The following is a 57671-nucleotide window of genomic DNA, read 5'->3' as shown; positions in this document are numbered from 1 at the left end:
TCTTTATAAAATTCGGTCACGATATCCTGAAATTCCTGATCACTCTCCGCATTCTCCAGTGAAACCGATAATTCAACGATCCGGTCGCGGATGCGGTGGTTGAACGCCTTGCTGTTTCCCAGCGCATTTTCGTAATGCTTCATCTCCGACCAGATGCCGTTCTCAGTCTCGTCCAGACGGGCAATATCCAGGGAAAAAAGCTCTCTGACCTGTGTAAAATCGTGGCGTGCAAGCTCGCTCAAGCTGCCGCCGACCGGTCCGATGATCTCACAGGATGTGCTGTAGGCATTTTCATTGTTTGCCATGCAGAACGCCAGGAAACAATGCCACAGGTTTCCGCGGAATCCATAGGTCACTGCCAGATCGATGAGCTGACTCGCGCATGCATATGCATCCGGGCGTGCCTCGCCTTCCTCTGGTTTTAAGAGGCTGCACATATCGTCAAATAACTGCTGATACCGCAGGTTGCGGTATAAAATCATCGTATTTTTTCTTTTTTCTTCCATTATTCTGCCTTTCCGGTTACCATCACATTTTTTTACAGTACTTTCAGTCTCAAAAATGCCTGCCCGTGGACAGCAACCCATTCTGTCTTGTCCTAAGCTAAAGAGTCTAGTAATTTCCTAATATTTTTACATTTTTCGCTTCGCGCATGATTCCGTACAGTGCATTCTGCACACCGGCATCCTCCAGATTTCCCTCGATGTCCACGAAGAAGCGGTACTGCCAACTCTCCTCCGGGATCGGACGGGACTCGATCATACGCATATTGACGTCATTGAAAATAAAATTGCCGAGCATACTGTACAGCGTACCGCTGCGGTGCGGCAGCTCGAAACAGAGGCTGATTTTCTCTGCACCCGCCTGATAGACGCGATCCTTCGCCAAAATCAGGAAACGGGTCGTATTGTCCGGACAGTTGTTGATCGGACCTGCCAGCTTTTTGAGCCTGTAAATCTCACCTGCCACCTCACCTGCGACTGCCGCCTGTGACGGATCTTTCTCATCGCGTACCTTCTGTGCCGCCACAGCATTATTTTCCATGCTGAGCTGCTGCCAGTCGTGCTGGTTTAAGAAGTCGCTGCTCTGCATCAACGCCTGCGGATGGGCAAAAACACGCTTCACATCGGAAAGTTCCGCGTCCGGTGTGCCAAGCAGGTAGTGATGTACCGGCAGAAATGTCTCCGCCACGATCACATTGTCGTATTTTAAAAGCAGATCATAGTTGTCCGTCACGGCACCGGCGGAAGAATTTTCAATCGGAAGCACCGCAAAATCGGCTTTTCCCTCCTGAATCTCCACCATCATATCCTCAAACCGGCGTACATGATGGATATCCGCGTCTTTTCCAAAGAACTGCAGCGCCGCCGCATGACCGTAAGCGCCCTCTAATCCCTGGAACACCACGCGCTTTCCGGCTGTTTCAAGCTTCTCCACCTTATGGAAGCCCAGATCCGGACCGCCGACGCGCCCTGCAATGGTCTGATACTGATACCGGCGGCTCAGCGTCATCATCTGCAAAAACAGTTCGGCAACCGCCTGCTTGTTGAACTCGCCCTCCGCCATCGCCTGAACTGACTCGATCTTCTGTTTCTCACGCTCGGCGTCGTAAACCGCCTTTCCGGTCGCGATCTTATACTCTGCCACCTCGCTGCAAAGGCGCATTCTCTCCTCAAATAACTTTTCTATCTGGGTGTCAATCTGGTCCAGACGCCCTCTTATCTCCAGCAAATCCATCTCTTAGCTGTTCTCCTTTTCCATCTCTGAAAGCATCCCTGCGATCTTTTCTCTCGTATATGCGCCGACAAACTTCCGGTTCTCCGGATCCAGCTCTTTCACGATAAACGGCTCGCCGAACTCAATCACGACATGGCTCGGACAAATAAGCGGAATATGCTTCTCAAAGACCTCCGCTGTTCCCTTGATCGCCACTGGAACAACCGGACAGCCAGATTTCTCTGCAATCTTCAAGCTTCCCTCTTTAAATGGAAGCAGATCTGAAAGCTGTTCATTTTTATTGCGGGTTCCCTCCGGAAAAATCCAGACAGAAACGCCGCGGCGCACCTTCTCGATCCCCGCCAGAATCGTTTTTAAACCTTCTTTTATATTATTCCGATCTAAAAACAGACAGTTGACATTGAGCATCCATTTTGACAAGAGCGGAATCTTCTCCATCTCTTTCTTTGCCACAAATCCCATCAGTCCCGGAACCGTCGTATAGCCAACCAAGATATCAAAATAGCTCCGGTGGTTTCCCACATAGAGCACCGGGCGATCCTGCGGAATATTTTCATATCCGCGCACCTCTACCGTCACACCTGCCATTTTGAGCAGTTTTTCAAAAATATTACGCACCATCTGGGTGCTTTCTTCCTCCACTGCAACCGGATCTACCTGTCCCTGTTTATCCATACGGTGCAATGTGCCGATGGAACCAACAAGGAAGCTGACGATCGTTCCTACTATCTTTATCGCGCGAAACATACTGATACCTCTCTTTTCTCTTGTATCTGTCCGAAACCGTCTGGTTTTTATCCTGCTATTTTCATTTCCAGACAGACTGCTTTACTGTCTCATTATATAGAAAGAAGCAGGGTTTTACAAGACTTTCCTTGTAAGACATCCTGCCTCTGTTACTGTTCACGCATACGTGCCCAGTATCGGAATTTGCCGTGGCTTCGCATTTAAATACGGCAAATTCCTGCTGCCACCACGTTTTCTTACGGCACTTTCGGTTCCAAAAGTGCCTACCTGTGAACAGTAACCTGCCTCTCTATTTTTTATGGATTCACAATCTCCGTCTTTCCGCTGATCAGCGCTTCCACCTCGATTCCACCTATCTCGCACAAGATTCCCTCATAGCTTTCCAGTGTATCGCTGTAATACACGCTGTAGATAGACACATCCTCAGAAATCTCTCCATCCAGATAGTTTTCCAGCGGATTTTCTCCCAGATCCCGGAAAGAACCACCCAGATCCATCATCAGCTCCCAGCTTTCCGGATGAATGTCCTGCTCATCCAAATCATGCAGATACATCCAGAGCGCCATGCATAGAATCCTCGCCTCGGCTTTCGCCCGCACTTCCTTCGCTTTCTGTACCTGTCCGGACATGATCGGGATCGAAACTGCAACGAGAATCGACACAATCCCGGTCACAATCAGCAGCTCTGCCAGCGTAAAGCCTAACAGTGCCCTAGCGGAACTGGTTCTTTTCTCTGTCATAGGTATATCCCACCGCCTGCAGCTTCTTCTCAAGCTCCGACCGTTCTGTATCAAACGCACTGCATAATTCATCTAAATCCGGGTAAAAATCTCTGAGCTGTGTGTTCACAAAACTCAGGCACATAATCGGATCGTTCGGTATTTTTCCTGCCATCTTTTTCCCTTTCTGTCCTTTTATTCATACTCAAACGTAACCGTCACATAGTAACCGCGGTCATTTTCCTCGATCGCCTTTACCACGCCGTGATCGGCGGGAATCCGGTCATTCAGCTTAAAAAGCCCCGACATCGCCACCGCCGGTTCAATCATATAATTGACATTAAACGGCGTCACCGACTCCGTCACCTCTACTGTCTGTCCGACTTCTACCAGTCCCGGACGTTCCATTTTAAATACAACATCTCTTGTCACGCCGTTTTTCCTCTTCTTTCTGGTCTGATCCCCGATTCTGGCTGCCGGCATATCCTCACGCCGTGCCTCTGATTTCAAAATTTTTTTACACGAACCATAACCGCCAGCTTACCAGTTTTCTAGTATACGGCACTTTTTTCCTTTTATCAACTGCGCCCACACAACCTACCGTTCGTTTTTTTCACGCGCCATCCGCCGCAGCTGCCGAAATCCAAGCCATGCCAGTAAAAGCAGCAGCAGACTTATACTGATCGTCAGTCCGTAGTGAATCCACCGTCTCCAGAACGGAAGCGGGAGGTTTTCCACCGGCGCAGTCTCTGTTTCCACCAGAGTTCCCGGATCCGCTTCTATTTCTGTCATCTCTTCCACATCCGGTTCCGCTTTTTCATACTCCATCCGCCTCCGGTAACGCTCATATGCCGGAAGTCTGACCGTTCCCCCGTACACTGCCCGGCAGTCCCATACGCGGCGTTTTGCCTGTACCGCCGCATTGCGGCACCAGATGCCAGCCTCATCCTGATAAGCATATCCCTCCCAGCTTGCCGACTCAATCTGCACCTCATCCTCCGATAGCCCTGCACTTGCAAGCAGTTCTTCCCTGCACGCCTCCAACGGCGGCACTTTTTCATCATGCATCACGACAGTTCCACCCAGCCGGTATGTGTCCGCCCCGTATTCGTGAAATACGACCGAAATCTCAAATCCATCCTGCCAGTGTTCGTTCTCATAAGAGGTTCTTTTCAGATCCAGCATAACCGATACGGTCTTCCGGCTCTCCCGATCCTCCACCTCCATCGGCGCTCTCGCCGGGATCTCCTGTTCCCGCGTCACGGATGGATAGACCATCTCCCCCGAAACCTCCCGCGTTCTGCCGCGCACCGGCACCGCCTCTATCTCTGTCCCCACAAGCCGGTAGGTAATTTCCCCCTCTTCCAGATATTCTTCCGGCGCTTCTGGTATCTCAGCCTCTTTCAAATAGGAAGAAGAATAACGGATCCGCCGTTCTCCCGCCTTATCTTCCTGTGCGTAAGCCTGTCCGCCGGTGCCCTGCAGGCACAGCACAAATGTCAGCACTGCCAGCCTCCAGCCATATCTTCTGTCTTCTCTTTTCCCCATACATTCTCCCTTTCTGCCATTCCCCGGCAAATGTCTCCTGCCAGCCGAACCGCATTCTTTCGTAAGCACGTTCTAAATTTCCGTACTCCTCTCTCAACCTTCTCCATCCTTTCTAAAATTGTTATTGTTCACGCATACGTGCCCCGTAACGGAATTTGCCGTGGCTTCGCATTTAAATACGGCAAATTCCTGCTGCCACCACGTTTTCTTACGGCACTTTCGGTTCCAAAAGTGCCTACCTGTGAACAGTAACGATATGATACTTATATTCAGCACTGCTCAATCATATGACTGCTATTTTTTTGTTTCATAGGACGCAGTTTCCCCTGAAACAAAAAATGCATTATGAAATTTCATAAATACCCGGATATTTCTGTGAATCACAGATGCCCTCTTTGCGGGCAGAATCATCGAATGCCGTCCGGAACCGGACTTTGAACTGCATTGTACCTTTATTATAGTCTGCCCTATCTCAAAATACAATTTATAAATCGCTCCCGCGGCATTTTCTACAAAAACACCTTTTTATCCATCATTTACTTATAAGTGTTATACAAAAAATCGAATACGACTTTCTGTTTGGTACGGCAAAATGACTTGACTGGACAGCAGATTTTAGGTATACTTGCATATAGGTACATTTTACAAAATAAGAGCGGAGGAAATTAAACTATGAAGTGTCTTATCATTGACAAAGTATACGCTGGTATTGCTGAAGAACTCAGCAAATACATGGAAGTTAAAACTGCAGAGAATCTGCCGTCCACCAAGGATCAGTTATTAGCTGAAATCGGTGACGTAGACGTTCTGATCATGCGTGTAGATCCGAAGATCGATCAGGAGATCATCGACGCTGCTAAGAACCTGAAGGTTATCGGCGTTTGCTCCGTTGGTCTGAACCACATTGATATGGACTATGCAAAATCCAAAGGAATCCAGATCTTCAACGCACCGGGCTTAAACGCTAACGCAGTTGCAGAGCTGACCATTTCCAAGATGTTAGATATCTCCCGTGGTACTTTCACAGCTAACTACGATGTAAAAGTAAAACACGAGTGGAACAAATATAAATTCGAAGGTCGTGAGCTTCGCGGCAAGACTCTGGGTGTTATGGGCTTCGGTCGTATCGGTAAGAGAGTCGGCGAACTTGGTCGTGCATTTGGTATGACTGTCGTTGCTTACGATCCATTCCTGAAACCGGAAGATTTCGAGAAAGAGCATGCAACTGGCATGTCCGTAGACGAGATGTTAAAGGTAGCTGATTTCGTATCTATCCACGTACCGCTGACACCAGAGACAAAGGATCTGTTCAACGCTAAGTCCATCGCTGAGATGAAGGATGATGCAGTTGTTCTGAACATGAGCCGTGGTGGTATCGTAAACGAGAAAGACATGTACGAGGCTCTGAAAGCTGGCAAGATCGGCGGCTACGCAGCAGACGTTATGGAGAACGAGCTGGCTGGCAGCGGTCTGACAGGTGATGATACATTCGCAAGCCCGCTGTTCGAGTGCGACAACTTCATCGTTTCCCCGCACATCGGCGCTCAGTCCGTAGATGCTTCCAGAGACATCGGACTTCACATCATTTCCAAGGTAAAAGAGGCTCTTTCCCTGTAATCAGGAAACCAGTCTTATACTCATATAGGAAATCCTGCGGAAATCGTTCTGCAGAAACTGCATAAAGACAGGAACCGGATGATACTCTCGCCGGTTCCTGTTTTTTTGTTTCATAGGAAACTACTGGAATACCACTGGTTCCTCCAGCAGTTCCGTCCGCAGCACAATATACGGATACGACGGCTCTTCCCCGGTCGGCTCGCTTCTCTCCGGTCCTTTTAACTCGGTCTTGACGATGATCGAATTGTCCGTCAGGTACAACTCCGGAACCGTAATGCTGTAACCGCCGGTCTCCTGCTTGCCGTACCCGGCAGCTATGTAGAGGTCATTTCCGCTTGTGTAAGTCAGGCGGAAGGAATCGTTCTTCTTTTCTTCTATGATCTGCGCCAGCTCCTGCGGCGTCTCATCGGGACCTATGACGGCAAATTCCAGATCCCGCAATTTTTCTGCCTGTTTTTCACCGCCGCATGCAACCGCATAGACCCCCGCCAGAAAGATTCCCATCACAACCATAAGGCTTAGAAGCCATTTTTTCCTGCTTTTCTTACTTTTCATCAAATAAAAAACCTCCCGCTCCCCTGCACGCAGCCACGCGGCAAAATGCTTTGATTTACTGCATTTTATGAAGCGGAAGGTTGTGATATTCAATCTTTTTTCCTTTTTCCCTGGCATACGCCAGCAACCGGTCGTTCGCCGCCGCCCAGCCCCCATACTGCCTGCGGCACGCAATCACGCACTGGCACGCATCCAGACATTCTCTGGCTTCTTGTTCCTTTTCCTCTGATATTTCTTCAAATGCGGGGACTGCAATCAATCTGGACGCCAATGTACAAGCCGCCGGATAATCTAAGTCGGCTTCCGATACGATCCCTGCCGCAAACGTGGTTCCAGCTCTCTGAAGCTGCCAGAAGACAGCGCGCCCGCTTCCTCCTCCTGCCAGCACAAACACCTCTGGTGCCCCCTCCGGACGCGGAAGCTCCATACTGCCGCCTGTCTGACGGAAGCGCCCTTCCTCGACCTGGAAAAGCTCGGAAAGATGTTCTGGAGTCAGCATCTCTTCCGGGCGTCCAAACCGGCTTTCCTGCCCCGGGCTGACGCACAGCACCCAGTCAGAGACGCGCTCCGCCAGATCAAGTTCATGAATGGATAAAATGACTGCCACCTTCTTGCGGCGCGCCAGCTCCTGCAAGACCGACATAAATTCCAGCTTATAACGGATATCCAGATAGGAAGTCGGCTCATCGAGAAGCAGCAGTTCCGGCTCCTGACAGAGCGCCCGCGCCAGCATCACCCGCTGCCGCTGACCGTCGCTGAGCGTCTGGAAGTCCCGCTCCCGAAGCTCTGATACCTGCACTGCCTCCATCGCCTCATCAACTGCCTTCCAGTCCTCCTCCGAGAGGACACCAAACCGCCCCGTGTACGGATAACGCCCGGCTGCCACAACATCCCGGCAGGTCATCCACTCTGCATGAACCTTTTCCGTAAACATGACCGCCATCCTCCGTGCGCGCTCCGTTCCCTTCATTCCCAGAAGGTCCGCGCCGTCCAGGTAAACCGCGCCTCCCAGAGGGGGAAGCTGCGCGGCGACACTCTTTAAAATGGTCGATTTTCCGGCTCCATTCGGTCCGACTAAAGTCAGGATCTCACCCTTCTTTATCCCGATCCGGACTGGATTTAAGATCTGTTTTCCACCGTATCCAACCTGTAAGTCCTCTGTATAAAAGTAGATCTTCTCCTCATTTTCTAGATTCATGGTATTTTCTCCTCCGCTGCTCTATGCTTCAGGTGCTCTTTCGATGTTTCCGCATCATCACAAAAATCACGACCGGCGCACCGAAGACAGCTGTTACCGTGCTGATGCTCAATTCCGTCGGGGCAAAGACCGTCCGCGCCAGCCAGTCGCTGAACAGGCAGAACACGCTTCCGCCCAGGAAACAGCCCGGAATCAGCACCAGCGGTCTTGTATCGGCAAACAGCCAGCGGATCAGATGCGGAACCGCGATTCCAACAAAGGAAACCGGACCGGCAAATGCCGCTACGCAGCCAGATAAGATGCTGGACAAAATCACCATAAAGAAACGCAGATGTGCGACATTGACTCCCATGCTTTTCGCATACGTCTCCCCCATCTGGTATGCGCCGATCGGTTTGGATAACAGAAACACCGCTGCCGCTGAGACAAAGGTCACGCCCGCCATGACTGCCACATTTTCCCAGGTCATACCAGAAAAACTTCCGCGCGACCAGTTATGCAGGTTGACAATATCCGCATCGCTGGCGAAGGTCACAACAAAATCCGTGATTGCCGAGCAAATATAGCCGATCATCACGCCCCCGACGATCAGCATTGCCATCTGTTCCATTTTCCGCGCGACCAGGAGCACAAACAGCATAGAGAGAAGCGCTCCGGCAAATGCCGCTGCCACCAGCATCCCCGAATTGATCGTAATATTCCATTCCAGAAATCCGACCATCACAAGTGCTACCAAAAGCTTTGAACCAGAAGAAATTCCCAGCACAAAGGGACCCGCGATTGGATTGTGGAAAAAGGTCTGTAACAGATACCCTGACAGTGCCAGCGCCCCGCCAAGGATCAGCGCCGCCAGCGCGCGCGGCAGACGGATCTCCCAGATGATCGTCCACGCCATTCCACGCAGCTTAGGCTCCCGCAGTTCCTGTAAAAATTCCATGATCGGAACCGATACACTGCCTGAACAGACACTCCAGATAAGCGACAGGAGCAGCAGCATAATCAGAAGCAGAAATGCGCCTGCGATCCGCACCTGTCTGCCTGCCTGCGCCAGGTTTCTTTGTTTTTTTTCCTGTTTTTGTCTGTTTGCTTCTGATACTGAACGCATCGTTTCTCCTATCTATCTTTATTACACTTTCCATCCTCACGACTGCAATTTATACAGATATGTCCCATCTTCCTGGCTTCCGCTGAAAATCGCATGGATATCTTCCAGCATTGCTCCAACCGACATGGATTCCTGATAGAGATTCTTCGTCGTGCACCAGACATTTCCCGCCTGTACCGCCTTGAAATCCTTGAGAACCGGCGCTTTTGCCAAAAGCTCCGAAATTGAGTGAATCTCCCCGTCGATTGTACTGTTATAAATCAGATAATCGGATTCTTTCGCGGCTGCATAAAATTCTTCCATCTGCATATTGACGGTCGAAGACCTCTTTCCGTCATCCCCCAGATGCCCGAATATGTATCTGCCGCCCGCTAATTCTATCATTTTCGGTATATAATCAGAGGAACGGCGCACGTTCACGCTGCCCTGGTTCGTAATATAGAAAAATGCCGCCGACGGCTTTTCCGCCTGTGCCGTCTGTTCTGTTTTTACGCTCCCGCCTGCGTTCTCCGCATCCGAACCTTCTTCTGTAACACGCTGCAAAGCCGCTTCCTGCTTTGCAAATGCCGCTTCCGCCTCTTTTTCTTTTCCGGTCAGCACTCCATACAGGCGGATCCATTCCGTCCGCCCCAGCGGATGTGCTTCGTAGCTGGAATGATCCACAATCACCGGGATTCCGAAACTTTCCAGCTTTTCTTTTACCTCCGGCGAATGGAGAATCATCGTATTTTCTATTGCCAGACCGCAGCCCTCCGAGACGATCCGCTCATAATCCGGTTCGCTGTACTTGCCTGCGTAGAGAATTGACCCATTCTCCATCGCCTCCTTTGCCTCCGGGATGTACCAGCCCGACGCATCGGTTCCCGAAAACCGGATATCCGGGAGCGCTCCCAGCATCCGGAACATATCCATGGTCGCGGTCGCTACCAGATAAATCTGTTTGACCGGGCGCTTAAGCACCTGGATCGAATCCGGAAGATCTTCCGGCACCTTTCCGCCCTCTGGAATCAGAAGAAAACGGCTTCCATCCGCAACCGAAACTGCTTCGTACTGCATCCCGTCCGCATCCTCATAGATATCGACCGCAAACTGGGTCGCATAGGCAAGCTCCATCCGCGATTTCCAGGTCAGGGACGCACTGATCGCCTCACCCGGCTGTGGAAGTGATGCCTCCGCCACCTGTGCATCCACGTTTTCTGCCGGCTGGGACACTTTCGAACCTTTACCCGCCTCATTGGATGTCTCACTGGCAGATGTAGACGACGCTGCCGCCACCGCACTCTTTCCCGTATTTCCACAGCCGCTCAAGAGCAGCACCCCCATAAGCGACAGTCCTGCCATCCTAAGTAACCTTTTCTTTCCCGTTATCCATCCTATTTTCTTCATTTTTCCCACTCTGCCTCTCTCACGTGCGCCACATACAGCTTCCGGATCGCCTCAACCTCTCCCAGTCCCCGGATGCGGCATTCCACCTGGTATCCGGCGCGTTCCAGGCGGCTCTTCCAGGAATCCTCCTCTTCACCTGCCATATCCTGATTCGCATGGTCGCCTGCAACCACCATGAGCGGCTGCAGCACTGCCCTCTGATAGTGTTTCTGCGCGCCCAATTTCTCGATCACCGCCTGTAAATCCGGCTGCGCCTCCACGGTTCCGATGTAATAATTTGCATAGCCGCCCGCGATCATCCTATCCTGCATCTTCTGATACACCTGATTGGAAGCCGCGTCCGTCCCATGCCCCATCAGGCAGAGTGCCGTTTTTCCATCGTCATATCCGCCCAGTTCTCCTGCCATCGCCCGGATCACCGCATCCAGATCCGCTTCACTGGCAAGAAGCGGTGCTCCCAGCGCCAACCGTTCAAAACGCCCCTGATTCACTTCCACTTCCGCTTTTACATCCATGTATTCAAATCCATCCATCAGATGGGTCGGCTGCACAATCAGACTTTTAATCCCATCGGCTGCTGCCCGGTCAAGCGCCTCCTTCAAATTGTCGATCGACCGTTGATCCCGCTTTTTCAATTTATCAATGATCCTCTGGCTGGTAAATGCCCGGCGCACCTCATATGCCGGAAATGCCTCCGCCACTGCACGCTCAACCGCTCCGATCGTCTTTTCCCGGCTATCATTGTAGCTTGTCCCGAAGCTGACTACCAGGATTGCCTGTCTTGGTTCCATCTATCATTCTTCCTCTTTGTTTTTTATCTTTCGATTCAGAATTTTCCCGTTCCTCCTACGCTGCCATATGCCTGAATCTGGCTGACATATAGCTTTATGAATCGAAGCTACTATAGCATATTTTGAAATAGTTTGCAATGAAGCAGAAAAAATGGCACTCCGCCCGTTCAGGCGGAATGCCCCTTTTTCTGCTTTCAGCTCCAATTTTACCAGCTTTTCTATTTCTCGTCCCGGCTGCACGCGCGCAGCTGGTGCTCATGCTCATATTTTTCTTTCGTCGCCATCCCGCCCCGGATATGGCGTTCCGCTTTGTTGATGTCCAGTACTACACGCGCCCGGGATGCAAGCGGCGGATTGATATGGGAAAGGCGCTCGGCCACATCTTTATGTTTCGTCGTGACGAATTAGAACGGTTTCGTCCAAGCCCAAATCCCCAAGCAAACGCAGGTAAATATCCACATTCCCATCCTTGTCCACTTCGATTTTCTGGATAATGCGCTTTAGCTGGGCATTGGTCATCTGGTGTACATCTGTTATATCCTCAATCTCTTTGAATGTCCGTCCGAGGACGCTTTCCAACTGTTCCCCCTTGGTAAGATGATACGCTACCATCTTCAGTTCGTTTTCCAGCCGTTCAATTTCTTTTCTCATGCCGCCGATTTTATCATTCAGTTCCTCTCTGGAAATCAAATCGTCTGCGTACATATCCATATATTTTTGCCGGGTTTTTTGCAGCTTTGCAAGCTGGGCATTTAGCTCTTTTTCATAATTCAGGTTTTCGTCCTTTGCCTTATAAACCCGCTGAAATTCTCCGACCACATAACGGATCACATTCTTCTTTGCTTTCAGAAGTTCAGCAAAATATTCCTGCAAAACTTCAATCAATTCTTCTTCATCTACCGTCACAGCATTGGGGCAGTTGTCTGCACCACGCCCGTTATGCCCGGAACACACCCAGCGGACATAAGTGTTTTTATATGTGCGGACTGTGCGCCGGAAGGACCAGCCGCATTCCTTGCATTTGATAAGAGTAGAGAACAGATATTTATTGCTTTGGCGTTCCTTATCCACCTTAAATGCTTTGCCTCTGGACTGCATAATCTGCTGTGCCTGTTCAAAAACCTCCGGCTCAATAATACGCAAATCTGGACGCTCCACAACCATCCACTCGGTTTCATCTTTGTTCGCCCTCTGCCCGGTCAGAAAGTCGGTTACTTCCTGTTTGCCGTTAATAATTTTACCCGTATAAAGTTCATTCGTAAGAATACGGCAAACCCCATTCTGGCTCCACTGGCAATTCCGTTTTGTCCGCAATCCTCGTTCATTTAAGAAAATAGAAATTTTCGCAGCACCATACCCGTCTTTGATATACCACTCATAAATCTGGCGGACAACCGCAGCTTCTTCTTCATTGATTGCAAGGTTAAAATAATCTCCAATCGTCTTATCATATCCATAAACGATATTCGGGACACGACCTTTTTCAGCATTCATCTTTTTTCCAAATTTCACACGCTTTGAGGTATTCGCACTTTCCTCCTGTGCCAATGCCCCAAAAATCGTCAGCACAAATTCACTGTTCCCCATGCTGGTCATGTTAGCGGTCAAAAACTGCGTTTCAATTCCCAAAGATTTCAGCTTGCGGACATTCTGCAAAAGGTCAACGGTATTTCTGGCAAAGCGGGAAATATCCTTGACTACGACCATATCAAACAACCCATGCTCGGCATCTGCCATCATGCGTAGAAATTCTTTTCGATTTTTTATTTTGGTTCCAGAAATACCCTCGTCTGCATACAATCTTACTAAGGTGTCCCCTGTGCGTTTTGTGTATTCAGAAAAAAACTCTTTCTGTGCTTCCAGGCTGTTGAGCTGGTCAGCCTTATCGGTGGAAACACGGCAGTAAGCAGCTATATTCATGGCAAAACCTCTCTGTTAAAATTAAATCGTTCTGTTACATCTTAATATTATCACATGAAGTCAGCGTTTTCAACCATGAAAAAAGGGACACTCCGCTCACGCAGAGTGTCCCTCGTCTAATTTTTCTTCGGTATCATCTGATGCGGCTGCGGCTTCTTGAATAGCCGACTGTACTTTTTCCGTATTGGCTTCAATTAGGATTTTCAGTAAGTAGTCGGCGGTCTCTGCCGCTGGATTAGGGTTATGAAACCGATAATTTAGTTTTCGCTTTTTCACAGCAGAGTTCCACCTCCTCCTTGTGTGCTACTCTTTGTCCATGTCTATGAAAACAAGGCGGAAAATAGTACCATATAACTTTTGTCAAAGTTCACGCCCACGCTTGTTGGGCTGTCGTTTCAATTCTGCCAGCACCTCCGGCGGGATACGGTCTACCAGCCGCTGAATGTCTTTCAGCTCGCTTTCCAGCTTTGCCCGTTCCATCGTATCTTTCATCTTGCCTTTTTCACTGGCTTTGGCTCTGGCTTCCAACTGTTCATTTTCTGCCAAAAGGTCGTTTATCGTAACCTTGTATTTTTTGAGCTGACCGGAGAAGTTCTCCATCTGCGGAAACCACTTTTTCAGCAGGGAGAGGGCTTCCTCTTTCTTCTTTCCGGCATTGAACGGGGTAATATCGCCCAGCGTGGCTTCAATGGCTCTTGCCTGTTTGGAGAGATTGACTGCCTGCTTGAACAGGCGGATGGGGATATGCTTCCTGCCTGTCTTGCTAGCACTTTCCCCACGCTCCAAGTCGGGATATTTCTCCACCATATAGGCGTGAAAATCGTCCTGCCATTTTGTGAGGTTGGCTCTGTTCCCGATAATCTCCTTTGCACACAGGCGGTTGTCCTCTGTCAGCGGGACAAAGACCAAATGCAGGTGGGGCGTTTTCTCGTCCATGTGTACCACCGCCGACACGATATTTTCTTTCCCTACCCGCCCGATTAAGAAATCAGCCGCCCTCTGGAAAAATTCCTGTATCTCCTTTGGGGACTTCTTCTTAAAAAATTCCGGGCTGGCGGTAATCAGCGTATCCACAAAACGGGTGCTGTCCCTGCGGGTGCGGCAGCCAGCTTGTTCAATGCGGCTTTGAATGAAGTGGTAGTACCTGCCCTCTGGCTTAACGATATGGAAGTTGTACTTGCTCCGGCTGGTGTCAATGTCGGGATTGCTGGCGTACTGTTCCTTTTGCCGTTCGTGATGGGCTTCCAGCGGTCTTGCCGGATTGCCCTTGTGTTTTTCAAATCGCAAAATTGCGTGTTGTGCCATGAAACTCCTTTCCCCATTCCGTTCCTTTCCGGGACTTTTCCACAGGAAAATCCCGCAGAAAATATCTCGGATCGGATAGGAATGGATAAGATATAAATAAAATCGTTTTAATCTCTGTATTTCTATATACCGTCCGGTTTTCGCACTTCAAGAGGATTGATTATCGTACTTGTGGAGTGCGGTTTTCAGTCCTCCGGCGTTCCATAACCGGATTTCTTGAAGTCGGTGTTTGGAACCGCTTCGTAGGATTTTGGGTAAATTCGGTTGGGTTTTCCACAGCCTTGCTTCTGGATTTCCACCAGTCCGGCATATTGCAGTTCCCGCAGGGTGTTGACCGCCTTCTGCCGCCCGCAGTGGAGCAGCTCCACCACCTCGTTGATGGGATAGTAGAGGTAAATCCGCCCGTATTCATCTGCCCAGCCGTTTTTCCGGGACAGGTCTGTCCGGCGCAGGATAAAGGCATACAGTACCTTTGCTTCGTTGGACAGGGGTGTGAATGTGGGGGCTTCAAAAAGGAAATTTGGAAGCCGGGTAAAGCTGACCGCCTTTTCCGGCTGATGGATATAAATGGTGTTTGTCATATCGTGTTTTGTGGACGGTTAGAAGCCCGTTTTCTGGGGCAGACGGTAGTTTCTATTGCCTGCCCCTGTTCTGTGCTTGCAAAGCCTTGTAAATCAAGGACTTTTCAGCCCCTAACTGTCCACACAAGACCTCCTTTTCCGTTCACTTTCTGTTTTCTGCCGCCTGTGAACTCTGGCGGCACAGTCGGGACAGTATTTCGCCCGGTTGGACTTTGGGACGAACACTCTGCCGCAGACCGCACAGCGTTTGAGCTCCTTATCCCGGAAAATCTCCGCTTCCAGCGTCCCGATTTGCGGCAAGACCGACCAGCGGAACCACTTACAGCAGACCGAGAAAGAAATGGTCTGGGGGCAGGTGTGGGTGTCCCCATCGTCAAGGAGCATACAGTTCCCGTCCTCATAACAGCAGCACTCCCGGCGGATCAGGGCGTTTGCCTGTTTCCTCTGTGTCGGTGTCATACGGTAAAGGGAACCGTCCAGCTTGTGCTCTATGGACGGCAGTCGTTTATATGGGTTCTCTCTCATGTATTCCCTCCATCTTGCTTTCCTTTGCCGTTCTCCCCGAAAAGGCTTCCTGCCCCATTCCTGCGGCGTGTTCCAGCGTTGGCACGCTCCCCGGACTTCGGGACATTTTGTCCCGAAGTGGCTCGTTGCGGTGCTTCCCCTGCCGGGGTATTCCTTTTCGGACGGTCATTCATTTTTCAAGGTGTAGCTCATCGATGAACTACCCTAAGTCTACACCTAAAAGACCACCCGCCCCGTATATCCATAAGGTCGGAAATCAGCTCGGAAAACTCTCTATTTCCACGCTCTCGGAATTGTGGTAAAATGAAAATAACAGAACGATAAATCACGATGGTTAGGCAGGAGGGATACAAATGGAAAAGGTAAAAAATTTTTTATCAGCACCAGCAGAAAACAAAGATGATTTTTGGGAGAGTGATGCCCTTATCTGGGTTGACTGGGGTGATTTTGACGACTCTATTATCAAATATTTCAATGATGAGCTTCCTGATGAAGATAAAATTCAGTTTGAGTGCGTGGAAATAGAGAAGGAACGTGGAGTTGATATTTTCTTGCACAAGAATGGTATTAGTACAGCAATTCCTTATGCAGACGAGTGTACTGATAGAGATACAACATTGAAAAGTATTCAAAAGTATGTATCTCCAAAGTATCAAATCCGTTGGTATATGGATTCGCTCGGCGGTGATACGCTTGCCTTTTGTATAGGATTGACTTCTCACTGGGAGCAGTTGGAGCAAGAATTTGGAGCAGAAAAGGTTGCTTACTACTTTGCTCCAATACATGAAGATAGTGTAATGTTTGAAATGGATATGGACGAAGTTTTCGATTTGTTAGAGCAAAGAGGAGAAGCATAATTTTCATTTCCCAAGCAGACAAGGAGGGAGAGCATGGAACTTTCCATACAAGAACGATTGAAAGACCTGCGTGTGGAGCGTGGGCTGACGCTGGAACAGCTTGCGGAGCAGACGCACCTCTCCAAGTCGGCGTTGGGCAGTTATGAGGGGGATAATTTCAAGGACATCAGCCATTATGCCCTTATTGAGTTGGCAAAGTTTTATGAAGTGACTGTTGATTATTTACTGGGGCGTTCTCAAACAAAAAATCACCCAAACGCCGATCTTGCAGACCTGCGTTTGAGTGATGATATGATTGAACTCTTGAAAAGTGGGCTGATAGATAATTCCCTCTTGTGTGAACTGGCAGTACACCCGGATTTTCCCCGGCTGATGGCTGACCTTGAAATCTATGTAAACGGTATCGCTGACAAACAGGTACAGAGTGCAAACGCCATAGTGGACGCTGTGAGTGCAACCATTATGAAGCAGCACAATCCCGGCTTGTCTGACCCGCAGTTAAGACAGCTTATCGCCGCCCATATTGATGATGACAGCTTTTGCCGCTATGTGATACAGCAGGACATAAACAAGATAGCTCTTGACCTACGAGAAGCACATAAGGACGATTTTTTCAGCGTCCCGGAGGATAACCCACTGGAAGATTTCTTGCAGACCGTTGACGAAGCTGCCAGCCCAGACAGCGACCCAGAGCAAGCGGCTTTGGCGTTTATCTGTAAGCGGCTCAAATTGAATTTAAAGAAGCTGTCCGAAGAAGAAAAGAAGTGGCTGAAAAAGATTGCGCAGAAGTCAGACTTGCTGAAAAATCCAAACCCACAGCGGGGAAAAAGTAAAATAAGTACGGAAAAGAGGTGCTTAGATGTATTATAGAAATACTTCAGATAAATCAGTTCAAATGCTTATGGAAGTATTGGAAATGGAAGCTGTGAAAAAACAAAATTGGACAATGAAGCATATTATTTCTATATGTGAAGAAATTGATTTTATCGTAGATGAGCCAGAACACGCAGATTATTCTGACAGTACTTATTTAGTATTGGCGGAGTTATTTTCTGATTTTAAGAAATTTGGGCATTTTATAAATGTGCCAGAAAGATTGAAAAGTGTAAAATCTTTCATGTTAGACGAAACATCAAAGCAAAAAATACTATCTGCCCTTAATGATTTAAAACGGGGGACAATAGGTAATGGAAAGACTAGGGTTTTGATAACAGCGTGGGAAAAAGATGGTACCCTTTCAACTTGGCAACAGCATATTAACAACTTGATTATTGATATTGCGAGTACTCCTATTGAAGAGGAATTGTTCAATTCCAATGAAGTTTCTCCAGTACCGAATAAAAAGCCACGAAACTTGCAGAAAAAGAGGAAGGAGTGTAAAAAAATGACAGTCCTGTTTTGGATTCTCTCACTGTTGTTTACAGGATTTTCTTTTTATATCATATTGTATGGAGCTGGTGTAACCTACAACTCGATGCATCTTCGTATTAGTGGAATAAAAACCACCGCAGAAGTTGTTGACATAGTTGGTGAAATGCGCCCACGAAAAACAGATAGCATTAAAGAAAGAACAGAGTATACTTATTTTGAAATAGTATCCTTCACAGCAGAAAATGGGGATAAAATACAGTCACAGTTATATGGTAAAGGAGAATCAGAAGAACGATATTCTATTGGCGAACAGATTGAAATATATTATAATCCTCAAAATCCGAATCAAATTGTAGACGCTGGCTCGAATTCAGAGACAGTAAAAGGAATTGTTGCTGTAATATTTGGGTTATTCATATTTTTAGTTATTACCTCATTAAGTAAAGGGCTGTTTTCCTCTTTGGGTACAATAGGTGGTGTTATTTCCATAACTACTAAACTACTTCTTTTTCTCTTTATTTTTGGACTGTTATTCAAAAAAGTACAAATGGGGAATCAATAGCAAAGCCAGCCGAGTCAGTCAACGGTCAAGATAAACAGCGCATAAATGCACCGCCGTTGACAGTCCCGCCTGTCTTTGCTAAAGGGTAATCAAGGCGGGAAAGCCCTAAAATGGCTTCCCGCCCATTTCAATTTTTGCGGGAGTGTATCCATAAGTTCGGCGTAGGACGAGGGACGGGGCTTTCATATACGCCCTGTCTGCTGATGAAACCAACCCTGTGTTTGCGGCTCCACGCCACACAATCACAGCCTTGTTTTCCTGCTGCTTCAAATGCCCTTACCCTCCCGGTTGGCAACCTCATTTTCGCAGCAACGCCGACAGAGCGTATAACACACTACACTTTGCAAGCAAAGTCGTGTGCCAAAGGGATACCCTTTGGAAACCCTCTTTTGTCGGAGTGTGTAGCCACACTTCCTCCAAAATGCAAAATAAGCGGCATAGGTCAGCCCGTTCCTGGTGCTGATCTATACCGCTTATTTGCCTACATGGGCTTCTTACTCTATCGCCCATATTAACCGTTCCATTTTATCACTTCTGTATGCACGGTAGATTTACTGATCCCAAATTTCCGCGCCGCCTGCCGCACTGTCGCATTGTAGTCTATGATGTAATTAGCGATCGCAACCGCCCGTTCCTCGATATATTCCTTCATGGGAGTTCCCCTGAGAACGTTTTTTACATCTTATTACATCTGTTTCCGGTTTATGCAAATTCCCTTTCCCAAACAAAAACACTGCCGATTAGTAGTTCTCCGCACGGCGGTGCTTCCGCAAGTCGTTTCTCTTCACGCCAGCTTCCCACTCTGCCTTCTCCTCATCGGTCTCGACAAGCAGTCCCGGAACCTCCATAGGATGCTCGTTTTCATCCAGCGCTACCATAACCACATAAGCGGTATTAACCAGTTTACGCGCACCGCTTAAAGACTCTACGAATGTATCGACACGCACTTCCATGGAGGTTCTTCCAACGTAAGTCAGCTTACCCTCGATAATCAGGGTATTGTTCAGGTGGACTGCCTCTTTGAACTGCAGGTTATCAACCGACGCAGTTGTCGGATTGCAGTGCGCGTGGCGGCGCGCTACAACGGTCGCTACAACGTCGATCCATTCCATCAGCTGACCGCCAAACAAACGACCAGCACCATTTAAGTGACTATTTAATACAAGCTGTGTCTGGATAACAGCTGAATCCGCTACGCGGCGCATAATTCTTTCTTCCATAATTTATTTCTCCTTTCGAGAAGGATGCCTCTTCCAATCTCCCGCTTTCGAAGGACTTCCCTGTGATATGGTACCTAGTATACTGGCTTTCCCTCAAATTTGCAAGTATTCCGCCGCAAAAATTCTGAATCTTTTTAGTTATACATTCTATTGGCAGTAAACTATAAATGTAAAAAAACGACCGAAGAATCTGGGAGCAGCGTCTGTTGTCTTTCGCTGACTCCCATCATCTTCAGCCGTTCTCTTATTTATCCTCTTCCCGCGCCATGATCATCCGATAGATGAAATCCACGGTTCCATCGATACCGTAGCTGGCACTGTTGATACAGAGATCATAGTTGTTGGAATGTCCCCAGTTTCGGTTTGTATAATAATGATAGTACTGGCTGTGGACATGATCCAGATGCTTTAACATATGGCGTGCCTGCTTGACCGTCAGGGAACTGTCAATCTCCATCGCACGTTTGATACGCTGCTCAAACGGCGCCGTGATGTAGATACTGATATGCGGGATGTTGTTGTTTGCCATGATGGCATCTCCGCATCGTCCCAGAATAACAAAATCTTCCTTCTTCGCCATGTCAACCAGAAGGTCGCTCTCGTTGAAGAAGACCGCATCACGCTTCGGCAGTCCGTGGAAACGGCTGAACTCGCGCATGCGCTGGCGCAGGGTCAGATGGCGCTCCGGGATGAATGCCTCACTCGGGTTTACATTGGCATCCTGATCGTGCGCCGGCTCTTTCTTGATTCCCGGCTTGATTCCGTAGCTGACAGAATCCTGTATAGAATCCTTCTGAGCCTCGAGACGTTTCAGAACCGCTTCAAAGATCTCCGCGTCGTAGAAATTGATTTTCAGCTTATCTGCCAGCTTAAATCCGATATTTACACCGCCGCTTCCGTAGGTCCAGCTGATACATACGATCAGGTGGTCATTTTCGGAGAAACGGTTTTTCAGGTTAAATGTATTCAGCTTCGCCAGCTCTGCGTTGATAACGTCGCCGCTCGCGAAACTGGTCGGCAGACTCATGACTTCGGTCAGAATCCGGTTGTACTCGGTCATGACGAGCTTCCGCTCTTCCTTATTCTCGATGGTACGCGCCATGTTTCCGATCAGGGCAATCTCACTTCGAACCAAGTTACCCTGCGGGCGTGTCAGCATCAGATGAGTCAGCTCATCCACGCAGCGCTTCCGGTCACGATTGAAAACACGTCCCAGAGAAGAACCTAACTGTGCATAAACCTCCGCATCCAGATCGTAAATACTCTCCGCCAGTTCACGGATTCGTTTTTCATCTCTTCCAGGCACCGTGCTGCCCGGCTTCTTCCCTGCTGAATCCTTTTCGGCTGCATTTTCCGCACCCGTTACTTCATTCGCATACTGGGCGCTGTCCTTTTCAAGCGCCTGCTGCGTCTGATTTTCCATATTATCTGTATTGGTATGTTCCTGATTGTTGCTCATCGTCACTCACCCCCTATAAAAAGAATAACAGCATATCAAGTGCAAAGACCGGAACCAGAATACCGAACGACCAGAGCAGATATCCGAAGAAGGACGGCATACGCACACCGTTTTCATCCGCAATCGACTTAACCATGAAGTTCGGTGCATTTCCGATGTAGGTGTTCGCACCCATAAATACCGCACCACAGGAGATCGCCATCAGCATCTTGATCGGAACCGTTCCTAACGTCGTCACCATGCCCTCCGTAAATCCAAGCGCACCTGCCGTTGTTAAAAATACCAGATAGGTCGGCGTGTTATCCAGGAAGCTGGACAGCAGACCGGTCGCCCAGAACATTTCAAACGGCTCGGAGATGCCCAGGTTCGCGCCATTTGCTTTCAGAATCATCAGGGCTGGCTGCATCGTGATGAAAATACCGATAAACAGAACCGCAACCTCCTGAATCGCGCCCCAGGTAAAGTGGTTCTCACGGCGGATCTCAACCTTCGTGGTCTTGAAGGACAGGAAGGCCGCCACCAGAATGATCACAATCTCAATGATGGCCGGATAGCTTAATTCTACCTCTCCAAACAGATGGATGCCAAGCACCTTTCCGGCTGCATCCTGGAACTGCGGCATGGACGGTAAGGTACCGCTTAAAATAACGGCTGCCACGATCATAACCAGGAAAATCAGGTTGTGCGCGCCGCGCAGCTTTACTTCGGTACCCGGTTTGCTGATATCCGGTTTCAGACCGCTCGCGATATCCTGACGATATGCCCTCTTATCAATAAAATAGAAGATTGTCAGCAGCACCAGCATATTGAAGAATAAGATCGGCGCCAGATGTAAGCTCCAGAAAAACGGTACGCCGCGCATGAAGCCCATCAGCAGAGGCGGGTCACCGATCGGGGTCAGACATCCGCCGATGTTGGATACAAGGAAAATAAAGAAGATAATGATATGACGTTTCTTCTTTCTCCATGCATTCATCTTGACAACCGGACGAATCATCAGCATACTGGCACCGGTCGTACCGATCCAGCTTGAAAGCAGGGTTCCCAGTGCCAGTAGTCCTACATTGACACGCGGAGAACCTGCCAGGTCACCGGACATCGTGATATTACCGGCAACGCAGAAAAGTCCAAATAACAAAATAATAAAGGTCAAATAGTCATTGACCAGACATTCCAGAACCGTTTCCAGTGCTGTCCCCGCACTGTAACGCATCGCAAACGGAATGATAAAAAGAATTGACCAAAGAGCAACCGCATGAGGCTGGTGCTCTTCCCACCATTCTGCCTTCACAAGCGGCAGAATCGCAATACAGAGAAGCAGTCCCGCAAATGGAATACACATCCAGAGCGGCACAGAGGATGCCGATGCACCGCCTTCCTGTTCTGCTGCCAGAGCCGTCATCGGATTTGCCATCAAAAATAATCCCAGGCTCGCGCAAAACGCACTCAATCTTTTCACCTTCGTAACCTCCCAACTTTTTTCTTTTTTGTTTTACATTTTCCATTTCAGCCACTCATTATAACAAGTTTATTTCCTAAATACAACCGTGTTTTTCACGTTGTAAGCGTGATTTTCCGCAAATTTTTCGTTAAAAGTACCTTATATTAATTCTTATTAATAAGTGTTGTAAGCCTGTGCTCATAACATAAACAAATACCTCTTTTGTATATAGAAATTATGTATAATACTGTAATTTCACAAATGATATATTTAATTCTACTATGAAACAAAAAACCGCCCGCCGATATCCCGACAGACGCTTCCTACATTCACATATAACTTTTTCTTGAACTATACTCTCTTTCCAGAGTTCATATTTCAATTCCATATCTTCCCCGCCATCTTCCATCTTTTTCCTGCAGCTGTTTTCGCGCTTCATTTTAAGCCAGCCGCCCGATCTCTCGCGGTATTCCTTCGTGGTTTCTTTTTCGATATGTGCCAGTTGGCAAATCTGCCGCTGTATAACCTGCTCTTTCGCAGCGTTCACACATATTCTCTCTTGAACCTGTTTTATTATAGCGCTTTTTTGTAAAATTTATTTCCGCTTTTTTGTCAAATCTTTGTAAAAAAATCAAGCAGCAAATTGGAGAAACTGTCTCATTTACTTTTTATCTTCTTTATGCTATAGTTAGCCTGTATTTTGCATTCAGATGTATTACGAATCCATTCGGAAATTCCGGTGCCATCCCGTGCCGGAATACTCAATGTCTTATCGTGTTTTATAAATATCAGAAGGATTTTCAGGAGTATTGTATTCATGCAGGCGAATATATTTAAGATCAAACGAAATGAATTGGCTGACGGTTCCGGGCTGCGAACTACGATTTATTTTAAAGGATGCCCCCTGCGCTGTGTCTGGTGTTCAACACCGCAGGCGCATGAGCGCCCGACCCGGATTCTCTGGGACAGCAAGCACTGTCTCTACTGCAATCTCTGTGTCAGCGAATGTCCCACCGGAAGTCTGGCATTTTCAGACAACCGTCTCACCTTTACCCCGGACACCTGTACATTCTGCCGTGCCTGTACGGATCACTGTCCGTCCCGAATGCTTCATTTCGTCGGTCAGATGATGGATATGGATGAAATCATGGAAAAAATTCTTGCCGACCGGGAGCTCTATGGAAATGGCGGCGTCATTCTCTCCGGCGGCGATCCGCTGATGCAGCCGGAAGCAGCCACCGCTGTCCTGAAAAAATGTAAAGAACACGGCATCCGCACCGCGATTGAGACGACCGCTTTCGCCAAACCGCTGGCTTTCTCCCGCTTCATCGCCAACGCGGACATGATTATCATCGATTTAAAACATTATTCTGAAAAGAAATATGTCCAGTTCACCGGTGTCTCAAATCATTCGATTCTGGAAAATCTGGACTTTGCCATCTCTATCGGAAAAAAAGTGGCGGTCCGCATTACCATTACCCCCGGCATCAACGACACGCTCATCGATGCCCGCAGGTATGCCCACCTTTTGTCTGAGCACCACATCAGACATGTAATTCTGCTCTCCTATTCAAATCTGGGGATCATTAAATATGAAAAATACACGCAATCTCCGACGCTTGCCCGCGAGCAGACCTTCTCCGGCCAGGATATGGAGAATTATGCGAATATGCTGCGCGGACTGGGATTTGATGTGCAGATTGAGCAGTAGGGAGGCGGCAGGTTTTTTCCATTGCCGCCTCCCATACATTTTTCTATCGATTCGTTACTGTTCACGCATACGTGCCCAGTAACGGAATTTGCCGTGGCTTCGCATTTAAATACGGCAAATTCCTGCTGCCACCACGTTTTCTTACGGCACTTTCGGTTCCAAAAGTGCCTACCCGTGAACCGGTAACATCTATTTCCTTGTTTCTCTATTTTTTCCCAAATTTTTCATTGATTTTTTTTCCACCCAATGCTATAATGTGTTCAATATTTAATTTATTTATCAAAAAATGAACATGAACCATTTGCAAAAATCCTCATTTTTACAAATGATTTAAAAGGAGGTTTCCCATGCAAAATCCACAATTCCAAACAGCGCCAGAGCCAAAACGCCTGGACTGGACCACGATGGTCGTCCCATTTCTTCTTATTATAATACTCTGTCTCTGCTTTCTGGCTGCGCCAGATGCATCCAAGGCAGTGTTGGAAAATCTCCGGAGCTTTCTCGGGGAAAACTTCGGTGTCGGCTACCTTGCCATCGGACTCGGCATTTTTCTTCTGTCAATCTACATCGCCTTTTCCCGCTACGGAACCATCCGGCTCGGAAAACCGGATGAGAAGCCGCTCTATTCCAATTTTGCCTGGGGTTCAATGATGTTTACCTCCGGACTTGCGGCGGACATTCTCTTTTACTCCCTGTGTGAGTGGGTTCTCTACGCCAATGACCCGCATCTGGCAGAAATGGGCAGTATTCAGGACTGGGCGAGCACATACCCGCTCTTTCACTGGGGTCCGATCCCGTGGGGCTTCTATGTCGTGCTCGCCGCTGCCTTTGGCTTCATGCTTCATGTGCGCGGCTGCCATAAACAGAAATACTCCGAAGCCTGCCGCCCGATCCTCGGAAAACACACAGACGGGCTTGCCGGAACTCTGATTGATCTGATGGCGGTCTTCGCACTGCTGGCCGGCACAACCACGACTTTTACGCTGGCGACCCCTCTGATGAGCCAGATCGTCTCCGAACTCTTCGGATTCGGCGACACCCGCCTCATCACCATCGCGATTCTGGCAGTCACCTGCCTGGTATATACCGTTTCCGTCGTGCGTGGCATGAAGGGCATCCAGAAGCTCGCGGCGTCCTGCGTCTACCTCTTCTTCGCTCTTCTGGCATATGTGCTGCTGTTTGGCGGTGAATCACGCTATATCATCGAAACCGGCTTTTCCTCCATCGGAAATCTGGTACAGAACTTTATCGGACTCTCCACCTACACCGACCCACAGCGCACCACCTCATTTCCGCAGACATGGACAATGTTCTACTGGGCATACTGGATGGTCTGGTGCGTCGCTGCCCCGTTCTTCATCGGAACCATCTCTCGTGGACGTACGATCCGGCAGACAATCCTCGGCGGCTACGTGTTCGGGCTTGGCGGCACGTTTGTGAGCTTTATTATCCTCGGAAACTACAGCCTGGGACTCCAGGTGTTCGGAAAACTGGATGTCATGGGGCTTTATGCCGCCAGTGGCGACCTCTATTCCACAATCACTGCCATCATCCGCACGCTTCCGCTCGCCCCGATGGTCCTCGTTCTGCTCGCGGCGGCGATGATCGCCTTCTATGCCACCAGCTTTGACGCGATCGTACTGGTTGCCTCCGCCTACTCCTACAAGAACCTGACAAGCGAGGACGAACCGCACATGGCGATCAAAACCTTCTGGTCCCTGAGCCTGATTCTGCTGCCGATGGTCCTCATTTTCAGTGATAATTCGATGGCAAACCTGCAGACCGTGTCCATCATTGCAGCATTTCCGATCGCGTTTATCATTCTCCTGATCGTGGCGGCGTTTTTTAAAGATGCGAAGAAATATCTTTCAAGCTACCATGGTATTTGAACGAATTGATTGAGTGTTGTTAAAAATATCCCGAATGCACTTTCCGATGCATTCGGGATATTTTTCTTTATCTATAAGCTCTCCCGCAGATACTCCCGCGTCACACTCCGCTCCGCTTCCAGCATCTCCTTCGGTGTCCCGGCAAAGAGCAGACTGCCGCCTGCGAGTCCGCCGCCCGGTCCAAGCTCCACGATATAGTCGGCGTCCTTCATCACATCCAGGCTGTGCTCGATGATAAACAGTGTATTGCCCTGATCGGTCATCCGGTTGAAAAGCTTCATCAGACGGCGGATATCGTCGAGATGCAGCCCGTCAGTCGGCTCATCCAGAATGAATATCTGTCCCCGCTCATCCAGCTTGCTCGCCAGCTTCACACGCTGCAGCTCGCCGCCGGAAAGCGTCGTCATCGACTGATTCAGGTGCAGGTAACCGAGTCCGACCTGTACCAGCGTATCGAGTTTCTTCACAAAATCCGCATCTTCAAAGAACTGGATCGCCTGACGGACGGTCATATCCATGACTTCCGCAATATTTTTTCCCTTGTACTGATAGTGCAGCACTTCCTCCGAATACCGCGTTCCGTGGCAGACTTCGCAAACCGTCTCAATCGAATCCATATATGCCATATCCGATATAATTACACCTTTTCCCTGGCACGCCGGGCAGGCGCCCTTGGAATTGAAACTGAAATATGCCTGTGCGACATGGTTCGCTTTCGCAAAAAGCGCCCGGATCGCATCCGCGATATCCAGATACGTCGCCGGGGTCGAACGCAGATTGATACCGATATCCTTCTGCCGGATCGAGATCACCTCGCCTGGATACTGGCTCGTAAAATATTCCATCAGGGAGCTTTTTCCCGAACCAGCCACACCAGCGATGACCGTCATCACGCCAAGCGGCAGTTTTACGCTCAGATCTTTTAAGTTATGAAGCTTCGCGTGCTCAACCTGATACCATCCGTTCGGCTTGCGGTACTCCATCTTCATCGGCGTTTTCGTCCGCAGCATCCGCCCGGTCACAGTGTCCGCTTTCAAAAGGTTCTCGTAGCTTCCCTGATACATGATCTGTCCACCGTTTATGCCCGCTTCCGGTCCCATATCCACAATGTGATCCGCCAGAGCGATGACTTCCCGGTGGTGTTCCACAATCATCACGGTATTTCCGTGCTCTTTCAGCTTGATCAGCGAATTTTTGAGATTCTGGATATCGCGCGAATGCAGTCCGACGCTCGGCTCATCCAGCACATACATCATATCGGTAAGCGGCGAATTGATGTAACGCGCGATCTTGATACGCTGCGCCTCGCCGCCGGAGAGAGTGTCTGTTCCACGGCTTAAAGAAAGATAGCTGAGTCCGATCTCAATCAGCGCATTCATCCGCTTCAGGATCTCGGTCTTGATATCGCGCGCCAGCGGATCGTCGATCTGGCGGATAAACTCTGCCGCCTCCGGGATCGGCATATCCGAAACCTCGCAGATATTTTTTCCGTTAATCAGGCAGCTCCGGATCTTCGCATTCAGTCTCGCCCCGTGGCACTCCGGACACGTAAAGGTGCTGACAATGCGATCCAGCTCTTTCTTGTGAAGCTGTCCTTCCTTAGATGTAATGATACTGCGGTACATACGCGGATAAATGCCCTCGTACTTCGCGGATTTCGGCCAGTTTGCCGGCGGATTTTTCAGGCGGATCTGCGGCGAATAGAGAAATAAATCCATCTCCTCCTTCGAATAATCCTTGATCTTCTTGTCCAAATCAAACAGACCGCTGTACGCGTACCGCTTCCACCGCCATGCGCCGGTCGTGAACGCCGGCCACTGGATAACGCCCTCATCGTTTAGGCATTTATCAAAATCCACCAGCTTGTGGATGTCCAGCTCCGTCACAACGCCCAAGCCCTCACAGCGCTCACACTTGCCGCTCGGATGGTTGAAGGAAAAGCTGTCCGAATAGCCGACAAACGGTTTGCCCACACGTGAGAATAGCAGGCGCAGCAGCGCATAGATATCGGTGTATGTGCCGACCGTTGAGCGGGAGTTTGCCACCGGCTTTTTCTGATCGATCACGATCGTGACCGGAAGATTCTCCATGCGCTCAACCTCCGGACGACCATATTTCGGCAGAAACTGCTGGACAAAGCTTGGAAATGTCACATTCAGCTCCCGCCGCGACTCTGCCGCAATCGTATCAAGACAGAGCGATGATTTGCCCGAACCGGACACACCGGTAAAAACCGTGATTTTCTTTTTCGGAATTTTCAACGACACATGTTTCAAGTTGTTTTCCGTTGCATTCACAATGCTTATATACTCCTGATTTTCTCGTTCCATCTGGCATTCTTCCTTTCTTAAGCTGTATTTTCCCGTCCCAGGTTCCTTTATTTTAAAGGTACTCAATGCTATCCTGATCTGTACGCGGCTATCACGCACAAAAGCAGACAGAAAATACCCCTAAGAAGCATTTTCCGTCTGCTTTTTTATTTGACTTCCTGCTTTACACGCACTCCGCCGAACAGCAGAGGCATTGTCTTTCTTGTATACTCTCCAAGCGCATAGCCACCGTCTGAAATGCAGTAATCATAGATGATTGCCCTCTCGCAGAGTGCATACATATGTGCAATCTCGTAATATGGCATACTGCGGGTAATCTGCCCCCGGCGCTGCCCCTCATCGACCAGCTGATTTACCATCTTATAGTAAAAACGGTTCTGGTTTAAAAGATGCTTATCCCCCTTTGTCACCACCTGTGAGGAATAGAGTGACGCCAGAAGCCCTACCGGGATATCCGACTCTATCAGATCATGTACACTGAAGCAGAGCGTCATAAGCTTGTCAAAGCTGTCCATCTCCGGATCCAGCGCCTGCATTACCTCTTCATACTTTGCATCAAAGATCTCTGGGAGAGATGCCAGAAGCTCATCCTTTCCACTATAATAATGATAGAAGCTTCCCTTTGATGTTCCAGACTGCAGGATAATCTCATCGATCGTCGTCTCCTCATATCCCTTCTCATGAAACAATTTCCATGCAACACGGGCAATTTTTGCTTTTGTGTTATTACCCTTCGCCATTTGCCTTTTACCTCTTAACTTCTCAATAATCGTAATTTCAGGGAAACATTCCTGGTCATCTAATTTACCTTTTTGTTTACCTGAATCCAGCCGAAAGCAGAGTGGATAATCTTCCTCATCTGCTTTCGACAATTTAATTTATTTTATCATTCTTTTCCTGTGAAGTAAAGAGATTGTTCCATATGTCTATTTTTAATACCGTTTTCACGTCCGGTGAACTTTGGTATGTGTATGGCAGCTACACTGGGGATGCACCGGAACTTCTATCAGATCCGTGGACCACGTTTTGGCATCAATGAACAGCATTTTTCCAATCAGCGGCTCTCCCTTGCCCAAAAGAAGCTTCAATACTTCTGCCGCCTGCATACACCCGATCATGCCGGGAATCACGCCAAGCACACCATAAGCAGCCGAATTCGGGTTTCCGGATGGGTCCTCTGCCTCCGGACAGAGACAGCGCAGACATGGTCCGTCCGATGCGAACACGGTAACCTGTCCCGCAAATTCACAGATAGCTCCATATACATCCGGCTTTCCCAGCTTCATACATGTGTCACTCAGCAGATAGCGGGTTGGAAAATTATCCGAAGCATCCACAATCACATCAAACTTTGCAAGAATTTCTTCTGCATTTTCAGCTGTAATCCCCTCTGGGTATAATTCTACCTGCACCGAATGATTCCGGCTCTGAAGCTGCTCCGCCGTCAGTTCTGCTTTTGCCTTTCCAATGTCCTGTTCCCGGTAAAGGATTTGCCGCTGCAGATTGCTGACATCCACCCGGTCAAAATCAGCAATCCCGATCGTACCGACTCCTGCTGCTGCCAGATAGAGGCTGACGGGAGATCCAAGTCCCCCCGCCCCGACTACCAGCACCCGGCTTTCCGCCAGCTTTTTCTGTCCTTCTTCTCCTACCTCCGGCAGGAGAATATTTCTTTTATAGCGTTCTTTGTCTATCTCCAAACCAGCGTCTCCTTTCTGAATCAACCGCCCCCCAGTAAATGATAAATCTTCAAATCATCTGCTTCTTCAAGTGTTACTTTATCATAGTCTTCTGGCCAGACCAGCTGCCCATTTACCTTCACGACCAGCTTGGGCCAGGTAAATTTCATGTGTTCCATCACACCCCTGATTGTCAGTCCTTCATGCCAGTCCGGATATGGACGGTTATTCAGTACCATTATATCCACTTCCCTTCTGCAACGTATTAATGAATAGTCTTACTGAAGCGGCTCAACTACTTCCAAAAGCTCCGGAAGATCCATGCCAAGCTCTTTCAGGTGTGCAATTGTCGGAACACCGTTTAAATTCCAGCCGCGCTTCGGATATACCGCATCAATCAGCTTCTCATATTCCCCTTCTCTGTGCTTTCTGGTCGCAGCCATCTTTTCCTTTAAGGACATTTTTTCGACTTCTTCTTTTGTAAAACCAACCAGCTCTACCAGCTGACCATCGTAGCGCTCCTGACGGGACAGATATTCTTCTTCCGTAACCGGTCCCTGGGAACGGTATGGAATCGCATCGTTCGCACGCAGTCCCTTGCCCAGACGAATGTTGAAAACACGCTGGAAATTGTAGACACGCTCGGACATTTTAATCATCTCATCCCTATCAATCTTGACCCCAGTAACACCATAATAAAGATCCAGATAGTTATCTACGTGCTCCGGTACCTTCGCCGGTTCATCGGTCAGGCTGTTGTCAGCCGGTACAATATCATTCCACGGCAGCTTGCAAAGTCCCAGAAGACCAAACCAGGTTCTAAACATCGGATAGTAATACAGCGCCTCCGCCTTATCCTCAAAGGTAGGGATCTGGTTATTTACCTGATCCATGAAAATCAGCCATGCCTCATCATGCTGCGGTCCCTTATTGGTCAGACCATAGCCGCCCTGCTGCGCCAAGGATTCTTTGGAAGCATACTCTGAATATTCAAGTCCCTTCTGTTCCATCGCAATATCATTCATGAAATCCATATCGCCCCAGCCCTGCGCTGCAAAATACTCTTTCTGCTTGTGGCTTCCAAGTGCCGCAATCTTGCCAAAGCCTTCGTTTCGCGCCATCTGGTGCAGCAGCTCCAGCTCCGCCTCTGCATTGCCCCATACAAGCTCCAGACCGCCGGTTCTCTCCTTATTCAGGATACCATTTTCATAGCATTCCATCAGGAAGGCAGTCATGGTGCCAAAGGAAATCGTATCAATGCCATATGTATCACAGTAGAAATTCACTTCCAGGATTACCTGCGGATCGGTTACACCGCAGTTCGGACCAACACCGGCTGCTGTCTCATACTCCGGACCATCCACACATACTTTATGTCCCTTATACGGACCTGTCTTTAATTCAAACTGATCGGCTGTTTTAGCACACGCCATCGAACATCCATACCAACATCCGTCCGCTCCGCCCTGGGTCAGCCATTTATTTCTCCATACCTCCGGTGCCATCTCATCGATCTTATCCGTTCCGCCATATTTATAATTGCGCGTCGGCAGAATATCATAATCGCTCATGATACGCAGGGAGTATGCTGTTCCGGATTTACGCATTGAATTCTGTTTGTCATCCTGTGTCGCCACCTCACGATGGAATTTCAGGCCATCCCGGTTCAGGATACTGATATCATATACATGGTTCAGATTTGCTTTTACGCCTTTAAAATGGCATACCAGCGCTTTAATGTGCTTGTCCGCAAAGACACGTCCGATACCACCACGTCCAGCCTGTTTTAAGCGGACTACATTTCTTTTCGGATCATAGAATGTAAAATTCAGCATAGAGAGGTTGCAATGATCCGCCGCTGAACCAGAACATACGACCGCCACGTTTTTGCGATCATTGTCATCCTCCGCATACATGGTTGTCAGCTCTTCTCCCAGTACATGTGCATCTTTATGCTCTAACGGTGCTTTTTCAATTGAAACGGTTCCCTTATTGCCATCGATGACAATAATCACGTCTTCCTCCGCTTTTCCAGTCAGCTCGATCACATCAAATCCGGAGAATTTTAAGAATGGGCCAAAATATCCGCCGACGTTTGAATCAATCGGGATATCTGTCATCGGTGAAATGCTGCATACCAGGCATTTTCCGGTACCGCCGTACTGCGTAATTCCGGCAATCGGTCCTGCCGACATGGTGATGGCATTTTCCGGAGAGTTCCACTTTGTATCCGGCTTCGTTGCATCCCACAGATAACGCAGGCAATAACCTTTTCCGCCGGTAAATTTTTCTTTGACCTCCTGAGGAATGTCGATCATATCGATGGTGTTATCTGTCACATTGATTCGAAGACGCTTATCCGTATATCCATGATACAGCGGCTTTGGCTCGTATGTAACCTGATTGAGAACCGTGTGGGCCTCTTTCATTTTTTTGATTTCTTCCATATCTGCGTCCGCATAACGCGGAAGATCACACATTTTAATCATGCCTTTCTCCTCCTTTTACTCTTCTACCAGACGGATCGCTCCGGTCGGACATGCTTTTACGCACAATCCGCACGCCGTACATTTGGACGGCTCCAGATAATCATCACACTGTACCATAACATTCTCCGGACAGAATCCGACGCACATCAGACAGCCGGCACATTCTTTCTTATTCAGCCGGTAAACGCCTCTCGCATCCTCCGTAATCACACCCGTATTGCACACTTCAGAACATTTTCCACACTGTGTGCACACAGCAATATGATGGCTTCCATCCTCCTTGTCGGTAATGCGGATGCAGGATTTCATTGGATCCGAAACCTTGTAAAATGCCTTCGAACAGGCTTCTTCGCACTGGTGGCAGCCAATGCAGAGTGATTCATCTTTCTCTAATCGTCTCATCACAGTTCCTCCTTTTTGCCTAATTTCATTATTTCATCCGAAACAGATACATACCCGTCCCGAATCACTTCCAAAAATATGGCTCCTGCCGAAAGGCGGCAGAAAACTCCTTTTTCATGGTAAATACACTCTGGAAAACACTTTTTTCCATACCCGGAGACGCGGAACACCGCCCCTCCCGCCGCCAGAAGATCCCCCGTATTTAACTGGGTGGTATCGATTCCCTCCGTTATCAGGTTTGCCTTGTAGCGGCGGAAGCAGAGTCCCGGTTCTGTCTGCTTCTCCATCCAGTCCCGGGCTTCTCCCGCCAACAGCGAAGTCTGCCTTTCACCTCCCGCTGCATGCCGGTCACCCTCCATTCCGATCCCCCTTCGGAACCAGGCGCTCTCCACGGCTTCTCCCGGCTGTCCCCTCTGCCGGAACACATATAATTCACGCACAACTGCTCCCATCTAATCCCCTCTTTTATAAATATAAAATTTCTCCGGTTCTTGCCAGCCCATAACCACCGAGCTTCTCCACTCTCTCTGCAAACTCCCGGCTTTTCAAAACCGCCAGAAAATGCTGTACCGGTGGAAAATCCAGAAATCTGACTGGAATCGCAAAGTCATACTCTTCCCGTCCAATCTCAATAAAATCAAGTCCCATTGCCCTGGCTGCCGACTGGATTCCCATGCCCGCGTCTGCATCGCCGCCGGACACGGCAGCCGCCACTGCCATATGCGTTGCCGCCTCTCTGTCATATCCGTGAATTTCTTCCGATGAAATACCGGCTTCTTTCAGCTTATAATCAAAAAGTACTCTTGTCCCCGCTCCTCTTTGTCGGTTGACATAATTCAAGCCACGTAGATCTTCAATTTCATGGATTCCAAGCGGATTTCCTTTTTTTACGATAATTCCCTGAATTCGCTCAACGCCCTTGACAAGTGCCATTTTTTCACCCGCAAACAGTTTTTTCAGGATCGCAATATTATATTCTCCTGTCTCTTCATCCAGCAGGTGGGTCGGAGCCAGATGCGCTTCTCCCCGCTTTAATGCCATTAAACCGCCCATACTGCCTACATGCGTACTGGAAAGGTAATTACCCGGGTACATACACGGCAGCAAATCTGCCATCACATCCAGAATCAGATCATGGCTTCCGATTGCCACTGCCGTACTTCCAATTTCCTCCAGGGAACGGTATAGCTCTACGTCAACGGTATCTCCCGCCTCGACCCCCTCGCTGTTCTGAGGAATCACACAGAACCCGTCTGCCCGCACCAGGCTCATCGCTGCTCCCGCCCCGCGCGCCAGTGGAGAAGCGACGAGCTTGTCGCCCACTTCTCCTACTTTCACCCGCACATACTCTTTATGTTTCAGGGATGATACAAGGCGTTTGGATATGACAGCCCGCACCGTCGTGCCGGCTGTTTCTGTACGTCCTGCCAGTTTCTGCAGCACAGGAATTACAAAATTTTCAAAGTTGATATAGGCGGATACCGGATATCCCGGAAGTCCGATCACCGGTTTTCCATTGACAATCGCCAATATTACCGGTTTTCCCGGCTTGATTGCCACCCCGTGTACCAGAACCTCCCCCAATTCCCGAAGTACATGAACCGTAAAATCTTCAGTTCCTGCACTGGAGCCGGCATTGACAATCACCATGTCATAGTTTTCAACCGCCTCTGCCACCTTTGCTTTCAATGTTTCATATTCATCCGCAATCGGCGGAAAACGATGGGGCGCACCGCCATGTTCCGTTACCAGTGCCTCAAACACTCTCGAATTCGATTCGATGATGTCCCCATCCCTGGGTTCCTGTCCCGGCTCTATGATTTCGGTTCCCGTCGGAAAAATCGCTACCGACGGCTTTTTCAACACCTCAATCTCTGTAATTCCGCCAGACAGGAGAACACCTATATCAATCGGGCGTATCTCATGATAACCGGGCATCAGCATCTCACCCGCTACGATATCTTCTCCGATCGGGCGCACATGCTGCCATGATGCAGCTGCATCCGTAATCTGCACCGAGCCATCCTCCTGCTCCAGCAGATCCTCCGCCATGATAACTGCATCGCATGGTGCGTGAATCGGATCGCCCGTATCCACCACTGTAAAATCTGTACCCGGATACAGGGTAAGTGGTTTCCGCTCCGATGCTCCCTTTGTTTTCTCTGCCTCAACCGCGATTCCATCCATCGCCGCCGCATTATAAAGCGGGGAACAATATTTCGCATAGACTGCCTCTTTTGTAATCCGGTGCAGACTTTCCGTCACGGGAATCCATTCTGCCTTGGGGCTTAATAATTCTCCCAGTGCTTTCTGGTAAAGGGCTTTTGCCTCCTCCACCGGTGTATTATTCAGATATAAATTTCTCTTTCCCATCTCTGCCTCTATTCTGTTTCCACCAGGCTCTGCCGATCCTTTATCCTCCGCCGCCCTTCTGGAAGCAATTCATTTTAAAAGCGGTATACCTTCACCTGCTCACCCTTCTTCAGTCCCTCCTGATTCATATCAATCAGAACGTAGCCGTCTGCCTCTGCCATCGTCGAAATCAAGCCTGATTTTCCAAATACCGGTTCTGCCTCCAGCCCCTGCGGAGCCATCTGAAGCTTTACCAGCAGGCAGGTTGTTTTTCCGGGTGCACCCGCCAGGTTCGTTGTCATAAAGGCTTCTAACGGAGGTTGATCCGGCTGACCGGTTACCTGCTTCCAGAGCCACACAAATAATAAGTGGAAAACGGCAAGCGCTGCTGCCGGATGCCCGGGAAGTCCTCCTAACAACGTATGCTTCTCTTTATCATATCCCAGAATCGTCGGTTTTCCCGGTTTCAGTGCCAGCCCATGGGTAAATACTCCCTCCTTGGAGATGCGGTTTAATATCTCCATAGTCATGTCCTTCTTTCCCTGGGAACTTCCTCCGGAGATCAGAATCAAATCACATGCTTTGACCGCCTCCCTGATTTTCTCCTCTAAAAGTACCTCTTCATCCCTCACCGCCTCTGCCGAAACAAGCTCCAGACCTGTCTTCTTCACATAACAGGACAGCGCCCATGTATTAATATCCCGCACCTGTCCCGGTCCAGGAACCTGATCGATCCTGACCAGTTCGTCGCCCGTCGATAGAATTGCCACCTTCCACGGTTTAAAAACCGGAACCTGAACCACGCCAAGCGCTGCCAATGTTCCCGCCTGCGCCGGGCCAATCCGGGTTCCCGCTTTAAGGACTATATCCCCGGTTTTTACATCTTCTCCCGGAAGCACGATGCATTTCCCATACGGAACATTTTCATACAGGGCAACCTCATCTGTTCCGAACCGTTCACTGTATTCTACCATCACCATGGCATCTGCCCCTTCCGGAACCATGCCGCCGGTCGGCACATAGGCGCAGGTACCCGGTTCAATCTTTGATACCGCCGGATGTCCTATCTCTACTTCTTCCAGCACCTTCAGAAAAACCGGGATACTTTCCGTTGCGCCCGCCGTGTCCTTTGAACAGACTGCATACCCGTCTACACTGGAACGGCGGAATGCCGGAATCATTTCCCCAGAGACAATATCTTCTGCTAAAATACGGTCAGATGCATCTGCAAGCGCAACGTGCTCCGTTTCTGGCAGGCACTCTTTTGCCGCTTTAAGCAAACGTTCCCGCGCCTGCGCCAGCGTATCAACTTTCAATAACTTCATAATTCCTCCCTTGCGGCATGATTCTTCTTCGCGAAGGTATGCATCCACGCGAAGTGCTTCTGATTCATGGACCGCCTCTCCGAATGAAACAAAAAAACGAATACAGAAAACATTCCGCTCTCTGTATCCGTTCCTGATGATGCAGTCTGCCTCTTATGGCTTTCTGCTGATATGCACTTATCTACATCAGGCTTTGCTTGCGCTGGCGGAATTTACTGCTCTTTTCCAGAACTTCCGGGTCTTCATCCCGGTCATCCGAGAGCTATTCCTTTCCAATGCATCGCCTGATGCGGGGAGGCACCCGCGTTTCCCCGGATACCCATTGGCTTTTCTTCCATCCTGTCAATCGGTTCACAGCTTAGGCAGAAAAGCTCGAAATCAACTCTGTATAACTGCCGCTCTCGTGCGACAATTCTCTTTCTCATGATTTTCTACCTGAAATTATACCACATTTTCACAAACTGTGTCAATCATCCCAAGCAAAACTCTTTCCATTTTTTTCATATTCAGCGCAATCGCCTCACATTTTTATTCATATTTCTGAATTTTTTTCATTTTCACGATATGAAACCTCTGTATCTGCCAGATATCGGCGTATGGACGGATGCGACGGGTGAAGAAGGATTTCTTCCGGTGTTCCAGACACCAGAACATTCCCCTGCTCCATAAAATGTACCTGGTCACAAATCTTGCGGACATGCACCAGCTGATGGCTGATTAGCAGCCATGTCATCTTATTTTTCGTCTGCTGCTCCCGCATCAGCTGTTCAAACAATTCTGTACTGTCAGGATCCAGGTTGGAAAGAGTTTCATCAACAATCACAAACGCAGGGTCAAATACCAGGGCCCTGATAAATGATAATTTCTGCTGTTCCCCGCTGCTCAGGGAACGGGCATACTGATTTTTTTTCTGCAGAAGCCCACATCGTTCCAGCCAGGCATCCATCTTCGCCTCATCTGGGCGGATTCCCCGTATTTTCAGCGGATAGATCAGGTTCTGATACACCGTATCATGCAAAAGATACGGTCTCTGTGTTGTCATCGTGATATCCCGGGGTGTCAGTCCCTCGTAATCAATCCTCCCGCCATCTGGAACCAATATCCCCTGTATCAGCTTGGAAAGTGTTGTTTTTCCGCAGCCATTGGTTCCTATCAGACCATGAACCTTCCCGCTCTCCAGATACAGTTCCTCGATTTGAAGCGTAAACTGACCCATCTTCTTTTGCAGCTTAGAGATTTTCATCCGGTGTCTCCTCCTGTCTGAAATGTTCTGCCAATGTCTGTACCGCAAATGCCAGAAGCATCAGGATCACTCCCAAAAATACCCCTTCATAATAATCGCCTGCACCTTTCAGGGTTGAAATCGCAGTCGTCATTGTCCGGGTGCTGTTTTTTATATTTCCACCTACCAGAAAGACCGCCCCGACCTCACTGATGGAACGCCCATATCCAGACACAACCGCAAAATAAATTTCATTTTTCATTTCACGCAGCAGAAGCCGCGCGGTCTGATGCCGGTCAGCTCCCATCGTCCTGGCAAACGCCCGGATCGAAGGCGCCGTGCGGACCGCATATGAATATACCATTCCACAGACGATCGGAGTGATGATCAGAACCTGGGCTGCCACCATTCCTTTGATCGTAAATACCCATCGAAGCGCCCCAAACGGACCTTTTTTTCTCAAAAGCATATATGTGAGCAGTCCGATGACAACCGGAGGTGCTCCCATCAAGGTCCGGTTCACGCGGACTACCAGCTTTTTTCCTGGAAATTTCGTCTGCTCCAGCACAAGTCCCAGAAAAATTCCAAGCATGGACGCAATCAAGGTTGACCAGAAAGACATCACCAGCGTTACCCGGATAGAATCTATCACTCCGACCGTACCAAAAAATTTTGAAAACAGGTTTCCCATATTTTTTCTCCCAGCATATCCACTGAAACACCTTATGTTCTGCAGGCGTTCTCATTTTCTCAATTCTTAATGACAGAAAACCGGAAAAAGTGCATCCTCCCTTCTCCGGTTTCCTGTTTATACATTATAAATTCTGCAAGGTTCAACTGCCTGCTTTATTCGTTTAAATACGCTAATCTCAGCACTGCCGCACATCATCCGGCAGTATTCTATTTCTGCTCTGCATTCGGGAAGAATAACGGCTCGCCGTACTCCTTTACGCCGTATTCACCGATCAGCGTCTGGATTTCCGGAGAACAGATCCACTTGATAAACGTATTCGCCGCCTCGTTGTTGACATCCGGATATTTCTCCGGATTTACTGCGATAACGCCGTACTGGTTTAAAAGTTCCTTGCTGCCTTCACATACAATATCCATATCCGGGAAATCTGCCTTCTTGGCAAGCCAGGTACCGCGGTCAGACAGGCAATAGCCACCTTTTTCATCTGCCATCGCCAGTGTATCAGCCATTCCAGCGCCTGCCGATACATAGTTTGGATTGCTCTCATAATCTGTAATTCCCAGCTTCTCCCAGATTCCGGTCTCCTTGTTATGGGTACCAGAGTTGTCTCCACGGGACACAAATGTCAGCTGCTCGTCCATGATCTGTTTAAATGCAGCGTTGATATCATCCGTCTTTGCAATCGGACCATCCTTCGGTCCTACGATCACGAAATCATTATACATAACCTGGAAGCGCTCTACACCGTAGCCGCTCTCCACGAATTCTTCTTCTTTTGCTTTAGAATGAACCAGTATCACATCGACTTCACCATCTTTTGCTTTCTGAATCGCATCACCGGTTCCTACTGCCGTCCACTGTAAGTCAATACCTGTATCCTCTAAAAAGATTGGCTTTAAGTAATCCAGAAGACCTGTATTATCGGTACTGGTCGTCGTTGCCATCAGAAGCGTCTCTCCGGATGCCTCCTTGGTCTCCTCTGCACTGCTTTCCTCAGCAGCCTCTGCGGTTGTCTCTGCGGCGCTTTCCGCCTCCGTTGTCTCTTTTGCGCTTCCGGAGCAGGCTGTCATAGACAATGCTGTCATGGCCGCCATTGCCAATGCAATGATTCTGTTTGTCTTCTTCATGAAATTGTTCTTCTCCCTTCTTTTGTTTAAGAATACGCTGAAAAACATTTCATCGGAACGAGACTCTGGCAGAGGATGCGCCGCCTTTTACCAGCTGCCTTTCTTCCTAAATAAGCAGCAGGTCCTACTTCTCTTTCCAATGCATTTCTTTCCAAATGCGGGAGGCATCCGAGTTTCCCCTGATACCCATTGGCTGTAAACCCTGACAATATACTGTGTTAGGTTTTTCAGCTCGAAATATAGTTTTCCTGGCTTCTGCTGTCCGGGTTCTTCTAATACTTCCCGAAACATCCTTATACATTTTTACTATACCATGTCAAAATTCCTCTTGTCAACCGGGCAACTTTCACATGAGCGAAATTATTTCATTTTTTGTTACTGTTCACGCATACGTGCCCAGTAACGGAATTTGCCGTGGCTTCGCATTTAAATACGGCAAATTCCTGCTGCCACCACGTTTTCTTACGGCACTTTCGGTTCCAAAAGTGCCTACCTGTGAAACAGTAACCATTATTTCAAGCTTCGTATTCATTTTGTTTTCTACTGCTCTTTTCTACGTGTTATTCTGGTTTTTTAGCTTTTTTTCACTTCTATCTTGATTTTCACTTTTCATATTTGTGCGACGCCTTTTTAACTGTGCTTAATTTTTTGTTTTTGTTTTGTATTTTATGAATATTCACACTATTTTATCTTTTCTACAATTTTCACTTTCTTTTCACGCATAATATCCTCACTTTTGCCGATTGTAAGCCCCATTTTTCTATGGTATCTTATATGTTATATTAATTTTCTTTTATAGTCATTCCGCACTCCGCTTGTTTCAGCGTGATCGGATGATTATTTTTCAGATTCGTCTGTTAAAAATTAAATTAATACATTTTTTTCAATTTACTCTTGTATTCTTGAGATGGTTGTAGTATTATAGACTCAGAACTAGAACACAGTCTAGTTTTTTTGCAAAGGAGGGGGAAAGAATGGCAGAAACTCCTTACATATTTAACATCCAGAAATTTTCAACGCACGACGGCGATGGTGTCCGCACCACGATCTTCTTCAAGGGATGTCCCTTACGCTGTATGTGGTGCCACAACCCGGAGAGTCAGCATTATTATAAGGAACTGATTTTTCATCAGCACAAATGTACCGCCTGTGGTCGATGTGTTGCAAAATGTAAACAGGGAGCCAATTCCATCGTAGACGGAAAGATTGTATTTGACCGTTCCAAGTGTACCGCCTGCGGTGTCTGTACCGACTGGTGCATCACAGAGGCCCGGGAGTTAGCCGGTAAGGAATACACCGTAGATGCACTTGTCAAGGAAGCGATGAAGGACAAAATCTTCTATGAGCAGTCCGGCGGCGGTGTAACACTCTCCGGCGGCGAAGTTATGGCTTCCCAGCATATGGACTATGTGGAAGAGGTCTGTCGCAAGCTCCACGAGAACGGTGTCAGCGTTTTCATCGACACCAGCGGCTACACAGACTATGAGAATCTGAAGCGGGTTCTTCCTTATGTAGATGTTTTTCTCTACGACATCAAAGTGATGGATCCGGAAGACCACAAGAAGTATATCGGCGTTGACAATTCACTGATTCTTGAGAACTTAAAGAAATTAAGTGATGAGGGCGCTGGTCTTTACATCCGGCTTCCAATTATCCAGCAGGTCAACGCAACCGATGAACACATCGAAAGTGTCATCCATTTTCTGAAGGAAAACAATATTCACGCACGTCAGGTAAACCTTTTACCTTATCATGACATCGGAAAGGGTAAATACGCCAGCCTCGACATGGAGTACCATGATGACGAGATGAGCGTACCGGTGTCCGAGCTTATGGAACACTTTAAGTCCATGTTCGAAGAACAGGGATTCAACAAAGTCAATATAGGAGGATGATTTAAATGGCAGAGAAAATTGATACTTCATTCGTAATCAACACACCAGAAGGTCTGTTAAAAGACAACGACCGCGGATGTACCGAGAGAATTAAAAGACTGAGAAGAATCAGCCATTCCACCCAGCCGCATCTGGATCTGGAAAGAGCAAAAATTGAAACCGATGTTTACAAAGAGTACGAAGGTTCCGTATCTGTACCGGTTTTAAGAGCTCTCGTTCTGAAAGAGTACTTCTCCAGAAAAACTCTTTACTTAGGCGATGATGAGCTGTTAGTTGGTGAGAAGGGCAAGGACCCGCAGTGTTCACCGACTTTCCCGGAGCTGTGCTGTCACACCATCGAAGATATGCACATCATGAATGATCGTAAACTGGTTAACTTCACTGTTACCGAAGACGATCTGAAGCTTCAGGAAGAGGAGATCATTCCGTACTGGAAGAATCGTGCAGTCAGAGAGCATCTCTTAAAAGCTATGACCCAGGAATGGAGAGACTGCTATGAGGTTGGTATGTTTACCGAGTTCATGGAGCAGCGTGGACCGGGCCATACAGCCGGCGGCAAGAACTTCTACATCAAGGGCTACGGCGATTACAAGAAAGAGATCGCGCAGGCTATCAAAGATCTTGACTACTTCAATGATCCGGAAGCTTATGACAAAGAGCAGGAGCTTCGCGCTATGGATATCTGCTGCGATGCTATCATTATCTTAGGTAAGAGATATCATGATCTGGCTCTTGAGAAGGCTGCTGAGGAGAAGGATCCGGTCAGAAAAGCAGAGCTTGAGCAGATTGCAGCTAACTGTGCCGTTGTTCCGGAGCACAAACCGGAGACCTACTGGCAGGCACTTCAGATGTACTGGTTTACACACCTTGGCGTTACAACCGAGTTAAACCCGTGGGATGCATTTACACCGGGCCGTCTGGATCAGCATCTGATTCCGTTCTATGAGAAAGATACCGCTGCAGGTACTCTGGATGATACCAGAGCTCTTGAGCTTCTTGAGTGTCTCTGGGTTAAACTGTTCAACTCTCCGGCTCCGGTTAAGGTTGGCGTAACCTTAAAAGAGTCCGGTACATACGTAGACTTCGCAAATATCAACTCCGGCGGTGTGAAGGAAGATGGTACAGACGCAGTTAACGCTGTTTCTTACTTAATCCTTGACTGTATGGAAGATATGAGACAGAACCAGCCAAACTCCAACGTACAGATTTCCAAGGTTACTCCGGATAAGTTCTTAAAGAGAGCTTGCGAGATCGCTCGTCAGGGTTGGGGCCAGCCGGCATTCTACAATACCGATGAGCTGATTCAGGAGCTGGTAAATCAGGGCAAATCCCTGGTAGATGCAAGAAACGCTGGATGCTCCGGATGTGTTGAGACCGGTGCATGGGGAACCGAGGCTTATTGGCTGACCGGTTACTTAAACATCCCTAAGTGCTTACAGCTCGCTCTGTATGATGGCTACGATGTAATGTTCAAAAAACAGATCGGACCGCACACCGGCAAGGCAGAAGACTTCAAATCCTATGACGAACTGTGGAACGCATTCAAGACACAGCTTGAGTACATCATCGATGTTAAGATGCGCGGCAACCTGGTTATCGAGAGAATCTACTCTCAGATGATGCCGGCTCCGTTCCTTTCCATCTGTACCGATGACTGTATCAAGAAAGGTAAAGACTACAACGCAGGCGGCCCGAGATACAACACAAGCTACATCCAGGGTGTTGGTATCGGTACTATTTCCGATGCACTCTCCGCTATCAAGTTCAACGTATTTGACAATCAGAAGTTTACCATGAAAGAACTCATCGACGCTATGAACGACGATTTCAAGGGCCATGAGGACATTCTGAACCTGGTTAAGAATAAAACTCCGAAATACGGCAACGATGATGATTATGCAGATGACATCATGGTAAGTGTATTCAATGAGTACAAAGATTATATTACCGGCAGACCGACCACCAGAGGCGGTGTATATCATGTAGATATGCTTCCGACCACCTGCCACGTATACTTCGGTGATGTTATGATCGCTACTCCGAACGGCCGTCTGGCTCATAATCCTCTGTCTGAGGGTATCTCTCCTGAGAAGGGTGCTGATATCAACGGACCGACCGCAGTTGTTAAATCCTGCTCCAAGATGAACCACTGTGAGACCGGCGGTACTCTGCTGAACCAGAAGTTTACTCCGGCTGCTATCGCAGGCGAGAAGGGTATTGACAACCTGGCTGCTCTGATTCGTTCCTACTTTGCTATGAACGGACATCATATGCAGTTTAACGTTATCGACCGCCAGACTCTGATCGAAGCTCAGAAGAATCCGGAAGAATACAAGGAACTGATCGTCCGCGTAGCTGGATACAGTGACTACTTCCGCAACCTGGATAAACCGCTTCAGAACGAGATCATTGAGAGAACCGAGCAGAGCTTTGGAGGCTGTGGCTGCTGTTAATTGCTCGCAACCGTTTGACAACTCTAAAAGTCTTAAGTTCAACATATAATGCCTTCTATGAAAATGATATAGCCCCAAAAGGGCGGAAAGCCCCGGCAGCGAAACTGCCGGGGCTTTCTTATTTCTTTATCCTTATCTCAATATCAGATATTCCGCTCTACTCTGTTATCATTTTTGACCTTCTCATACAAATAACCGCCAGGGCAACTGCCAATCCGCCTGACAGCACCTTGCTGATCATATAGGCTGTTACCCAGTTTCCCGGTATCAGGGACGCTACAAGGGTCATCTGACCGCCTACTACATAGGCACCTGCCACAGAGAAAGCGGCATTTAATACTTTCCCGCGCTTATCCATCTTGGAAAACAATGGCAGCATCGCAAGGCTCTGTATAAAGGAAAGGAACAGTCCGACAACTGCCTCCTCATTGATACCCAGGATCGCCCCGATGCGCTGGATCGGCTTTTGGAGACGTTTTAACGCCACCTGCGACAGCACCAGACCGCCGCACGCTGCGATGACCATGCGGAGTACCATAAAAAGCATTTCCTCAATCAAGGCATCCTCGACAACCGCATACTTCGGCATGAAAATTCCGAAGACCGCCACACCAAACAGGAGAAAACTAAAAATACGGATCGCATTTCCGATGAAAATCATGATCTTCATCGTCAGCTTCGGAACCAACACAAATGCCGCAATCAGCACCACGCACAGCACCAGCACCGGAATCATATTAAAAAAGAGCTGACGGACAGGCAGACCCAGCATCAGACCTCCGACCGCCAGACCAGACGGTATGGCAATCAGTCCGAAGATGAACCCCCGCATCAGCTCTCCTATTTCATCTTTTCGAACGGCTGCCAGAAAAACCGGCAGCTGGTATCCGACCGTCATACCCAGACTGCCTGCTACCATCGCACCGGTAAATGCCGCCAGCGCTGGTGTCGCCGCCAGCTTCTGTGCCATGCCAAGCGCCCCCATATCCGGCGCCAGAAGGCAGCTTGGAATGAGCGCCGGATCAAACGGCATATGCTTTGCCGCCTCTGCAATCGATTCCGCGTGGGTCTGCACATATGTAACTCCGATCGCAAAAAATCCGACCGTGGACATCGCCAGACCGCCCATGGTGGCAAGCCCCTTTTCAAAATTCGGCATCAGCCCCAGCTTTCCTCCCAGCATCTCATCCACAAGACCGGCTGCCGCAAACACCAGCATGATCGCAATGAATATGTTCATAAGCCGTACCTCCCAGCTTTTCCCTATTTCTCTGTTTCCACTTATTTTCCCTCTATCAGGTACATTTCTCTGTCAATCACCGTTCTTTTTCTACCTCGCCAGCAGCTGTATCAGCACACCCCCGATCGTCAGCATCAGTGCCCCGCAGGAGCGCGTCACAATCTGTGCAAATGGAAGCAGTTCCATCCGTTTCGAACTGCTGAGCACCGCCACATTTCCGGAACCGCCCATGTTCGTCGTACACATCCCCGCTGCGATCGATGATTCCAGCGGATAAAATCCCATCTTGATGCCGATCAGTCCGGCGGTCAGTGTGATCGCCCCGACAATCAGCACGACACTGAGCAGATAAAATGGAGTGATGGTGTGCAGAATCGTCTTTAAATCAATCAGCGTCGCTCCGATTCCAGTCAGCGCCGCCGCCGTCCAGCTGTGGATCGCGAACTGTCCCCACTCTCTCGCCGCGTCCTCCAGGCGATCTGAAAGGATTCCCGTTCCCTTCACAATCACAACTGCCACAATCATCCACGCATATGTCGGTACAATCGAAATAAAATGATGGCAGAGCGCCCCCAGTTCATAAAATGCCATCGAAATGATAAGTCCCGTACATAAGAGTGCGAAGGTCGGTTTCATCGGAGGCTGTTTCTTCACTTCGTGACCGTCATTGACAAGGCAGCCATTTCCGGTCAGAGATGGCTTTCGCTCGCCGATATTATTGGCTAAACCGCCAAAAATGATCGCCACACAATTTCCCAGCACCGTCGCCGGTGCGATCCGCGTCAGGATCTGTCCGGCGTCCGTCCCCAGAACCGACGAATACATTGCCGACAGAGGCACTGCTCCCGCCGTCATGCCGCCGCTCGTCATCGGAATACCGATATACAGGATGCCTTCCAGAAAACTCTCCCCCATCACCATACCGAGCAGACCTGAAAGTATCACGCCGACTGCCAGCGATATGACAGCTGTCGGAAGCAGTTTCACCGTTGCGCGGATCAGAAGCCCGCGGTCGATATTGAAAAGACTTCCTGTGATCAGCGCTGAGATATAGAAGACCAGAAATCCTTCTTTGTTGACAAAATTGTCCAGGATCTCATGCGTCTGCTCCGGAATCAGCCCCAGTGCCTGGATGACCGCCGCCCCCAGAATACAGATGACCGAGCCGCCCAGGTACGTTTTCACAACCGGTGTATGATTTCCTAAAAAATTGAGTCCCTCGCCCAGCACCATCAGCGCAATCATGCCGCCGACCAAGCCTACCGGAAGACAGTCCATATACATACAGACCACCACCAGCGCCAGGATGCCTAGATACAGAGGGATGGAAAAACCAGCGATCGTATTAGCTTTGCCAGATATTTCTTTCCTCTCTTGCTGCATTTTTCATTTCACCTCTGAGTATTAATTTCTTCCACAACACTTCTTATATTTCTTCCCAGATCCGCAAGGACACGGATCATTCGGATAAATCTTCTCCACCTTTTTCGCGGTTACCGGTGCTGGCTGGGACATTTCCGGCACCATCGCCGGCATGCCGCCGATCATACCTCTCTCACTTAATTCCCACGGTTTATTTCCGCGGTTTTCTTTTGTTCTCGTATTGTTGAACGCATCCATGAGAAGTCTTAAAAATTCGCCCATCTGCTGCTCGCTCTGGAAGACAATCCCTTCTTCATGCATCTTATTCATCAGTTCTGCCGGTGATTTTCCTTCATAACTGCTGGCCCACGTCTCAAAGCACCATCTAGCCGCTTTCTCATACGGCACATCCAATTTTTTTATGAAATAGGACTCCAGCTCCTTATAAGCCAGTACCCCTGCCTCATACCCTTTCTGACAGATTTCATCCAACTGCTGTGCAGACGGAATATAGAATTTTTTATTCTGCTGCTGTTTCAACAAAGCAGTGAGTCCATCACCCTCAAAAACTGGAAGATGTACATACAAGCCCCTCTCGGAATAAAGCGGATTCTCTTTCGGCAGGTCCTGCATTCCCAGTTTCTCCATCGGGAAAATGCAGGATTCTGTGATGTCCTCCGGCATTTCCTCCAGCATCCCGATCATTTCTTCGATCGTGCCTTTCACCTTCAATTTGTACAGTTCATACAAAATTTCCAGCGGCGCAATCTCATAATAATCGATAAAGAAGCTGATACACTTCATCAGCCAGCCTTTTTTGCTCTGAACCGCCCGGAATGCCTCATCGTCAATCCCGCTAAAACCCTGTGCAATCTCTTCAAAGACAGTGAAGCAGTCACTCACTTCCTCAAAACTTCCAAGTACGTATTTATATAACTGCATTCCATCCATAATCTCTTCTGCAGAAATTTTCTGTGGCTCGGTACAGGCTTTGCAAAAAAGCACCATCTGCTCTTTCGTCAGGCATGAAAGTCTACCCCGGAGTGCCTCTTCCGTCGTTAAATATTCTACAATTCGGTCAATCAGGTCATCCTTTTTAAGTCGGGAACAGTTCTTTAACTCGTAGCTTCTTGCTTCGTTTAATAAGTCTTCTTTGGTCCATTCTTTTAAATATTCTCTTAATAACATACAATTTCCTTTTCTCATCTTACATCGTTTCATGCTTCTCTTCATATTTTTTTATTATACTTTTAAATGCACATGGATTGCAAGATATATCGTTACATATTTCTGCTTCGCGCGAGTGCGCATCATTGACATTACACAAAAATACAGCCTGTCTCCAAACTTCTCAGGAAACAGACTGTATCGATTAAGGATTATGGTAAATAAAGGATTGTCGTAACTGTTCAGTAGGTCTGCGCATTTACTGCGCTGACCGTACGAAAACATGGGCCAGCAGGCAAAAATCCCATTGCCGCAGGCAATTTTTAATGGATTTTTGCGCGTGACTGTGAAGGTACTGAACAGTTACGGATTGTCTATATTTTACAGAAATACCGCCAACTCTTCTAGCGGCTTGCGATCTGCATGCAGCCTGGACGGATGAGCTGTCTCTGCCGGATATCCAAGCGGAAGATAGGCCGTCGGCTGTAAACCCTTCATCTCTGGGAACTGCTCCAGCAATTTTTCTGGATTAAACATACCAACATACGTTGTTCCCAGTCCCAGTTCTGCTGCCTGCAGCATCATCTGGGAAACCGCCAATGTCACATCGATCTCTCCATGGTTTTTCCCGTCCTCTTCCCGTTTCCAGGAAATCTCTGGATCATAGGCTGCTACAATCACAACCGGCGGATGAAAATGACACGCCGTACATGCATCCGCTTTCGCCAGAGCCTCCTCACTCTGCATCACGAAAAAGCGCTGTGGCTGTAAGTTATGTGCCGTCGGGGCTTTGCGTCCTGCCTCCAGCACTTTCTGTAATTTTTCCGCCTCAACCGGGCGGCTGTCAAATTTACGAAGTGAATAACGTGCATCACATAATTCTTCAAATTTCATAGTAATCAAAACTCTCCTTTGTATTGCAACTAATAACTACGAATCCGATCCGAATCCTCTTCTCCCGTTTTCTCGATCTTCCGGATCTCCACCACATAGCTGCTCTTATCGTTGACCTTCACTTCCACCTGGTCACCCACATGGTGTCCTTCGATCGCTTTTCCGAGCGGCGACTCGATGCTGATCCGGTTTTCCAGGGAATTGCCCCGGATGCTCGTTACCAGACGGTATACTTCTTCCTCGTCGTCATCCTCAAAATACAGGGTAACCGTATCATTCATTCCGACCTCATCCGGGCGGGATTCTTCCGATACGATCTTAGCGTGCTTCAGCATATTTTCCAGATAGCGAATACGGCTTTCATTCCGGTTCTTATCCTTCTTAGCAGCATAATATTCGAAGTTTTCGCTCAAGTCACCCTGTGCGCGCGCCTCCTTGACCGCCTCGATCGCCTCTTTGCGGACCACCAGCTTCCGATGGTCGATCTCTTCCTGAATCTTCTTTACATCACTTTCTGTCAGCTGCTCTCTCATGTCTTACTCTGCCAGTCCCTTTTTTTCTATCATTTCTACAACCTGTGCTACATATTTTCCGCAGATTTCATCCGTCGGTGCCTCGACCATCACGCGGATCAGCGGCTCTGTACCACTCGGACGAACTAAGATTCGACCGGTATCGCCCAACGCATCCGATACCTTCTGAACCTCCGCCTGCACGTCGCGGTCTGCCTGCGCCGCCTCTTTATCCTTAACTCTGACATTTTTCAGAACCTGCGGATAAATCTGCACCTCATCAGCCAGCTTTGCAAGTGTCTCTTTCTTCTCCAGAATCACTTCCATCAGCTTTAATGATGTTAAAATGCCATCTCCGGTCGTCGCGTGTTTGCTGAAAATGATATGACCCGACTGCTCGCCTCCCAGACAGTGACCGTTCTGGGACATATTTTCATAGACATACTTATCGCCAACCGCCGTCTTCTCATAGGAAATGCCCTCGCGCTCAAATGCCTTATAAAGACCGAAGTTCGACATAACCGTGGTGACAACCGTATTGTTGACCAGCGTGCCCTGCTCTTTCATGTATTTTCCACATACATAGAGGATCTTGTCGCCATCCACCAGCTTGCCCTCACTGTCCACTGCCAGGCAGCGATCCGCATCTCCATCATAAGCGAATCCAACGTCCAGATGATTTTCAACCACATATTTCTGCAGTCCCTCGATGTGGGTGGAACCGCAATTTGTATTGATATTCAGACCATCCGGCGTGTTGTTGATGACGTGTGTCTCCGCGCCCAGTGCGTCGAATACGTTTTTCGCAATCGCGGAAGCGCTTCCGTTTGCACAGTCAAGACCTACCCGCATATTTTTGAAAGACCGTGTTGCCAGGGAAATCAGATAACCGATATAGCGGTTGCGTCCCGCCGCATAGTCAACGGTGCGTCCGATCGCATCGCGCTTGGCAAATGGAATCTCGCCCATCTCGCCATCCAGATACGACTCAATCTTCTCGATCGTCTCCTCCTCCAGTTTCTCGCCGCGTCCGTTGATAACCTTGATTCCGTTGTCATAGTATGGATTGTGGCTTGCGGAGATCATGATACCGCAGTCAAACTCCTCGGTGCGTACAACATACGATACACTCGGAGTGGTTGTCACGTGAAGCAAATAGACATCTGCGCCGGAAGCGGTCAGTCCCGATACCAGCGAATATTCAAACATATAGCTGCTGCGTCTCGTATCCTTGCCGATCACAACCCGGCAGCGATCTGCTTTCGTCTTCTGTCCATAGTACCAGCCCAGGAAACGACCTACTTTATAGGCGTCCTCCACGGTCAGCGTCACATTTGCCTCGCCGCGGAATCCGTCTGTTCCAAAATATTTACCCATTTTAAGAGCTCCTCCTACATCATCAAATACAGAGTCCAAAGGTCATGTACATTTATGGAAATCCCCCACTAACATACATGACCTTCTACGATTTTGATTCCAACCTAAAGAAAATCCTGCAGCCAACGGCACTTCACACTTTCTGCCTCTGCTGCTTTCTATGTCTGATTGCACATTTTTTACTGAATTTCTTTCAGATAGCGACCTACCGCATCCTGCCAGGACGGAAGCCTCTCAAATCCGTTGTCCGAAAGTTTTTCTTTGCTGATCCGGCTGTTCATCGGGCGTTTTGCCTGACCCGGATAAGCAGCTGTATACTCGGCAGTGCTGACCGGCGTCACCTTGACGTCCATGCCCGCCTGCTTAAAGATCTCAACTGCAAATTCATACCAGCTGCAAAGTCCCTCATTCGTCGCATGGTAACGACCATATTTGTCGCTCTGAATCATATCAACCAGCAGACGCGCCAGATCGTAGGTGTAAGTCGGGGAACCAATCTGATCATCTACAACACTGACTGCCCCGCGCTCTTTGCCAACGCGCAGCATCGTCTTGATGAAGTTCTTGCCGTTCACGCCAAATACCCACGCGATACGGACGATGAAAAACTTCTTTACCAGCTCCTCGACTGCCAGCTCGCCCTCATACTTCGACTGACCGTAGGCGTTGAGTGGTTCCCGGTGGTCATCCGGCTCCCACGGGCGGGTGCCCTGACCGTTGAATACATAATCGGTGCTGATGTACATCATTTTGATGTCCAGACCTTTGCAGACCTCAGCGATATTTCTCGTTCCATCTGCATTGACTTTACGGCAGAGTTCCATGTTCTGTTCCGCTGCGTCTACTGCAGTATATGCAGCGCAGTGGATCACTGCATCCGGCTTTGCCTCGGTGATCACGCGGCGGCATGCCTCTGCATCGGTAATATCCATCTCATCGACATCCACGCCGATGCCAGTAAGACCCTGTTTTTTCAGCTCATTCATCACGTCATAGCCAAGCTGGCCTTTGACGCCTGTCACTAATACTCTCATTATAATCTATCTCCATACATTTTTTCGAAGTACTGGCTGTACTCACCGCTTAAAATGTGTTTCCACCAGTCCTGATTGTTCAGATACCAGTCGATCGTCTGACGAATGCCGGTGTCAAAATTGTATTTCGGCTTCCAGCCAAGCTCCGTCTCGATCTTGGTCGGATCGATCGCATAACGGCGGTCATGGCCCGGACGATCCTTGACGTAACGGATCAGGCTTTCCGGCTTGTCCAGCGCTTTCAGGATGGTTTTGACAACCTCCAGGTTGGTTCTCTCATTGTGTCCGCCGATATTGTAGATCTCACCGACGCGTCCCTTGTGGAGAATCAGATCGATCGCCTCACAATGATCGGATACGTGCAGCCAGTCGCGAACGTTCGCGCCGTCGCCGTATACCGGAAGTTCCTCGTCTGCCAGCGCACGGCTGATCATCAGCGGAATCAGCTTCTCCGGAAAATGATATGGACCGTAATTGTTGGAGCAGCGGGATACTGTCACTGGAAGTCCGTAGGTTCTATGGTATGCCAGTACAAACAGATCCGCACCCGCCTTGGAAGAAGAGTACGGGCTGGAGGTATGAAGCGGGGTTGTCTCCGTGAAGAAGAGATCCGGGCGGTCTAACGGCAGATCGCCGTATACCTCATCGGTCGATACCTGATGATAACGTTTAATTCCATAGGTGCGGCAGGCATCCAGCAGGGTGGTCGTTCCCATGACATTGGTACGGACAAATGCCTCCGGATCCGTGATGGAACGGTCTACATGGCTCTCTGCTGCAAAGTTTACTACGATGTCCGGCTTTTCTTCCTCGAAGAGTTTAAACACGAAGTCGCGGTCTGCGATATCGCCGTGTACAAATTTGTAATTTGGTTTGTTTTCAACCGGTTTCAGTGTCTCTAAGTTGCCCGCATAGGTCAGAAGATCCAGATTGATGATCTGATACTCCGGGTATTTATTTACCATATGGTGTACGAAGTTTCCGCCGATGAATCCGGCTCCGCCTGTCACGATAATCTTCATTGTTTTAACTCCTTTTAATTCTGATGTATTTTATCAACATATTTCCCATCCAGTACGTCTTTCAGATATTTGCCATACTGGTTTTTCTTGTATACCTCGTATGCCTCCAGCACTTCTTCCTTGCTGATCCAGCCGTTTAAGTACGCAATCTCCTCCAGGCACGCGATCTTGCGGTGCTGGTGGGTCTCTACTGTCTTAACGAAATTGGTTGCCTCAACTAAGGACTCATGTGTACCGGTATCGAGCCAGGTAAAGCCCTGTCCCAGAAGAATGACATCCAGATCGCCATTTTCCAGATAGATGCGGTTCAAATCGGTGATCTCAAGCTCGCCTCTGGAAGACGGTTTTAACTGTTTCGCATACTCTACTACCCGGTTGTCATAGAAATACAGACCCGTTACACAGTAATTGGACTTCGGTTTCTCCGGCTTCTCCTCGATGGAGATCGCCTTGCCCTGGTCGTCAAATTCTACGATACCGAAGCGCTCCGGATCATCGACATAGTAGCCGAATACAGTCGCGCCCTCTTTCTTGGCAGAGGCAGCACGCAGGCGTTTCACAAGTCCCTGACCCTGGAAAATATTGTCGCCCAGAATCATCGCTACGGAATCATCCCCGATGAACTCCTCGCCGATGATAAATGCCTGCGCCAGTCCATCCGGACTTGGCTGCACGGCATAGCTTAAATGTAAACCAAACTGATGTCCATCGCCCAACAATTCCTTAAAACGCGGTGTGTCATCCGGTGTCGAAATAATCAGAATATCCCGGATTCCCGCGTTCATCAGAACGGAGATCGGATAGTAAATCATCGGTTTGTCATAAATCGGAAGCAGCTGTTTGGAAGTTACGCGTGTCAGCGGGTAAAGGCGTGTGCCTGAACCGCCTGCTAAAACGATACCCTTCATATCTTGTTCTCCTCATATGTTTTATTTTCACGCCTCTTTTCTAAAAAAAGGCAGATCTCATCACTATAAGTAATATACCACATTTGCCTGCTGCTTGCAAATTTATTTGCTTTGCACTTCTTTCTTGCATTGTACAATCGTAACTGTTCACGGGTAGGCACTTTTGGAACCGAAAGTGCCGTAAGAAAACGTGGTGGCAGCAGGAATTTGCCGTATTTAAATGCGGAGCCACGGCAAATTCCGTTACTGGGCACGTATACGTGAACAGTAACGTACAATCCATAAGCATCACTCATCCACTGCATACACAATCGTCCGCGCATCCGCAAATTCATAACTGCACGTCACAAAGGAATACAAGTGGGAAACCTCCTCGTCTGGCAGTTCGCGAAACCGGCATCCCTCCGTCATTTCTTCTATATAAGGATGCATCTCCGACCGATCCGCAAATTCCGTCCTACGCCGTTCCCCCTGACTGCCCGCAGTGAGCGCTGCAATCAGACGGAGTGTCCGCCTTTTCCCATCTGGGAAATAGAGGTAAGCCGTCCGATGCTTCTGGAAGAAATCTTCGTCTTTCAGGCGGACCAGCTCGGAAAACCGGCTTCCGTCCTTCATATGATGCCCGTAAAAGATCGAATGAAAATCCGACGCATCCGGTGCACTCTCGCAGTCCAGAAAGACGGTCCCGGCTGGATCTGGTTTTCCATCCAGCCCGATGCTGCGGTACGATTCATTGTCGCTTGTCTGGACAATCGGTTCGTCGATGTGAGTACCGGGAATGCGAATCCAGGCGATGACGTCGGCATTCTGGCATTTTAAGACTGCGAAATCTGGCTGCCATATCGGCTCTGACGCATCTGAATCAGATTTTCCAGATAAATTCTGCTCTACATTTCCTTCAGATTGGGAATCTCTGTTTTCCGCCCTTCTAACCGCATCCCCCACACCATCCGCCAGAACCAGACATCCAATCACGATCAAAAAAGCACAGAAGATGCGGCGTGCCCAGCGGGCAGCGCCGTCTCCTGTGCGCTTCTTAGTACCCAAATTTTCCTTCCAGCGATTCATCTTCGCGGATCCAATCTTCTACATCGACTTTTCGGTACTCATTTTTCGTATCACGGATATAGACATGTTCAATTCCGGCATTGATTACCATGCGCTTGCACATCGAACAGCAGCTCGATTTTTCCACATACCCGCCGGTTCTCGCATCGACACCGGTCAGATACAGCGACGCGCCGATCATGCGCTCTCTGGAGGCACTGATCAGGGCATTGGCCTCGGCATGGACACTGCGGCACAACTCGTACCGCTCGCCGCGCGGCACATGAAGCTCCTCGCGGATGCAGCGACCGATATCGGAACAATTTTTCCGTCCGCGCGGGGCGCCCACATAGCCGGTCGAGATAACCTCATCGTTATTCACAATCACTGCCCCGTAGTGCTTTCGCAGACAGGTACTCCGCTGCGAAACCATTTCCGCCAGATCCAAATAATAATTGACTTTATCTCTTCTTTCCATATAGGATCCCCTTTCCGTTTTCTCTAATTCTTTAGATGCCCTCATTCATCTTCGCCAGCTTCGCCGCCTGATCGGCTGCAATTAAGCTGTCAATGATCTCATACAGATCGCCGTCCATGATCGAATCGATCTTATACAAGGTCAGTTTGATGCGGTGCTCGGTCACACGTCCCTGCGGGAAGTTATAGGTACGGATCTTCTCGGAACGGTCACCGGTACCGATCTGGCTGCGGCGTTCTGCCGCTTCCTCGTTCTGGCGTCTCTCCAGCTCCAGATCATATAGCTTGGAACGCAGAAGACGGAACGCCTTTTCCTTGTTCTGTAACTGCGATTTCTCAGTCTGGCTGTAGATCACGATACCGGTCGGAATATGGGTCAGACGTACCGCGGAGTCAGTCGTGTTGACACACTGTCCACCGTTTCCGGACGCACGCATAACGTCAATACGGATATCTTTATCATCGATGACAACGTCCACATCCTCTGCCTCCGGCATCACGGCAACCGTCGCGGTCGAGGTATGGATACGTCCGCCGGACTCGGTCTCCGGCACACGCTGTACGCGGTGGACACCGCTCTCGTACTTCATCTTGGAGTAAGCGCCCTGGCCGGTAATCATGAAAACGACCTCCTTGAAGCCGCCGATTCCATTTTCACTGACGCTGACAAGCTCAGTTTTCCAGCGGTTGCGCTCTGCAAAGCGCACATACATACGGTACAGTTCGGACGCAAATAATGCCGCCTCATCGCCGCCTGCACCTGCACGGATCTCGACGATAACGTTCTTTTCATCGTTCGGATCCTTCGGAAGAAGCAGAATTTTTAATTCCTGCTCCAGATCTTCGATGCGCTTTTTCGCAGCATTTAACTCTTCCTTCGCCATCTCGCGCATCTCCTCGTCGGATTCCTCATCCAGAAGCGCCAGACTGTCCTCTACGTCCTGTTTTGCCTTCTTATACTCTTTATATGCCTCCACAATCGGAGCCAGATCCGACTGCTCCTTCATCAGCTTGCGGAAACGATTTGTATCGCTTGCCACTTCCGGGCTGCCGAGCTCTTCCATCAGCTCTTCATAACGGATCAGCAAATCATCCAATCTGTCAAACATGATATCCTCCTCTATCGTCTAACGGTTCCACCGTGCCTTTACCACGCGGTTAAGCCCCGGCTCATCCTTTATCACTTCTATCTCCCGATACCCGGCGATGGTCAGTATCCGGCTGACCGCCTCCGCCTGGTCATATCCTATCTCAAAATATACGCAGCCGCCCTTGTTCAGATGTTTGCTGCACTCCAGCGCCAGAACCCGGTAAAAATACAGACCGTCCTCGCTGCCGTCCAGCGCCAGCCGAGGCTCATGGTCGCGTACCTCCGGTTCCAGACCGTCGATCACCGCCGATGGGATATATGGCGGATTCGACACAATCACATCGTACATGACATCCGCCTCCACCGCCTGAAACAGATTGCTCTGCAAAAGTGTCAGGCTGTGTTCCTCGATCTCTGCCTGCAGGAGCGGTCCCTTTGCCAGCCACGTTTTCAGGCGGATGCACCACGGATCCTCCGATACCTGAAACGATTCTGACCGCGCAGTTCCCTTCTGAATCAAAAAGAGACGTCTCGCATTTTTCTTTGCCACGCGCAGCGCCGCCTCGGAAATATCCACCGCCGTCACGTTCTGGTAGCCGCCAAGCACGGCAAGGCTGATCGCGATACAGCCGGATCCGGTACACATATCCAAAAGTTTCAGATCCTTTTCCGGGTAATCCCGAAGAACCCGCTCAACTAACGTCTCCGTATCCTGGCGCGGAATCAGGACATTTTCATCGACAGAAAATGTCATTCCCATAAAATCCTGCATTCCCAGAATCTGCTGCAGTGGAATGCGCTCTGCCCGTTTCTGAAGCATTTCCTGATAGCGCCCATAGCCCTTTTCCAGGCGTTCCGCATGGATCGGACGGTTCTGATCCAGATAATAATGCACCCGGTCAATCCCGAACGCCGCTTCCATCAGATACCAGGCATCCGTCCCTGCGTCCGGTACACCCGCCTCACTTAAGCGCGCGCCGCCCTCATCCAACAGTTCTCTCCAGGTCAGGTCTGTTCTTCCGTTTTCCTCGCTCATCGACTCATCCCCTCTGTCGTACCGTGTTCTATTTATGACTCTTCCAGCTGCTTTTCCCAGCCTGGGAAATTCTCCGTCAGGTATTCTCTCCAGTCAAAAACTGCCTCGGTCGCCGCGATCGCCACCTCAATCATCGAGTCATCCGGCTCCTTCGTCGTCAGACCCTGCATCCACATACCCGGACGGCTCACCAGATCCATAAACTTCGAATTGCTCCGTCCGGCGCACTGCAATACCTCATATGATATACCTGCAATGACCGGAACCAGAATAATACGGCTCAGAATCCGCAT

Annotated in this window: 54 protein-coding genes, 2 pseudogenes and 2 riboswitches (2 of these 58 cut by a window edge); of the genes and pseudogenes, 8 read left to right on the top strand and 48 right to left on the bottom strand. The window is 48.9% G+C overall.

Annotated elements, in window-relative coordinates; translation table 11 throughout:
* From C7U56_RS12145 to C7U56_RS12115, 7 genes are all read right to left on the bottom strand, one after another.
* A protein-coding gene (locus C7U56_RS12145; protein WP_181357240.1) for an ATP-binding protein crosses the window boundary here: on the bottom strand, window positions 1-506 show its 5' portion. 793 nt of this gene lie to the left of the window's left edge; 506 of the gene's 1299 nt are visible here — the first part of the coding sequence; it begins with the start codon at window positions 504-506; its stop codon lies off the left edge, out of view.
* Window positions 507-612: 106 nt separating this feature from the next.
* Window positions 613-1737, bottom strand: a complete 1125-nt coding sequence (locus C7U56_RS12140; RefSeq protein ID WP_107001429.1) for a bifunctional chorismate mutase/prephenate dehydratase — start codon at window positions 1735-1737, stop codon at window positions 613-615.
* A 3-nt stretch (window positions 1738-1740) separates the two neighbouring features.
* Complete coding sequence (locus tag C7U56_RS12135; RefSeq protein WP_107001428.1) at window positions 1741-2484, bottom strand: lysophospholipid acyltransferase family protein; 744 nt, start codon at window positions 2482-2484, stop codon at window positions 1741-1743.
* Window positions 2485-2780: 296 nt separating this feature from the next.
* A complete protein-coding gene (locus tag C7U56_RS12130) occupies window positions 2781-3224 on the bottom strand; it encodes a type IV pilin protein (protein WP_107001427.1) in 444 nt (147 codons plus the stop codon).
* Complete coding sequence (locus C7U56_RS12125; RefSeq protein ID WP_022360303.1) at window positions 3196-3378, bottom strand: DUF4250 domain-containing protein; 183 nt, start codon at window positions 3376-3378, stop codon at window positions 3196-3198. Before C7U56_RS12125 ends, C7U56_RS12130 begins: the two co-directional genes overlap by 29 nt.
* Before the next feature lie 20 nt (window positions 3379-3398).
* Window positions 3399-3686, bottom strand: coding sequence for a hypothetical protein (locus C7U56_RS12120; RefSeq protein WP_243021938.1), 288 nt, complete (start codon window positions 3684-3686; stop codon window positions 3399-3401).
* A 114-nt stretch (window positions 3687-3800) separates the two neighbouring features.
* Entirely contained in the window at window positions 3801-4751 is a 951-nt protein-coding gene (locus tag C7U56_RS12115) for a hypothetical protein (protein WP_107001426.1), read from the bottom strand.
* Window positions 4752-5423: 672 nt separating this feature from the next.
* Here C7U56_RS12115 and C7U56_RS12110 point away from each other — a divergent pair.
* Window positions 5424-6368 (top strand): D-2-hydroxyacid dehydrogenase, encoded by a 945-nt coding sequence (locus C7U56_RS12110; protein WP_022360306.1) that lies wholly within the window; start codon window positions 5424-5426, stop codon window positions 6366-6368.
* Between the two features lie 120 nt (window positions 6369-6488).
* Here the strand turns inward: C7U56_RS12110 and C7U56_RS12105 are convergent, their stop codons facing one another.
* From C7U56_RS12105 to C7U56_RS12050, 11 genes and pseudogenes are all read right to left on the bottom strand, one after another.
* Window positions 6489-6923: a protease complex subunit PrcB family protein gene (locus C7U56_RS12105; RefSeq protein ID WP_107001425.1), complete on the bottom strand. Its 435-nt coding sequence runs from the start codon at window positions 6921-6923 to the stop codon at window positions 6489-6491.
* A gap of 55 nt (window positions 6924-6978) precedes the next feature.
* Entirely contained in the window at window positions 6979-8121 is a 1143-nt protein-coding gene (locus C7U56_RS12100; RefSeq protein WP_107001424.1) for an ABC transporter ATP-binding protein, read from the bottom strand.
* A 28-nt stretch (window positions 8122-8149) separates the two neighbouring features.
* On the bottom strand, window positions 8150-9226 hold the full coding sequence (locus C7U56_RS12095; protein WP_181357239.1) for a FecCD family ABC transporter permease: 1077 nt from the start codon (window positions 9224-9226) through the stop codon (window positions 8150-8152).
* 36 nt (window positions 9227-9262) lie between these two features.
* The gene (locus tag C7U56_RS12090) at window positions 9263-10567 is read right to left on the bottom strand and encodes an ABC transporter substrate-binding protein (protein ID WP_233430266.1); all 1305 of its coding nucleotides are present in this window, start codon (window positions 10565-10567) and stop codon (window positions 9263-9265) included.
* A gap of 41 nt (window positions 10568-10608) precedes the next feature.
* A complete protein-coding gene (locus C7U56_RS12085) occupies window positions 10609-11403 on the bottom strand; it encodes a sirohydrochlorin cobaltochelatase (protein ID WP_107001422.1) in 795 nt (264 codons plus the stop codon).
* Window positions 11404-11621: 218 nt separating this feature from the next.
* Window positions 11622-11801 (bottom strand): annotated as a pseudogene (locus C7U56_RS12080) (sporulation transcriptional regulator SpoIIID); the annotation flags it as partial.
* A complete protein-coding gene (locus tag C7U56_RS12075; protein ID WP_107001420.1) occupies window positions 11788-13323 on the bottom strand; it encodes a recombinase family protein in 1536 nt (511 codons plus the stop codon). The pseudogene C7U56_RS12080 and the gene C7U56_RS12075, both read right to left, overlap by 14 nt.
* 96 nt (window positions 13324-13419) lie before the next feature.
* Window positions 13420-13599: a hypothetical protein gene (locus tag C7U56_RS12070; protein WP_107001419.1), complete on the bottom strand. Its 180-nt coding sequence runs from the start codon at window positions 13597-13599 to the stop codon at window positions 13420-13422.
* Window positions 13600-13683: 84 nt separating this feature from the next.
* Window positions 13684-14628 (bottom strand): MobV family relaxase, encoded by a 945-nt coding sequence (mobV, locus tag C7U56_RS12065; RefSeq protein WP_107001418.1) that lies wholly within the window; start codon window positions 14626-14628, stop codon window positions 13684-13686.
* Window positions 14629-14813: 185 nt separating this feature from the next.
* Entirely contained in the window at window positions 14814-15209 is a 396-nt protein-coding gene (locus C7U56_RS12055; RefSeq protein WP_007889413.1) for a replication initiator protein A, read from the bottom strand.
* A 111-nt stretch (window positions 15210-15320) separates the two neighbouring features.
* A complete protein-coding gene (locus C7U56_RS12050) occupies window positions 15321-15734 on the bottom strand; it encodes a cysteine-rich VLP domain-containing protein (RefSeq protein WP_107001416.1) in 414 nt (137 codons plus the stop codon).
* A gap of 353 nt (window positions 15735-16087) precedes the next feature.
* On the opposite strand from C7U56_RS12050, the gene C7U56_RS12045 reads away from it, so the two are divergent.
* Genes C7U56_RS12045 through C7U56_RS12035 form a run of 3 tightly spaced genes read left to right on the top strand, consistent with a single transcriptional unit; the run spans window position 16088 to window position 18524 of the window.
* The gene (locus C7U56_RS12045) at window positions 16088-16591 is read left to right on the top strand and encodes a glutathione reductase (protein WP_107001415.1); all 504 of its coding nucleotides are present in this window, start codon (window positions 16088-16090) and stop codon (window positions 16589-16591) included.
* Between the two features lie 33 nt (window positions 16592-16624).
* Complete coding sequence (locus tag C7U56_RS12040; RefSeq protein ID WP_107001414.1) at window positions 16625-17461, top strand: helix-turn-helix domain-containing protein; 837 nt, start codon at window positions 16625-16627, stop codon at window positions 17459-17461.
* Window positions 17451-18524 (top strand): DUF3592 domain-containing protein, encoded by a 1074-nt coding sequence (locus C7U56_RS12035; protein ID WP_107001413.1) that lies wholly within the window; start codon window positions 17451-17453, stop codon window positions 18522-18524. The genes C7U56_RS12040 and C7U56_RS12035 overlap by 11 nt, the downstream gene beginning before the upstream one ends.
* Before the next feature lie 529 nt (window positions 18525-19053).
* On the opposite strand, the pseudogene C7U56_RS12030 reads toward C7U56_RS12035, so the two are convergent.
* From C7U56_RS12030 to C7U56_RS12015, 4 genes and pseudogenes are all read right to left on the bottom strand, one after another.
* Window positions 19054-19176 (bottom strand): annotated as a pseudogene (locus C7U56_RS12030) (sporulation transcriptional regulator SpoIIID); the annotation flags it as partial.
* 88 nt (window positions 19177-19264) lie between these two features.
* Window positions 19265-19744 carry an acyl-CoA thioesterase gene (locus C7U56_RS12025; protein ID WP_107001412.1) on the bottom strand — a complete coding sequence of 160 codons (480 nt, stop codon included), beginning with the start codon at window positions 19742-19744 and terminating at the stop codon, window positions 19265-19267.
* A gap of 244 nt (window positions 19745-19988) precedes the next feature.
* Window positions 19989-21203, bottom strand: coding sequence for a cytidylate kinase-like family protein (locus C7U56_RS12020; RefSeq protein ID WP_227589680.1), 1215 nt, complete (start codon window positions 21201-21203; stop codon window positions 19989-19991).
* Window positions 21204-21216: 13 nt separating this feature from the next.
* A complete protein-coding gene (locus tag C7U56_RS12015; RefSeq protein WP_227589679.1) occupies window positions 21217-22662 on the bottom strand; it encodes a sodium:proton antiporter in 1446 nt (481 codons plus the stop codon).
* 799 nt (window positions 22663-23461) lie between these two features.
* Between C7U56_RS12015 and C7U56_RS12005 the strand changes: the two genes are divergently transcribed.
* Together C7U56_RS12005 and C7U56_RS12000 are read left to right on the top strand one after the other, a co-directional pair.
* Window positions 23462-24355, top strand: a complete 894-nt coding sequence (locus C7U56_RS12005) for a glycyl-radical enzyme activating protein (RefSeq protein ID WP_107001410.1) — start codon at window positions 23462-23464, stop codon at window positions 24353-24355.
* A gap of 347 nt (window positions 24356-24702) precedes the next feature.
* A complete protein-coding gene (locus C7U56_RS12000) occupies window positions 24703-26244 on the top strand; it encodes a BCCT family transporter (protein ID WP_107001409.1) in 1542 nt (513 codons plus the stop codon).
* A 71-nt stretch (window positions 26245-26315) separates the two neighbouring features.
* Here the strand turns inward: C7U56_RS12000 and C7U56_RS11995 are convergent, their stop codons facing one another.
* From C7U56_RS11995 to C7U56_RS11940, 12 genes are all read right to left on the bottom strand, one after another.
* The gene (locus tag C7U56_RS11995) at window positions 26316-28574 is read right to left on the bottom strand and encodes an ATP-binding cassette domain-containing protein (RefSeq protein WP_107001408.1); all 2259 of its coding nucleotides are present in this window, start codon (window positions 28572-28574) and stop codon (window positions 26316-26318) included.
* Between the two features lie 146 nt (window positions 28575-28720).
* The gene (locus tag C7U56_RS11990) at window positions 28721-29314 is read right to left on the bottom strand and encodes a TetR/AcrR family transcriptional regulator (protein WP_107001407.1); all 594 of its coding nucleotides are present in this window, start codon (window positions 29312-29314) and stop codon (window positions 28721-28723) included.
* 204 nt (window positions 29315-29518) lie between these two features.
* Complete coding sequence (locus C7U56_RS11985) at window positions 29519-30274, bottom strand: HesA/MoeB/ThiF family protein (protein ID WP_181357238.1); 756 nt, start codon at window positions 30272-30274, stop codon at window positions 29519-29521.
* 20 nt (window positions 30275-30294) lie between these two features.
* Window positions 30295-30492 (bottom strand): sulfur carrier protein ThiS, encoded by a 198-nt coding sequence (gene thiS, locus C7U56_RS11980; protein WP_022360324.1) that lies wholly within the window; start codon window positions 30490-30492, stop codon window positions 30295-30297.
* A 39-nt stretch (window positions 30493-30531) separates the two neighbouring features.
* A complete protein-coding gene (locus C7U56_RS11975) occupies window positions 30532-32742 on the bottom strand; it encodes an aldehyde ferredoxin oxidoreductase family protein (RefSeq protein WP_207655663.1) in 2211 nt (736 codons plus the stop codon).
* Window positions 32743-32757: 15 nt separating this feature from the next.
* Window positions 32758-33144 (bottom strand): 4Fe-4S binding protein, encoded by a 387-nt coding sequence (locus C7U56_RS11970; RefSeq protein WP_022360326.1) that lies wholly within the window; start codon window positions 33142-33144, stop codon window positions 32758-32760.
* Window positions 33144-33596: an MOSC domain-containing protein gene (locus C7U56_RS11965; RefSeq protein ID WP_022360327.1), complete on the bottom strand. Its 453-nt coding sequence runs from the start codon at window positions 33594-33596 to the stop codon at window positions 33144-33146. The genes C7U56_RS11970 and C7U56_RS11965 overlap by 1 nt, the downstream gene beginning before the upstream one ends.
* 13 nt (window positions 33597-33609) lie before the next feature.
* Entirely contained in the window at window positions 33610-35517 is a 1908-nt protein-coding gene (locus C7U56_RS11960) for a molybdopterin biosynthesis protein (protein WP_107001405.1), read from the bottom strand.
* Window positions 35518-35591: 74 nt separating this feature from the next.
* Window positions 35592-36821 (bottom strand): molybdopterin molybdotransferase MoeA, encoded by a 1230-nt coding sequence (locus tag C7U56_RS11955; RefSeq protein ID WP_107001404.1) that lies wholly within the window; start codon window positions 36819-36821, stop codon window positions 35592-35594.
* Between the two features lie 249 nt (window positions 36822-37070).
* Window positions 37071-37211, bottom strand: a riboswitch (molybdenum cofactor riboswitch).
* Between the two features lie 142 nt (window positions 37212-37353).
* Window positions 37354-38064: an ATP-binding cassette domain-containing protein gene (locus C7U56_RS11950; RefSeq protein WP_107001403.1), complete on the bottom strand. Its 711-nt coding sequence runs from the start codon at window positions 38062-38064 to the stop codon at window positions 37354-37356.
* A complete protein-coding gene (locus tag C7U56_RS11945; protein WP_022360331.1) occupies window positions 38051-38734 on the bottom strand; it encodes an ABC transporter permease in 684 nt (227 codons plus the stop codon). The genes C7U56_RS11950 and C7U56_RS11945 overlap by 14 nt, the downstream gene beginning before the upstream one ends.
* Window positions 38735-38943: 209 nt before the next feature.
* The gene (locus C7U56_RS11940; RefSeq protein WP_022360332.1) at window positions 38944-39864 is read right to left on the bottom strand and encodes an ABC transporter substrate-binding protein; all 921 of its coding nucleotides are present in this window, start codon (window positions 39862-39864) and stop codon (window positions 38944-38946) included.
* A 128-nt stretch (window positions 39865-39992) separates the two neighbouring features.
* A riboswitch (molybdenum cofactor riboswitch) is annotated at window positions 39993-40114 on the bottom strand.
* Window positions 40115-40838: 724 nt separating this feature from the next.
* On the opposite strand from C7U56_RS11940, the gene C7U56_RS11935 reads away from it, so the two are divergent.
* Both C7U56_RS11935 and hypD read left to right on the top strand, forming a co-directional pair.
* Window positions 40839-41759 carry a trans-4-hydroxy-L-proline dehydratase activase gene (locus C7U56_RS11935; protein WP_107001402.1) on the top strand — a complete coding sequence of 307 codons (921 nt, stop codon included), beginning with the start codon at window positions 40839-40841 and terminating at the stop codon, window positions 41757-41759.
* 5 nt (window positions 41760-41764) lie between these two features.
* Window positions 41765-44212, top strand: coding sequence for a trans-4-hydroxy-L-proline dehydratase (gene hypD / locus C7U56_RS11930; RefSeq protein WP_107001401.1), 2448 nt, complete (start codon window positions 41765-41767; stop codon window positions 44210-44212).
* 157 nt (window positions 44213-44369) lie between these two features.
* Here the strand turns inward: hypD and eutH are convergent, their stop codons facing one another.
* The 14 genes from eutH to C7U56_RS11855 all read right to left on the bottom strand — a co-directional run.
* Window positions 44370-45452: an ethanolamine utilization protein EutH gene (gene eutH, locus C7U56_RS11925; protein ID WP_107001400.1), complete on the bottom strand. Its 1083-nt coding sequence runs from the start codon at window positions 45450-45452 to the stop codon at window positions 44370-44372.
* Between the two features lie 90 nt (window positions 45453-45542).
* Window positions 45543-46835 carry a 2-hydroxycarboxylate transporter family protein gene (locus C7U56_RS11920; protein ID WP_107001399.1) on the bottom strand — a complete coding sequence of 431 codons (1293 nt, stop codon included), beginning with the start codon at window positions 46833-46835 and terminating at the stop codon, window positions 45543-45545.
* 21 nt (window positions 46836-46856) lie between these two features.
* Entirely contained in the window at window positions 46857-48002 is a 1146-nt protein-coding gene (locus tag C7U56_RS11915; protein WP_181357237.1) for an SEC-C metal-binding domain-containing protein, read from the bottom strand.
* Between the two features lie 360 nt (window positions 48003-48362).
* Window positions 48363-48875, bottom strand: a complete 513-nt coding sequence (locus tag C7U56_RS11910) for a nitroreductase family protein (protein WP_107001397.1) — start codon at window positions 48873-48875, stop codon at window positions 48363-48365.
* Window positions 48876-48904: 29 nt separating this feature from the next.
* Complete coding sequence (gene greA, locus C7U56_RS11905) at window positions 48905-49408, bottom strand: transcription elongation factor GreA (RefSeq protein WP_022360596.1); 504 nt, start codon at window positions 49406-49408, stop codon at window positions 48905-48907.
* 3 nt (window positions 49409-49411) lie between these two features.
* Window positions 49412-50764: a phosphoglucosamine mutase gene (gene glmM, locus C7U56_RS11900; RefSeq protein ID WP_107001396.1), complete on the bottom strand. Its 1353-nt coding sequence runs from the start codon at window positions 50762-50764 to the stop codon at window positions 49412-49414.
* A 179-nt stretch (window positions 50765-50943) separates the two neighbouring features.
* The gene (gene rfbD / locus C7U56_RS11895) at window positions 50944-51798 is read right to left on the bottom strand and encodes a dTDP-4-dehydrorhamnose reductase (protein ID WP_107001395.1); all 855 of its coding nucleotides are present in this window, start codon (window positions 51796-51798) and stop codon (window positions 50944-50946) included.
* Entirely contained in the window at window positions 51798-52820 is a 1023-nt protein-coding gene (gene rfbB / locus C7U56_RS11890) for a dTDP-glucose 4,6-dehydratase (RefSeq protein WP_107001394.1), read from the bottom strand. The genes rfbD and rfbB overlap by 1 nt, the downstream gene beginning before the upstream one ends.
* 14 nt (window positions 52821-52834) lie before the next feature.
* Window positions 52835-53728, bottom strand: coding sequence for a glucose-1-phosphate thymidylyltransferase RfbA (rfbA, locus tag C7U56_RS11885; RefSeq protein WP_107001393.1), 894 nt, complete (start codon window positions 53726-53728; stop codon window positions 52835-52837).
* Window positions 53729-54016: 288 nt separating this feature from the next.
* On the bottom strand, window positions 54017-54796 hold the full coding sequence (locus tag C7U56_RS11875; protein WP_107001391.1) for a class B sortase: 780 nt from the start codon (window positions 54794-54796) through the stop codon (window positions 54017-54019).
* Window positions 54765-55253, bottom strand: coding sequence for a deoxycytidylate deaminase (locus tag C7U56_RS11870; RefSeq protein ID WP_022360603.1), 489 nt, complete (start codon window positions 55251-55253; stop codon window positions 54765-54767). Before C7U56_RS11870 ends, C7U56_RS11875 begins: the two co-directional genes overlap by 32 nt.
* Window positions 55254-55284: 31 nt before the next feature.
* Window positions 55285-56361 carry a peptide chain release factor 1 gene (gene prfA / locus C7U56_RS11865; RefSeq protein WP_107001390.1) on the bottom strand — a complete coding sequence of 359 codons (1077 nt, stop codon included), beginning with the start codon at window positions 56359-56361 and terminating at the stop codon, window positions 55285-55287.
* A gap of 18 nt (window positions 56362-56379) precedes the next feature.
* Window positions 56380-57378, bottom strand: coding sequence for a N5-glutamine methyltransferase family protein (locus C7U56_RS11860; protein WP_107001389.1), 999 nt, complete (start codon window positions 57376-57378; stop codon window positions 56380-56382).
* Window positions 57379-57410: 32 nt separating this feature from the next.
* Window positions 57411-57671, bottom strand: the 3' portion of a protein-coding gene (locus C7U56_RS11855; protein WP_022360606.1) for a DUF1385 domain-containing protein. The gene runs 696 nt beyond the window's last position; 261 of the gene's 957 nt are visible here — the last part of the coding sequence; the start codon falls outside the window, past its right edge — the gene reads right to left on this strand; the stop codon is at window positions 57411-57413.

This window comes from Clostridium fessum, assembly GCF_003024715.1.
Lineage (GTDB): Bacteria > Bacillota > Clostridia > Lachnospirales > Lachnospiraceae > Otoolea > Otoolea fessa.
The sequence above is the reverse complement of the archived record's forward strand: the minus strand, read 5'-3'. Positions and strand labels throughout refer to the sequence as shown.

Bases quoted from the DNA above. Each gene is read 5' to 3' on its own strand.
- C7U56_RS12140 (WP_107001429.1), bottom strand. From the start codon at position 1,737: ATGGATTTGCTGGAGATAAGAGGGCGTCTGGACCAGATTGACACCCAG.
- C7U56_RS12135 (WP_107001428.1), bottom strand. From the start codon at position 2,484: ATGTTTCGCGCGATAAAGATAGTAGGAACGATCGTCAGCTTCCTTGTT.
- C7U56_RS12130 (WP_107001427.1), bottom strand. From the start codon at position 3,224: ATGACAGAGAAAAGAACCAGTTCCGCTAGGGCACTGTTAGGCTTTACG.
- C7U56_RS12125 (WP_022360303.1), bottom strand. From the start codon at position 3,378: ATGGCAGGAAAAATACCGAACGATCCGATTATGTGCCTGAGTTTTGTG.
- C7U56_RS12120 (WP_243021938.1), bottom strand. From the start codon at position 3,686: ATGCCGGCAGCCAGAATCGGGGATCAGACCAGAAAGAAGAGGAAAAAC.
- C7U56_RS12115 (WP_107001426.1), bottom strand. From the start codon at position 4,751: ATGGGGAAAAGAGAAGACAGAAGATATGGCTGGAGGCTGGCAGTGCTG.
- C7U56_RS12110 (WP_022360306.1), top strand. From the start codon at position 5,424: ATGAAGTGTCTTATCATTGACAAAGTATACGCTGGTATTGCTGAAGAA.
- C7U56_RS12105 (WP_107001425.1), bottom strand. From the start codon at position 6,923: ATGAAAAGTAAGAAAAGCAGGAAAAAATGGCTTCTAAGCCTTATGGTT.
- C7U56_RS12100 (WP_107001424.1), bottom strand. From the start codon at position 8,121: ATGAATCTAGAAAATGAGGAGAAGATCTACTTTTATACAGAGGACTTA.
- C7U56_RS12095 (WP_181357239.1), bottom strand. From the start codon at position 9,226: ATGCGTTCAGTATCAGAAGCAAACAGACAAAAACAGGAAAAAAAACAA.
- C7U56_RS12090 (WP_233430266.1), bottom strand. From the start codon at position 10,567: ATGGCAGGACTGTCGCTTATGGGGGTGCTGCTCTTGAGCGGCTGTGGA.
- C7U56_RS12085 (WP_107001422.1), bottom strand. From the start codon at position 11,403: ATGGAACCAAGACAGGCAATCCTGGTAGTCAGCTTCGGGACAAGCTAC.
- C7U56_RS12075 (WP_107001420.1), bottom strand. From the start codon at position 13,323: ATGAATATAGCTGCTTACTGCCGTGTTTCCACCGATAAGGCTGACCAG.
- mobV (WP_107001418.1), bottom strand. From the start codon at position 14,628: ATGGCACAACACGCAATTTTGCGATTTGAAAAACACAAGGGCAATCCG.
- C7U56_RS12055 (WP_007889413.1), bottom strand. From the start codon at position 15,209: ATGACAAACACCATTTATATCCATCAGCCGGAAAAGGCGGTCAGCTTT.
- C7U56_RS12050 (WP_107001416.1), bottom strand. From the start codon at position 15,734: ATGAGAGAGAACCCATATAAACGACTGCCGTCCATAGAGCACAAGCTG.
- C7U56_RS12045 (WP_107001415.1), top strand. From the start codon at position 16,088: ATGGAAAAGGTAAAAAATTTTTTATCAGCACCAGCAGAAAACAAAGAT.
- C7U56_RS12040 (WP_107001414.1), top strand. From the start codon at position 16,625: ATGGAACTTTCCATACAAGAACGATTGAAAGACCTGCGTGTGGAGCGT.
- C7U56_RS12035 (WP_107001413.1), top strand. From the start codon at position 17,451: ATGTATTATAGAAATACTTCAGATAAATCAGTTCAAATGCTTATGGAA.
- C7U56_RS12025 (WP_107001412.1), bottom strand. From the start codon at position 19,744: ATGGAAGAAAGAATTATGCGCCGCGTAGCGGATTCAGCTGTTATCCAG.
- C7U56_RS12020 (WP_227589680.1), bottom strand. From the start codon at position 21,203: ATGAGCAACAATCAGGAACATACCAATACAGATAATATGGAAAATCAG.
- C7U56_RS12005 (WP_107001410.1), top strand. From the start codon at position 23,462: ATGCAGGCGAATATATTTAAGATCAAACGAAATGAATTGGCTGACGGT.
- C7U56_RS12000 (WP_107001409.1), top strand. From the start codon at position 24,703: ATGCAAAATCCACAATTCCAAACAGCGCCAGAGCCAAAACGCCTGGAC.
- C7U56_RS11995 (WP_107001408.1), bottom strand. From the start codon at position 28,574: ATGGAACGAGAAAATCAGGAGTATATAAGCATTGTGAATGCAACGGAA.
- C7U56_RS11990 (WP_107001407.1), bottom strand. From the start codon at position 29,314: ATGGCGAAGGGTAATAACACAAAAGCAAAAATTGCCCGTGTTGCATGG.
- thiS (WP_022360324.1), bottom strand. From the start codon at position 30,492: ATGGTACTGAATAACCGTCCATATCCGGACTGGCATGAAGGACTGACA.
- C7U56_RS11975 (WP_207655663.1), bottom strand. From the start codon at position 32,742: ATGATTAAAATGTGTGATCTTCCGCGTTATGCGGACGCAGATATGGAA.
- C7U56_RS11970 (WP_022360326.1), bottom strand. From the start codon at position 33,144: ATGAGACGATTAGAGAAAGATGAATCACTCTGCATTGGCTGCCACCAG.
- C7U56_RS11965 (WP_022360327.1), bottom strand. From the start codon at position 33,596: ATGGGAGCAGTTGTGCGTGAATTATATGTGTTCCGGCAGAGGGGACAG.
- C7U56_RS11960 (WP_107001405.1), bottom strand. From the start codon at position 35,517: ATGGGAAAGAGAAATTTATATCTGAATAATACACCGGTGGAGGAGGCA.
- C7U56_RS11955 (WP_107001404.1), bottom strand. From the start codon at position 36,821: ATGAAGTTATTGAAAGTTGATACGCTGGCGCAGGCGCGGGAACGTTTG.
- C7U56_RS11950 (WP_107001403.1), bottom strand. From the start codon at position 38,064: ATGAAAATCTCTAAGCTGCAAAAGAAGATGGGTCAGTTTACGCTTCAA.
- C7U56_RS11945 (WP_022360331.1), bottom strand. From the start codon at position 38,734: ATGGGAAACCTGTTTTCAAAATTTTTTGGTACGGTCGGAGTGATAGAT.
- C7U56_RS11940 (WP_022360332.1), bottom strand. From the start codon at position 39,864: ATGAAGAAGACAAACAGAATCATTGCATTGGCAATGGCGGCCATGACA.
- C7U56_RS11935 (WP_107001402.1), top strand. From the start codon at position 40,839: ATGGCAGAAACTCCTTACATATTTAACATCCAGAAATTTTCAACGCAC.
- hypD (WP_107001401.1), top strand. From the start codon at position 41,765: ATGGCAGAGAAAATTGATACTTCATTCGTAATCAACACACCAGAAGGT.
- eutH (WP_107001400.1), bottom strand. From the start codon at position 45,452: ATGAACATATTCATTGCGATCATGCTGGTGTTTGCGGCAGCCGGTCTT.
- C7U56_RS11920 (WP_107001399.1), bottom strand. From the start codon at position 46,835: ATGCAGCAAGAGAGGAAAGAAATATCTGGCAAAGCTAATACGATCGCT.
- C7U56_RS11915 (WP_181357237.1), bottom strand. From the start codon at position 48,002: ATGTTATTAAGAGAATATTTAAAAGAATGGACCAAAGAAGACTTATTA.
- C7U56_RS11910 (WP_107001397.1), bottom strand. From the start codon at position 48,875: ATGAAATTTGAAGAATTATGTGATGCACGTTATTCACTTCGTAAATTT.
- greA (WP_022360596.1), bottom strand. From the start codon at position 49,408: ATGAGAGAGCAGCTGACAGAAAGTGATGTAAAGAAGATTCAGGAAGAG.
- glmM (WP_107001396.1), bottom strand. From the start codon at position 50,764: ATGGGTAAATATTTTGGAACAGACGGATTCCGCGGCGAGGCAAATGTG.
- rfbD (WP_107001395.1), bottom strand. From the start codon at position 51,798: ATGAGAGTATTAGTGACAGGCGTCAAAGGCCAGCTTGGCTATGACGTG.
- rfbB (WP_107001394.1), bottom strand. From the start codon at position 52,820: ATGAAGATTATCGTGACAGGCGGAGCCGGATTCATCGGCGGAAACTTC.
- rfbA (WP_107001393.1), bottom strand. From the start codon at position 53,728: ATGAAGGGTATCGTTTTAGCAGGCGGTTCAGGCACACGCCTTTACCCG.
- C7U56_RS11875 (WP_107001391.1), bottom strand. From the start codon at position 54,796: ATGAATCGCTGGAAGGAAAATTTGGGTACTAAGAAGCGCACAGGAGAC.
- C7U56_RS11870 (WP_022360603.1), bottom strand. From the start codon at position 55,253: ATGGAAAGAAGAGATAAAGTCAATTATTATTTGGATCTGGCGGAAATG.
- prfA (WP_107001390.1), bottom strand. From the start codon at position 56,361: ATGTTTGACAGATTGGATGATTTGCTGATCCGTTATGAAGAGCTGATG.
- C7U56_RS11860 (WP_107001389.1), bottom strand. From the start codon at position 57,378: ATGAGCGAGGAAAACGGAAGAACAGACCTGACCTGGAGAGAACTGTTG.